52 protein-coding genes and 3 pseudogenes (2 of these 55 cut by a window edge) are annotated in these 57671 nt (G+C 68.7%); 37 read left to right on the top strand and 18 right to left on the bottom strand.

Annotated features, from left to right (window positions below):
- The 3 genes from ACO0M4_RS29695 to ACO0M4_RS29685 form a co-directional block, all read left to right on the top strand.
- On the top strand, window positions 1–548 hold the end of the coding sequence (locus tag ACO0M4_RS29695; protein ID WP_430374166.1) for a class I SAM-dependent methyltransferase. Its footprint begins 697 nt before the window's first position; 548 of the gene's 1245 nt are visible here — the last part of the coding sequence; the start codon falls outside the window, past its left edge; it ends in the stop codon at window positions 546–548.
- A gap of 243 nt (window positions 549–791) precedes the next feature.
- A complete protein-coding gene (locus ACO0M4_RS29690; protein WP_430374165.1) occupies window positions 792–2585 on the top strand; it encodes a carbamoyltransferase family protein in 1794 nt (597 codons plus the stop codon).
- A 294-nt stretch (window positions 2586–2879) separates the two neighbouring features.
- Complete coding sequence (locus tag ACO0M4_RS29685) at window positions 2880–3149, top strand: hypothetical protein (RefSeq protein ID WP_430374164.1); 270 nt, start codon at window positions 2880–2882, stop codon at window positions 3147–3149.
- Between the two features lie 47 nt (window positions 3150–3196).
- On the opposite strand, the gene ACO0M4_RS29680 is transcribed toward ACO0M4_RS29685, so the two are convergent.
- The 3 genes from ACO0M4_RS29680 to haaN all read right to left on the bottom strand — a co-directional run bounded on the left by ACO0M4_RS29680 (window position 3197) and on the right by haaN (window position 5310).
- A complete protein-coding gene (locus ACO0M4_RS29680; protein WP_430374163.1) occupies window positions 3197–3931 on the bottom strand; it encodes a carbonic anhydrase in 735 nt (244 codons plus the stop codon).
- Between the two features lie 153 nt (window positions 3932–4084).
- The gene (locus ACO0M4_RS29675; RefSeq protein WP_390013378.1) at window positions 4085–4723 is read right to left on the bottom strand and encodes a LysE family translocator; all 639 of its coding nucleotides are present in this window, start codon (window positions 4721–4723) and stop codon (window positions 4085–4087) included.
- Window positions 4724–4842: 119 nt separating this feature from the next.
- Window positions 4843–5310: a cyclophane-containing RiPP N-acetyltransferase HaaN gene (gene haaN / locus ACO0M4_RS29670; protein WP_430374162.1), complete on the bottom strand. Its 468-nt coding sequence runs from the start codon at window positions 5308–5310 to the stop codon at window positions 4843–4845.
- Between the two features lie 353 nt (window positions 5311–5663).
- On the opposite strand from haaN, the gene ACO0M4_RS29665 reads away from it, so the two are divergent.
- The 17 genes from ACO0M4_RS29665 (at window position 5664) to ACO0M4_RS29585 (ending at window position 26779) form a co-directional block, all read left to right on the top strand.
- Entirely contained in the window at window positions 5664–6182 is a 519-nt protein-coding gene (locus tag ACO0M4_RS29665; protein WP_430374161.1) for a transposase, read from the top strand.
- A gap of 327 nt (window positions 6183–6509) precedes the next feature.
- Entirely contained in the window at window positions 6510–7079 is a 570-nt protein-coding gene (locus ACO0M4_RS29660) for a GTP cyclohydrolase II (protein ID WP_430375314.1), read from the top strand.
- Between the two features lie 14 nt (window positions 7080–7093).
- Window positions 7094–8791 carry a WD40 repeat domain-containing protein gene (locus ACO0M4_RS29655; protein ID WP_430374160.1) on the top strand — a complete coding sequence of 566 codons (1698 nt, stop codon included), beginning with the start codon at window positions 7094–7096 and terminating at the stop codon, window positions 8789–8791.
- A gap of 65 nt (window positions 8792–8856) precedes the next feature.
- On the top strand, window positions 8857–9792 hold the full coding sequence (locus tag ACO0M4_RS29650) for a formylglycine-generating enzyme family protein (protein WP_430375313.1): 936 nt from the start codon (window positions 8857–8859) through the stop codon (window positions 9790–9792).
- Window positions 9789–10823 (top strand): formylglycine-generating enzyme family protein, encoded by a 1035-nt coding sequence (locus tag ACO0M4_RS29645; protein ID WP_430374159.1) that lies wholly within the window; start codon window positions 9789–9791, stop codon window positions 10821–10823. The genes ACO0M4_RS29650 and ACO0M4_RS29645 overlap by 4 nt, the downstream gene beginning before the upstream one ends.
- A gap of 11 nt (window positions 10824–10834) precedes the next feature.
- A complete protein-coding gene (locus ACO0M4_RS29640; protein ID WP_430374158.1) occupies window positions 10835–12073 on the top strand; it encodes a flavodoxin family protein in 1239 nt (412 codons plus the stop codon).
- 52 nt (window positions 12074–12125) lie between these two features.
- On the top strand, window positions 12126–14066 hold the full coding sequence (locus ACO0M4_RS29635) for a non-ribosomal peptide synthetase (protein WP_430374157.1): 1941 nt from the start codon (window positions 12126–12128) through the stop codon (window positions 14064–14066).
- The gene (locus ACO0M4_RS29630; protein ID WP_430374156.1) at window positions 14063–19651 is read left to right on the top strand and encodes an SDR family NAD(P)-dependent oxidoreductase; all 5589 of its coding nucleotides are present in this window, start codon (window positions 14063–14065) and stop codon (window positions 19649–19651) included. Before ACO0M4_RS29635 ends, ACO0M4_RS29630 begins: the two co-directional genes overlap by 4 nt.
- Before the next feature lie 121 nt (window positions 19652–19772).
- On the top strand, window positions 19773–20639 hold the full coding sequence (locus ACO0M4_RS29625; RefSeq protein ID WP_430374155.1) for a 3-hydroxyacyl-CoA dehydrogenase family protein: 867 nt from the start codon (window positions 19773–19775) through the stop codon (window positions 20637–20639).
- A 3-nt stretch (window positions 20640–20642) separates the two neighbouring features.
- Window positions 20643–20894, top strand: coding sequence for a phosphopantetheine-binding protein (locus tag ACO0M4_RS29620; RefSeq protein WP_430374154.1), 252 nt, complete (start codon window positions 20643–20645; stop codon window positions 20892–20894).
- Window positions 20887–22011 carry an acyl-CoA dehydrogenase family protein gene (locus tag ACO0M4_RS29615; protein WP_430374153.1) on the top strand — a complete coding sequence of 375 codons (1125 nt, stop codon included), beginning with the start codon at window positions 20887–20889 and terminating at the stop codon, window positions 22009–22011. Before ACO0M4_RS29620 ends, ACO0M4_RS29615 begins: the two co-directional genes overlap by 8 nt.
- On the top strand, window positions 21996–23096 hold the full coding sequence (locus ACO0M4_RS29610; RefSeq protein WP_430374152.1) for an HAD-IIIC family phosphatase: 1101 nt from the start codon (window positions 21996–21998) through the stop codon (window positions 23094–23096). Before ACO0M4_RS29615 ends, ACO0M4_RS29610 begins: the two co-directional genes overlap by 16 nt.
- A gap of 86 nt (window positions 23097–23182) precedes the next feature.
- Entirely contained in the window at window positions 23183–23884 is a 702-nt protein-coding gene (locus ACO0M4_RS29605; protein WP_430374151.1) for an alpha/beta fold hydrolase, read from the top strand.
- 61 nt (window positions 23885–23945) lie between these two features.
- Window positions 23946–24791 (top strand): MBL fold metallo-hydrolase, encoded by an 846-nt coding sequence (locus tag ACO0M4_RS29600; protein ID WP_430374150.1) that lies wholly within the window; start codon window positions 23946–23948, stop codon window positions 24789–24791.
- Window positions 24781–25479 (top strand): RibD family protein, encoded by a 699-nt coding sequence (locus ACO0M4_RS29595; protein WP_430374149.1) that lies wholly within the window; start codon window positions 24781–24783, stop codon window positions 25477–25479. Before ACO0M4_RS29600 ends, ACO0M4_RS29595 begins: the two co-directional genes overlap by 11 nt.
- 5 nt (window positions 25480–25484) lie before the next feature.
- Window positions 25485–25964 (top strand): deaminase, encoded by a 480-nt coding sequence (locus ACO0M4_RS29590; RefSeq protein WP_430374148.1) that lies wholly within the window; start codon window positions 25485–25487, stop codon window positions 25962–25964.
- A 98-nt stretch (window positions 25965–26062) separates the two neighbouring features.
- Entirely contained in the window at window positions 26063–26779 is a 717-nt protein-coding gene (locus tag ACO0M4_RS29585; protein WP_430374147.1) for a 4'-phosphopantetheinyl transferase family protein, read from the top strand.
- A gap of 46 nt (window positions 26780–26825) precedes the next feature.
- Here the strand turns inward: ACO0M4_RS29585 and ACO0M4_RS29580 are convergent, their stop codons facing one another.
- Window positions 26826–27878 (bottom strand): alpha/beta hydrolase, encoded by a 1053-nt coding sequence (locus tag ACO0M4_RS29580; RefSeq protein ID WP_430374146.1) that lies wholly within the window; start codon window positions 27876–27878, stop codon window positions 26826–26828.
- 520 nt (window positions 27879–28398) lie between these two features.
- Between ACO0M4_RS29580 and ACO0M4_RS29575 the strand changes: the two genes are divergently transcribed.
- The 7 genes from ACO0M4_RS29575 (at window position 28399) to ACO0M4_RS29545 (ending at window position 36989) form a co-directional block, all read left to right on the top strand.
- Window positions 28399–30333: an ABC transporter ATP-binding protein gene (locus ACO0M4_RS29575; RefSeq protein WP_430374145.1), complete on the top strand. Its 1935-nt coding sequence runs from the start codon at window positions 28399–28401 to the stop codon at window positions 30331–30333.
- Between the two features lie 164 nt (window positions 30334–30497).
- Window positions 30498–31157, top strand: a complete 660-nt coding sequence (locus ACO0M4_RS29570) for an RNA polymerase sigma factor (protein WP_430374144.1) — start codon at window positions 30498–30500, stop codon at window positions 31155–31157.
- The gene (locus tag ACO0M4_RS29565) at window positions 31150–31899 is read left to right on the top strand and encodes a hypothetical protein (protein ID WP_430374143.1); all 750 of its coding nucleotides are present in this window, start codon (window positions 31150–31152) and stop codon (window positions 31897–31899) included. Before ACO0M4_RS29570 ends, ACO0M4_RS29565 begins: the two co-directional genes overlap by 8 nt.
- Before the next feature lie 226 nt (window positions 31900–32125).
- Window positions 32126–32791, top strand: a complete 666-nt coding sequence (locus tag ACO0M4_RS29560; protein ID WP_430374142.1) for a class I SAM-dependent methyltransferase — start codon at window positions 32126–32128, stop codon at window positions 32789–32791.
- A gap of 770 nt (window positions 32792–33561) precedes the next feature.
- Window positions 33562–34119 carry a PadR family transcriptional regulator gene (locus tag ACO0M4_RS29555; RefSeq protein ID WP_430374141.1) on the top strand — a complete coding sequence of 186 codons (558 nt, stop codon included), beginning with the start codon at window positions 33562–33564 and terminating at the stop codon, window positions 34117–34119.
- A gap of 121 nt (window positions 34120–34240) precedes the next feature.
- Complete coding sequence (locus ACO0M4_RS29550) at window positions 34241–35965, top strand: acyl-CoA dehydrogenase family protein (RefSeq protein WP_430374140.1); 1725 nt, start codon at window positions 34241–34243, stop codon at window positions 35963–35965.
- A gap of 322 nt (window positions 35966–36287) precedes the next feature.
- A complete protein-coding gene (locus tag ACO0M4_RS29545; protein WP_430374139.1) occupies window positions 36288–36989 on the top strand; it encodes a metal-dependent hydrolase in 702 nt (233 codons plus the stop codon).
- Window positions 36990–37242: 253 nt separating this feature from the next.
- Here ACO0M4_RS29545 and aac(6') read toward each other — a convergent pair whose 3' ends face one another.
- Both aac(6') and ACO0M4_RS29535 read right to left on the bottom strand, forming a co-directional pair.
- Window positions 37243–37716 (bottom strand): aminoglycoside 6'-N-acetyltransferase, encoded by a 474-nt coding sequence (aac(6'), locus tag ACO0M4_RS29540; protein WP_430374138.1) that lies wholly within the window; start codon window positions 37714–37716, stop codon window positions 37243–37245.
- Between the two features lie 51 nt (window positions 37717–37767).
- Window positions 37768–38814 (bottom strand): chitinase, encoded by a 1047-nt coding sequence (locus tag ACO0M4_RS29535; protein ID WP_430374137.1) that lies wholly within the window; start codon window positions 38812–38814, stop codon window positions 37768–37770.
- 286 nt (window positions 38815–39100) lie between these two features.
- On the opposite strand from ACO0M4_RS29535, the gene ACO0M4_RS29530 reads away from it, so the two are divergent.
- Both ACO0M4_RS29530 and ACO0M4_RS29525 read left to right on the top strand, forming a co-directional pair.
- Complete coding sequence (locus ACO0M4_RS29530; RefSeq protein ID WP_430374136.1) at window positions 39101–39313, top strand: hypothetical protein; 213 nt, start codon at window positions 39101–39103, stop codon at window positions 39311–39313.
- A 6-nt stretch (window positions 39314–39319) separates the two neighbouring features.
- Window positions 39320–39624 (top strand): annotated as a pseudogene (locus tag ACO0M4_RS29525) (DIP1984 family protein); the annotation flags it as partial.
- A gap of 487 nt (window positions 39625–40111) precedes the next feature.
- On the opposite strand, the gene ACO0M4_RS29520 reads toward ACO0M4_RS29525, so the two are convergent.
- Window positions 40112–41533, bottom strand: coding sequence for a carboxylesterase/lipase family protein (locus ACO0M4_RS29520; protein ID WP_430374135.1), 1422 nt, complete (start codon window positions 41531–41533; stop codon window positions 40112–40114).
- A gap of 70 nt (window positions 41534–41603) precedes the next feature.
- A complete protein-coding gene (locus ACO0M4_RS29515) occupies window positions 41604–42506 on the bottom strand; it encodes an MBL fold metallo-hydrolase (RefSeq protein ID WP_430374134.1) in 903 nt (300 codons plus the stop codon).
- A 174-nt stretch (window positions 42507–42680) separates the two neighbouring features.
- On the opposite strand from ACO0M4_RS29515, the gene ACO0M4_RS29510 reads away from it, so the two are divergent.
- On the top strand, window positions 42681–43526 hold the full coding sequence (locus tag ACO0M4_RS29510; protein ID WP_430374133.1) for a helix-turn-helix domain-containing protein: 846 nt from the start codon (window positions 42681–42683) through the stop codon (window positions 43524–43526).
- Between the two features lie 287 nt (window positions 43527–43813).
- On the opposite strand, the gene ACO0M4_RS29505 is transcribed toward ACO0M4_RS29510, so the two are convergent.
- Both ACO0M4_RS29505 and ACO0M4_RS29500 read right to left on the bottom strand, forming a co-directional pair.
- Window positions 43814–44548 (bottom strand): S1 family peptidase, encoded by a 735-nt coding sequence (locus tag ACO0M4_RS29505; protein ID WP_430374132.1) that lies wholly within the window; start codon window positions 44546–44548, stop codon window positions 43814–43816.
- A gap of 776 nt (window positions 44549–45324) precedes the next feature.
- Window positions 45325–46548, bottom strand: coding sequence for an RNA-guided endonuclease InsQ/TnpB family protein (locus ACO0M4_RS29500; RefSeq protein WP_430374131.1), 1224 nt, complete (start codon window positions 46546–46548; stop codon window positions 45325–45327).
- A 24-nt stretch (window positions 46549–46572) separates the two neighbouring features.
- On the opposite strand from ACO0M4_RS29500, the gene tnpA reads away from it, so the two are divergent.
- Window positions 46573–46989, top strand: a complete 417-nt coding sequence (gene tnpA / locus ACO0M4_RS29495) for an IS200/IS605 family transposase (RefSeq protein WP_430374130.1) — start codon at window positions 46573–46575, stop codon at window positions 46987–46989.
- 29 nt (window positions 46990–47018) lie between these two features.
- Here tnpA and ACO0M4_RS29490 read toward each other — a convergent pair whose 3' ends face one another.
- Window positions 47019–47519: a hypothetical protein gene (locus ACO0M4_RS29490; protein ID WP_430374129.1), complete on the bottom strand. Its 501-nt coding sequence runs from the start codon at window positions 47517–47519 to the stop codon at window positions 47019–47021.
- Window positions 47520–47654: 135 nt separating this feature from the next.
- Here ACO0M4_RS29490 and ACO0M4_RS29485 point away from each other — a divergent pair, with 135 nt between their 5' ends.
- Window positions 47655–48269, top strand: a complete 615-nt coding sequence (locus ACO0M4_RS29485; RefSeq protein ID WP_430374128.1) for a DUF6624 domain-containing protein — start codon at window positions 47655–47657, stop codon at window positions 48267–48269.
- A 373-nt stretch (window positions 48270–48642) separates the two neighbouring features.
- Here the strand turns inward: ACO0M4_RS29485 and ACO0M4_RS29480 are convergent, their stop codons facing one another.
- Window positions 48643–49425, bottom strand: coding sequence for a DUF899 domain-containing protein (locus tag ACO0M4_RS29480; protein WP_430374127.1), 783 nt, complete (start codon window positions 49423–49425; stop codon window positions 48643–48645).
- 394 nt (window positions 49426–49819) lie between these two features.
- On the opposite strand from ACO0M4_RS29480, the gene ACO0M4_RS29475 reads away from it, so the two are divergent.
- Window positions 49820–50335: a 2,4'-dihydroxyacetophenone dioxygenase family protein gene (locus ACO0M4_RS29475; protein WP_430374126.1), complete on the top strand. Its 516-nt coding sequence runs from the start codon at window positions 49820–49822 to the stop codon at window positions 50333–50335.
- 264 nt (window positions 50336–50599) lie between these two features.
- Window positions 50600–51265: a DinB family protein gene (locus ACO0M4_RS29470; protein WP_430374125.1), complete on the top strand. Its 666-nt coding sequence runs from the start codon at window positions 50600–50602 to the stop codon at window positions 51263–51265.
- Between the two features lie 255 nt (window positions 51266–51520).
- Here ACO0M4_RS29470 and ACO0M4_RS29465 read toward each other — a convergent pair whose 3' ends face one another.
- Window positions 51521–51895, bottom strand: coding sequence for a VOC family protein (locus ACO0M4_RS29465; protein ID WP_430374124.1), 375 nt, complete (start codon window positions 51893–51895; stop codon window positions 51521–51523).
- Window positions 51892–52041 (bottom strand): hypothetical protein, encoded by a 150-nt coding sequence (locus ACO0M4_RS29460; protein WP_430374123.1) that lies wholly within the window; start codon window positions 52039–52041, stop codon window positions 51892–51894. Before ACO0M4_RS29460 ends, ACO0M4_RS29465 begins: the two co-directional genes overlap by 4 nt.
- A 150-nt stretch (window positions 52042–52191) precedes the next feature.
- On the opposite strand from ACO0M4_RS29460, the pseudogene ACO0M4_RS29455 reads away from it, so the two are divergent.
- A pseudogene (locus tag ACO0M4_RS29455) lies at window positions 52192–52394 on the top strand (winged helix-turn-helix transcriptional regulator).
- Between the two features lie 211 nt (window positions 52395–52605).
- Here ACO0M4_RS29455 and ACO0M4_RS29450 read toward each other — a convergent pair.
- Both ACO0M4_RS29450 and ACO0M4_RS29445 read right to left on the bottom strand, forming a co-directional pair.
- A complete protein-coding gene (locus ACO0M4_RS29450; RefSeq protein WP_430374122.1) occupies window positions 52606–52962 on the bottom strand; it encodes a hypothetical protein in 357 nt (118 codons plus the stop codon).
- A gap of 148 nt (window positions 52963–53110) precedes the next feature.
- Window positions 53111–54175 (bottom strand): aldo/keto reductase, encoded by a 1065-nt coding sequence (locus ACO0M4_RS29445; RefSeq protein ID WP_430374121.1) that lies wholly within the window; start codon window positions 54173–54175, stop codon window positions 53111–53113.
- 117 nt (window positions 54176–54292) lie between these two features.
- Between ACO0M4_RS29445 and ACO0M4_RS29440 the strand changes: the two genes are divergently transcribed.
- Window positions 54293–55126: a helix-turn-helix transcriptional regulator gene (locus ACO0M4_RS29440; RefSeq protein ID WP_430374120.1), complete on the top strand. Its 834-nt coding sequence runs from the start codon at window positions 54293–54295 to the stop codon at window positions 55124–55126.
- Here ACO0M4_RS29440 and ACO0M4_RS29435 read toward each other — a convergent pair.
- Window positions 55032–55535 (bottom strand): annotated as a pseudogene (locus tag ACO0M4_RS29435) (maleylpyruvate isomerase N-terminal domain-containing protein); the annotation flags it as partial. The gene ACO0M4_RS29440 and the pseudogene ACO0M4_RS29435 overlap by 95 nt on opposite strands.
- A gap of 41 nt (window positions 55536–55576) precedes the next feature.
- Window positions 55577–56851: an FAD-dependent monooxygenase gene (locus tag ACO0M4_RS29430; protein WP_430374119.1), complete on the bottom strand. Its 1275-nt coding sequence runs from the start codon at window positions 56849–56851 to the stop codon at window positions 55577–55579.
- A 179-nt stretch (window positions 56852–57030) separates the two neighbouring features.
- On the opposite strand from ACO0M4_RS29430, the gene ACO0M4_RS29425 reads away from it, so the two are divergent.
- Window positions 57031–57671: the 5' portion of a TetR/AcrR family transcriptional regulator C-terminal domain-containing protein gene (locus ACO0M4_RS29425; protein WP_430374118.1), read on the top strand. Its footprint extends 313 nt past the window's final position; the window shows 641 of its 954 coding nt (coding positions 1–641); its start codon is at window positions 57031–57033; its stop codon lies beyond the right edge, outside the window.

Here is a 57671-nt window from a genome sequence, read left to right as displayed (position 1 = left end):
GCGTCGGCCTGAAGGTCATCCGCGCCGAACTCACCGCCGTCTACGGCGGCAGCATCAGCATCACCCTCGCCCGCCGCGACAGCCGACACCGCGTGCAGGAGACGGCCCTGGCCCGCATCCGCGCCCACGAAGCGGAACTGGGACTGGCCACCATGGCCCCGTTCGAGGCATTCGCCAAGCGCTCCCACGCCGCCCGCGACCAGCTGCGGGACTTCCTCGCCCAGTCCCGCAAGGACGGCAAGCTCACCCTGGGCTACGGCGCCTCCACCAAGGGCAACGTCATCCTCCAGTTCTGCGGCCTCACCGAGGAAGACCTGCCCTGCATCGGCGAGGTCAGCCCCGAGAAGGCCGGCGCCTTCACCCCCGGCACCACCATCCCCATCGTCTCCGAAGAACAGGCCAAGTCCCACCGCCCCGACCAACTCCTGGTCCTGCCCTGGATCTACCGCGAGGGATTCCTGGAGCGCGAAGCCGACTTCATGACCGCCGGCGGCCAACTCATCTTCCCCCTCCCGGAGTTGACCGCACTGCCCCGCCGCGGAAAGTAACCCACCACCCAGGTCGGGCCGGCCGGCCGACACCTCAGCCCAAGGCCAGGGTCCTTCGCGACACACCGTCCCGGTCACCGTGGCACCGGAAAAACCCGGCACCACCCCACCCACTCGCCACTGCCCCACAGTCAAGGTCGACGTCGTTCCGCACCGCACGGAACGACGTCGCCTCGCCTGCCCGCAGGAGTTCGAACTGCCCCTCCCGGCAACAGCACCGGGGGCATCCACGGAGGAATCCCGATGATCATCCTGGGCTACAACGGCTTCTCACAGGTCGCCGACCTCTTCGCCCGGCTCTACGGCCACGCCCCCGACGGCGTCGACCGACACAACCTCATCGGCCACGACGCCGCCGCCGCCCTGATCATCGACGGCGAACTGGTCGCCGCCGTCGAGGAAGAACGCCTCAACCGCAACAAGAAAACCAGCGCCTTCCCCCTCAACGCCATCCGCTGGTGCCTGGAACAGGCCGGCCTGACCTACGACGACGTCGACCAGTTCGCCTTCGGCTGGAACCACGACAACACCTACGCCGACACCACCGTCACCGCCGTCGCAGGCGCCCCACTGACCGCCGAAGAAAAACTCACCGTCCTGACCACCTTCGGCGAGCTCTACCTCGGAGCACTGGGCCGCACCGCACTCATCGAAGACTTCACCCGCCACACCGGCTACGCCCTGCCCGACCACAAGCTGGTCACCGTCCCCCACCACCGCGCCCACCTGGCCTGCGGCCGCACCTTCTCCGGCCTGAGCGACGCCGCCTTCCTCATCAACGACGGCCAGGCCGAACGCGACAGCGCCATCATGGGCGAGATCCGCAACGGCCAGGTCGAAGTCTTCGACCGCTTCACCATCGACTTCGGCAACTCCATCGCCCAACTCTTCGGCGAAATCACCCGCTACCTCGGCTTCGTCCCCAACAACGACGAATACAAGGTCATGGGCCTGGCCGGCTTCGGCACACCCCCCGCACCCGAAGACAACCCCCTCCTGGGCAACGTCGTCACCCTCGAAGAAGACGGCCGCTACTCCCTGGCCCTGGCCCACGACCGACGCGGCCCCCGCGCCTACGCCGAACTACTCGACAAGCTCTTCGACGGCCACGACGACAACCGCGAAACCTTCGACTTCCGCGTCCGCCTGGCCACCGCCGCCCAACAGATGATCGAAGTCGTCACCGCCCACCAACTGCGCGCCCTGGCCGCCGCCACCGACCTGCGCGACCTGATCTTCGAAGGCGGCCTGGCCCTCAACTGCGTCAACAACACCAAACTCCTGCAAGACCTGCCCTTCGAACGCCTCGAAGTCAGCTTCGGCGCCAGCGACCCCGGCGTCTCCATCGGCGCCGCCGCCCACGTCGCCCACACCCACGCCGAGCCCCTGACCCCCACAAAATCCCCCTACCTCGGCCCGGAATACGACACCGAACAGATCCGCACCGCGCTTGACGCCTACACCTCCACCCTCACCTGGGAAGAACTCCCCACCGACCAGATCGTGGAGAAGACCGCCGAACTACTGTCCGGCAAGACCGTCATCGGCTGGTTCCAAGGCCGCACCGAATACGGCCCACGGGCCCTGGGCAACCGCAGCATCCTCGCCAACCCCTCCTACCCGGACATGAAGGACACCATCAACAACCGGGTCAAGCACCGCGAACCCTTCCGCCCCTTCGCCCCCCTGGTCCTCGAAGAAGACGCCCCCACCGTCTTCGACATGGGCAAGAAGCACCGCTCGCCCTACATGACCTTCGTCTTCCCCGTCCGCCCCGCCTACCAGGACAAGATCGCCGCAGCCACCCACGTCGACGCCACCTCACGCATCCAGACCGTCACCGACCACAGCAACCCCCTCCTGGCCCGCCTGCTCCGCGCCTTCACCACCCGCACCGGCGTACCCTGCCTGGTCAACACCTCCTTCAACGTCGCCGGCGAACCCATCGTCTGCGCCCCCAAGGACGCCATCGAGTGCTTCCTGGGCACCGACATCGACCACCTGGTCATCGGCAACTTCCTGGTCACCAAACGCTGACCACCCACCCAACGGCCCGCCACCTTGGCGGGCCGTTTTTTTCATGCCCGCACCACCCACCAGGCCACCCACGCCCCACAACGACGCCACCACCGCGCCGCCACCGCGCCGGACATGCGACCATGACGCATGCTTCTTGTCTTCTTTGGCCTGCCTGCGCTCATTGTGCTGATAGCGACCCTTTGCGGACTGGGCCAGCACGCCAGACACCGACTCCGCGAAGGCGACCGGCCCCGCCTGGCCAGCCCCAAACCCTGGGCGCTCGGTTGCCTGGCAGCTTCCAGCGCCGCCTTCTTGACCTTCGGCTACGCCGACGGGGCGTACTCGCCAGGACTCTTCCCCGACAAGACCTGCCTGGCCCGCATGGGCTCCAGGACCTTCCCCGAGTCCTCCAGCCACTTCCCCTTCAGCACGATCTGCAGCGGCGTGGAAATCGTCCCCGCCTGGATCAACCCGACCCTCATCATCTTGAGCACCGTCGCAGCGGTAGCACTCCTGGCCCTACCCCTCGCCTACGTGATCCGCCGCTTCCCCCTCACCTCACCACGCACCCACGACATCTGACCCACCACCGGCCCCCACCCGCACACGCGAGCAGACGGCAACCCCTTCTACGACGGCGCGCCGTCCAGGACTTCCACCACGCCGGTGTCGAGCGAGTAGTAGGCACCGACCACGGCAAGCGCGCCCCTCCTCACCAAGGGGGCGAGATCCTGGTTGGAACGCAACGCGGTCGCGGTCAACGTGACCTGGGCGCGGGCCATGGTGTCGACCGGGTCGGCACCGCCCTTGCGGACCGCCTGCTCGTACGCCGGCCTCAGGGCCTTGACGATCGCCTGCAGATTGCCCGGCAGCGGCGTGCCACCACGCAGGGACTTGTGGGCCGCCTCGACAGCCCCGCAGCGCTGATGCCCCAGGACCACGATCAGCGGCGTACCACTGGTCATCGGCCCGTACTCCACCGAACCGGTGACCACCGGGCCGACCGCCTCACCACCGGTGCGCATCACATAGAGGTCACCCAGCCCGGTGTCGAAGAGCAACTCGGGCGGCACACGAGAGTCGATGCACGACAGCACCGCCCCGAACGGCTCCTGCTGCTGGGCCACGAGCTGACGCCGGTTCGGATCCCGGTCGGGATGGTGCAGAGCGCCGCTGACCCACCGCTTGTTGCCCTCCACCAGCCTGGCGAACGCCGCAGCCGGCGTGCTCGGCCGCGCCCGCGCCAAGGCCGTGGTCGCCGCCGGCGCGGCGCGCGTCGAGGAGCACCCCGTCAGCGCGACCGTGGCACCGGCCAGCCCGCCGGCCAGCAGAGCCCTACGATCCAGTCGTCCTGCCTCGTCCATCGGCCGTTCCCCTCGCTGACACTCCGTCATATCCGTCTCGTGACGGGGCAATTGTTCAGCGCAGAGCGGGCAAGGTGGCCGTAGGCGCAGGCGGGCGCGGCCTACTTTGCCACCGACGGCCCAACGCAACGGCTCGGGAACGACCCGAAACGCTCAATCACTGTGGCCCGTTGCGGCGACGATGACACCGAGACTGATCATCGACAGGCCGCCCACCCCACCCACCATGGAAAGACGCTTCGGCGAACGGGCAAACCAGGTCCGCGCGGTGGACGCGGCCAGCCCCCACACACTGTCGGAAATCACCGCGATGACGTTGAACACCAAACCCAGCAGCAGCATCTGCATCACGACGTGCCCCTGAGTACGGTCGACGAATTGCGGCAGAACCGCGGCGAAGAACACAATCGTCTTCGGATTGGCGATACCGACCGCGAATCCCTCCCACAACGTCCGCAGACCGCCGTAAGTGGGCCCCTCACCGGCGAACGAAGCCTGCAACGCCCCACGCTGACGCACCGCCTTGATTCCGAGATACACCAGATATCCGGCGCCCAGGAGCTTGAGCGTGGTGAACACGATCGCGGAACGCTCCACGACGGACCCGACCCCGAGCGCGACGGCCACCACCAAAAGGTAGGCCCCCAGCGTATTTCCCGCGACGGTGGTCAGCGCCGCGCGACGCCCCTGCGCCAGGGCCCGCCCGATCACGAATAGCACACTGGGACCGGGGATCACGATCAAGAGAAACGACATGGCCGAGAATGCCAAGAGACGGTCTGTGGACAACATACCGATCATGTAAGCACGCAGGCCGGTTACCCCTCAGGCTTTCTGCACACATGGCTGAAAGGCGACCGGAAGAGCGCAAGCGGACCGCGATCCGACACCCACGAGCGCACCGCTGGACGTCAGGGAACCTCGATCCGATAAACGATCTTCTCGTCGAACTCGGCGAACCCCAGCGACCGGTAGAAGGCGCGCGCACCGGGATTGTCGCGGCCGGTCATCCACTCGATGCGCGTGCACCCAGGACGTGCGGCGGCCAACACACGCAGTTCGCTCATGAGCCGGGCCCCGATGCCCTGGTGACGAAAAGTGTCGCGGACGTACAACTCCTTGAGGAACAAGGAGTGCGTGGAGCCCGCCGCGGGCCACAAGAACGCATAGGCGGCCAGCCCGACGAGGTCACCGTCCTCGTCCTCGACCAGGAGGGCACAGGCCAACGGCGGGGAGCCGAAGAGGGCTTGGGTCACCTGCGACAGTCGCTCCTGGAGCGGCTGCACCTCGGCCTCCCCGTAAAACCGGTCCATCTCCTCGACCAGTTCGGCCACCGCCCTGACGTCCCCCGTGCCGGCCGGGCGGATCGTCACGCTCATCAACATCTCCCGTCGTTGTTCTCCCTGGGACTCATCCCCTCCAACGCGCGATCACAATGAGGCGACACGGCACCACACGAGCCGCCCAGGCTTTCCCGGCCAAATACCGCACTTTCCCGGCCAACTGCCCCGATCTTCCCCGCCAATGGATTCCGGCCGTCGGACAGATGCGCACTGCGGGCCGCACGGATACGGACGCCGGAGTAGGCAGCGGGCCCGCTCGCCGATCACCCCCATGACCACGGCCGAGAATCACCGGACAACACCGTGAACCGCCCCATGATCGGTAATTGCGGTAATGCGCCGCCGCCTCGACAAGATCGTGTCCGTCAACGCCAGAAGGCCGATGGGCGATGAGGTGTCTCATGTGGCGACGTCGGCTTGCGGCACCATCCCCTCTCATGGATAGCGACCTGTCCCGGAGACTTGTTCCCGACGGGCTATGGGAAATAGTCGCCCCGCTATTACCGCCGTTCACCCACCGTCCGCAAGGCGGCGGAACAGCCCCGCGTGACGAACGGGTTGTCTTCACCGCGGTGGTGTACGTATTAACCAGCGGATGCGCCTGGCGGCAGCTGCCGAAGACGTTCGACGTCTCACCCGCGACCGCCCACCGCCGCTTCTGTTTGTGGACCGAAGTGGATCTGTGGCACCGACTTCATCACGCCGCCTCGGAACAATGCGCCACCCGCGGCGAAGCGGAGTGGGCGACCATGATCGTGCACGCCGCAGCGACCCGCGCCCACCGAAAACCGCCCGAACCACACCGGCCACCCCAAGACGCTCCCCAACGCCCCAGATCCGAAAGCCACCACACCCGACACCGAACGAACCGGGACACCGGCCCACCACCTGCACCCCTCCCCAGGTAACGACATCCCACCCACCCCCTATACCGCCGCCCACCACCAGCCAAAAAGCAACGCCCCGGCAATAAAACCACCACCACATGAGACGCGCAGAATGGCTTGACGGCTCGATGTGGCGTGCGGAAGTGTGGCGCCCGGATCAAGGACCTGCGGCATGTGCAGTAGGTAGCGGAAAAAGCGGTTCCGGTAAGACGCGTAAGCCAACTTCGGATGGCGGGGATGTCATTGGAAAACCGTTCTTCCTACCCCTTCAGAAAAAATCAGGTACTCGATCAATCAGTCGGAAAAAAACCGGAACCTCCCCGTGTCCGCACGCGGGTGCGCATTCCGCTGAAAATAGCCGACGGCAAGCTCGCACTCAGCGAAGTCATCACCTTCGACGGACTCGACGACGGACGCGAACACCTCATGGTCGTGTTCGGCGACGCCCTGTCCCAACCCGTACCGATCGTCAGGCTCCACTCGGAATGCCTGACCGGCGACGTACTGGGCTCCACCCGCTGCGACTGCGGACCACAACTACGCGAGGCCATGACCCTGATGCACGAAAAAGGCGGCCTCCTGCTCTACCTCCGCCAGGAGGGCCGGGACATCGGACTGTACAACAAGATCGATGCCTACGCGCTCCAGGACACCGGCATGGACACCTTCGAAGCCAACCGCGCACTGAACTTCCTCGACGACCAACGCACCTACTCCTCAGCCGCACAGATGCTCATCGCCATCGGCCTCAAAGAGATCGAAATCCTCTCCAACAACCCAGAAAAAACCAGACAGTTGCAGGCCAGCGGCATCACCGTCCACAGCCAGCGACGCACCGCCGTCCACGTCACCGACGCGAACCGCAAGTACCTCCAAGCAAAAGTCATGCACGCCGGTCATTCCATCGACATCGACTGACGAGGAGCCTGAGCGTGATCGCGCACAAGAGCCCCATCAGCGGTATTGCGGCCTACCAAGACAAATACATCGCCAGCGCCGGCTACGACAACCAGGTCATCCTGTGGGACCAGGCCACCCAACGCCCGATCAACCGCGTCCTCCACGACCACCTGGCCAACCAATGCGCCTTCAACCCCGACGGCACCCTCCTGGTCACCTCCTCAAGCGACTACACCGCACGCCTGTGGTCCGTCCCGGACCTCAAACTGCGCGCCGTGTTCACCGCACACTCCGACGACGTCGAGATGTCGGCCTTCCACCCCACCCGCGAACAGATCGCCACCGCCTCCCGCGACCACAACCTGCGCGTCTACGACTTCGCCGGCAACCTCGTGCACTGCTGCGTCGGCCACACCGCCGACGTCATCTCGGTGGACTGGTCCGCAGACGGCGAACAACTCGTCACCTCCAGCGACGACGGCACCGTCAAACGCTGGTCCGCCGCCACCGGAGCCCTCCTAGAAGACATCGACCTCGGCGGCGTCGAAACCGACACCATCGTCACCGCCCCCAACGGCACCCTCTACGCCGGCAACGACAGCGGCCAGATCATCGTGATCCACGGCAAAGACCGCACCACCGTCCAAGGACACGACGCCGGCATCAAACGCCTGGTCCTCGGCGCCGACCGCAACCTCATGGTCAGCCTCAGCTACGACCGCAAACTCCTGCTGTGGGACACCAGCAACCAGGCACTGCGCCAGATCGGCCAGTCCGACATCCCCGACGACGTCTGGCCCCGCTCCTGCGCCTTCGCAGCCAAAGACACCCTGGTCTTCGGCACCTTCGGCGCCTCCTACCGCTCCTACGACTACCTCAGCGGCCAATGGAGCACCACCGAAATCGCCACCACCCCCGGAATCAACGCGGTCAGCGCCGACCGCGGCAGCATCTACACCGTAGGAGACGCCGGCACCGTCCTGCGCGACCAAGCCGTCCACGCACACACCGGCAGCCTGTGCAACTTCCTGACACCGCTGAGCCCGACGGTCATGGTCACCGGCGGCCAACTCGGCAAACTCATGGACGCCACCACCGGACGACTCCTGCACCAACACCGCTCCCCACTCAACTGCGGCGTCCGCTACGACATCGACAACACCCCCCACCTACTGGTGGGCGCCTACACCGGCGAAGGACTCCTCTTCCGCCTCGAACCGGACGGCCAACTGCACCACCTCGCCGACATCCCCCTCCACGACAACGCCGTCAAGGGCGTCGCCGTCTCCGGCGACCTGCTGTTCTCCGTATGCGCCGACACCGGCGTCGCCTGGCACCACGCCCGGACCCGCGAAGAAATCCACCGCATCGACACCGCCCACGACCGGATCGCCAACGGCTGCGTGGGCCTGGCCGACGGCCACTTCGCCAGCGTCGGACGCGACCTCAAACTCCGCCTGTGGGCACCGGACTTCACCGCACGCATCATCCCCACCACCCACCCGAACTCCATCAAATGCGTCGCCGCCGACACCACCGGACGACTGATCGCGACCGGCTCCTACCACGGCCACATCAAGATCTACGACCGCGAGCGCGACCAATGGACCACCGAGGAACGCCCCACCACCGCCGGCATCTCCTGCCTGGCCTACGACCCCGCCCGAGGACTGTTCCTGGCCGGCTCCTACGACAGCCACGTCTACGAAATCGCCGGGAAGACCGCGTGAACGCCCCCGCCAGGCAGCCCCGACCGACCATCACCAACCCCAACCAACTCGACGACCGCTCCGCCATGGGACTCCCCGCAACCCTGGTCGAACGCCTGCCGCACGACGTCTTCACCCACCACAGCGACCTGCTCACCCGCGCACCCGCCGAACTCGTCGACCTGTGCGGCAACGCCACCGAGGACTTCGCCCGCCGCTACGCCGCCGGCTCCCTCCTGGCACTGCGCGGCGACCCCCGCATCCGGCCCGACGACCCCGACATGGTGCCCCTGCCCGCCGCACACTGCGCCATCGGCCTACCCGAAGAACACGTCCAACACGTCGTCCAGGAATGGGCCGACGTCGGCGTACAGGAATCCTGGATCAAAAAGGAATGCCCCCGCCACCAGGTCCACCTCGCCGCCTTCCGCCTCATGCGCTACCCGGTCACCAACCTCGAATACCGCGCCTTCCTCGAAGACACCGGCACCGACGCCCTCCCCACCTCCTGGGAATTCGGCGGCTACCCCCTCCACCGCGCCAACCACCCCGTCTGGACAGTGCGACCACAAGACGCCGACGCCTACGCCACCTGGCTGGCCACCCGCACCGCCCGCCCCTTCCGCCTGCCGACCGAAGCGGAATGGGAATACGCCGCCAGCGGCGGCGACCCCCAACGCACCTTCCCCTGGGGCCCCGACTTCCGCCCCGACCACGCCAACACCGTCGAACACGGCCCCCTCACCACCACCCCCGTCGGCATCTACCCGGCCGGCCGCACCCCGTTCGGCGTCGACGACCTGGCCGGCAACGTCGAGGAATACGTCGCCGACGACTACCACCCCTACCCCGGCGGCGCCCAAGTGGCCGACGACCTGACCACAACCGGCTCCTACCGCATCGCCCGAGGCGGCAGCTTCACCCGCTTCGGCGACCTCGCCCGCTGCACCCGACGCCACGGCTGGTTCGACCGCAAGATCTACGCCATCGGCTTCCGCCTGGTCGAGGAGGTCACCCCATGACGGTCGCCAGCGGACACCCCACACCCCTCAACACAGACATGATCGGCGACCGCCACGCCATGCGGCTCCCACCATGGTTCGAAGGACGCTCCTGCCCCACAACCCTGCACCACCACGCAGCCGACCTCCTCAAGGAAACCCCCCAGAGCCTGGCCCACCTCGCCGAAGACCCCCACACCCCCTTCGAACGCCGCTACATGGCCGGCACCCTGTGCGGCCTGGTCGGCGACCCCCGCATCCGCCCCGACGACCCACCCATGGTGGACATCCCCGGCGCCCGGGTCCGCATCGGCCTCGAACCCCACCGCCTGGCCGCCGTCCTGGACCAGTGGCAGCACACCGGACTCCAAGAGGAGTACCTGCGCAAGGAATGCCCGGCCCACGACGTGGAAATCACCGCCTTCCGCCTCATGCGCTACCCGGTCACCAACCTCGAATACCGCGCCTTCCTCGAAGACACCAAAGCCCGCTGGCTCCCCACCTCCTGGCAATTCGGCTGCTACCCCGACCACCTCGGCAACCACCCGGTATGGACCCTCCCGGCCCAAGCAGCCGACGCCTACGCCGAATGGCTCGCCCACCGCACCGGCCGCCCCTTCCGCCTTCCCACCGAAGCCGAATGGGAATACGCCGCAACCGGCGGCGACACCCGCGAATACCCCTGGGGCGACGACTTCCACCAAGACGCCGCCAACACCTCCGAAGCCGGACCCCTGTCCGCAACCCCCATCGGCATCTACCCCGCAGGACGCTCCCCGTTCGGCGTCGACGACCTGGCCGGCAACGTCGAGGAATACGTCGCCGACGACTACCACCCCTACCCCGGCGGCGAACTCATCACCGACGACCTCCTGCCCTACGCAGGCGGCCTGAACTCCACCAACCACGTCCTGCGCGCCCACAGCACCTACCGGATCGTGCGAGGCGGCAGCTTCACCCGCAAAGGAGACCTGGCCCGCTGCCGCCGCCGACACGGACTCTACGACCGCGCCTTCTACGCCGTCGGGTTCCGCCTGGCCGAGTCCTCATAAGACAGGGAATCATGCAGCGCGCTCCTCATGTCGCGGTCATCTACCACAGCAGGAACGGAACCCTCCACGCACTCGCCCAGGCCGCCGCAAACGGCGCAGCCGCAGGCGGCGCCACCGTACGCCTGCGCCGCATCCACGACCCGGCACCACACGAGGAACCCCCCGAAACACTGCACAAGACACCACTGGCCACCCACGACGACGTGCTGTGGGCCGACGGCATCGTGCTGGGCACGCCCACCTACTTCGGCAACATCTCCTGCGCACTGAAGCAGTTCATCGAATCGACCTCCGCCCTGTGGCGCAACGGCGCACTCGCCGACCGCGTGGTCACCGGCATGACCAGCTCCAACAGCCCCCACGGCGGCCGCGAAACAACCCTGCTCGCCCTGTACCACAGCATGTACCACTGGGGCGCGCTGATCATGTCAGCCGACCCCACCGACCCCTCCCTGACCGCCGCCGGCGCCAACCCCTACGGAGTCTCCGCCCCCGCAGCCACCGACGGCAACCTCCACCACACCTACCTGGAGGCCGCGCAGACCCTCGGCCACCAACTCGGCCACTACGCCGGACACCTGGCCACCACCGCCCACGACGACACACCGCCCACCCCCCGACCCAGCAGGATCGCCGTCCTCTACCACCCCTCCTGCGACAGCACCCGCACCCTGGCCCACGCACTCGCACACGGAGCCCGCTCCCACCACGCCGAGGTCAGACTCCGCACCCTGGCTCCCCCCGGCCACGACCCGGCCGCCCCCCTCCCCACACCACCAGGCATCGCAACCGCCACCCCCGCCGACGTCGCCTGGGCAGACGCCCTCGCCTTCGGAGCACCCGCCCGCACCGGCACCGTCGCCCCGCTCCTCCTGCACTTCCTCGAAACCTGCGAACCCCTACGCACCGCCGGAAAACTGACCGGGAAGACCGTCACCGGATTCGTCACCACCCCGCACCCGCACAGCGGCAGCGAAACCGCCCTCCTCGCCCTCTACAACGTCCTGCACCACTGGGGAGCGGTCATCGTGCCACCCGGCTACACCGACCCCGCCCTCACCACCGCCGGCGGAAACCCCTACGGCATCTCGCACACCACCGAGCACCAACCACACCCCCCGGACCACACCCTCAAAGCAGCCGCCTACCAAGGCAAACGACTGGCACACCTGACCACCAGGCTCCGCGGCCGATGCCCCACCAGCCCCCAGACACCGCCCGAACCCTCCTGCGCACGAGCCCCCACATAACGACCTGCCACCTGATCTCGCCGGTGCTCCGCCCGTACGAGAGGAACCAGAAGTGACCCTTGCGCGTGACACCGACCCCGCCCAGGACCCGAGCACCGCGCACATCCGGCACCTGCACCAACTGCTGCACCACCACGCCCAGCACCGGCCCAACGCCCCGGCCATCCTCGCGCCCCACCAGCCCACCCTGACGTATCGAGACCTGCGCCGGCAGGCCGACCGCACCGCACGCGCACTGGCCGCGGCCGGCATCGGCCGCGGCGACCGGGTCGCCGTCGCACTGCCCCACGGACCCCAGGCCGCCACCGCGCTCGTGACCGTGGCCTGCACCGCCGTGGTCGCCCCCCTCGACCCCACCGGCAAAGCCCGCGAATTCGACACCTTCTTCACCGACATGGACGCCCGCGCAGTCATCGTCCAGCACGGCGCCGACACCATGGCGGCCGCAGTCGCCCGAGCACAAGGCCGCACCCTCCTCCACCTCCTCCCCACCCCGCACGGCGCAGCCGGCGCATTCGACCTCACCCCCGACCCCGACCCCGGCCCTGACACCCCCACCACCCCCACGGCCCCCCGCAACGACACCCGCCCCCACCACGACCCCGCAACCGACATCGCCTTCTTGATGCACACCTCAGGCACCACCGGCCGACCCAAACTCGTCCCCCAAACCCACACCGTCGTCTGCACCTCCGCCCGCAACATCGCCACCAGCCTGCGCCTGGAAGACACCGACCGCTGCCTGAACGTCCTGCCGCTCTTCCACGGACACGGCCTGATGAGCCCCCTGATGGCGACCCTGTGGGCCGGCGCCAGCGTCGTATGCCCCCAAGGCTTCGACGCCACCGCCTTCCCCGACTGGCTGACCTCCTTCACCCCCACCTGGTACACCGCCGTCCCCGCCATCCACCAGGCAATCGTCGGCGCCCTGAGCGCCCACCCCGACGCCCTACAACGCCCCCTGCGCTTCGTCCGCTCCGCCTCGGCCCCCCTACCATCCCCACTGCGCCAGGCACTCGAACGCGCCGTCCAGGCACCGGTCATCGACTCCTACGGCATGACCGAAGCGTGCTCCATCGTCACCAGCAACCCGCTGCCCCCCGCCGCACGAAAACCCCACTCGGTCGGAGTGTCCATCGGCAACGAGATCGCCATACGCGGCGAGAACGGCGACCTCCTGCCCCCGGGCGAAAACGGCGAAATCATGCTCCGCGGCGCCACCGTCATCGACGGCTACGACCACAACCCCACCGCCGACGCGGCCGCCTTCACCGACGGCTGGCTCCGCACGGGGGACCGGGGCCACCTCGACGAGGACGGCTTCCTCTTCCTCACCGGCCGCATCAAGGAGATCATCAACCGCGGCGGCACGAAGATCTCCCCCATAGAGGTGGAAGAGGCCCTCCTGGCCCACCCCGCAATCGCCGAAGCCGCCGCCTTCCCCCTCCCACACGCCACCCTCGGCGAAGAAGTGGCAGCCGCCATCGTCCTCACCACCCCCACACACGACGACGCACTCAAGGAATTCCTCACCACCCGCCTCACCGAGACGAAAATCCCCCGACACCTCTTCCGCCTCCCGGCCCTACCCCGCACCACCACAGGCAAGATCCAACGCACCGAGCTGGCCACCCACCTCGCACCACCACCAAAGACCCACCCCAGCGCCCCCACCACGACACTGCAGACCCGCATCGCCACCATCTGGTGCGAACTCCTCGGCCTCGAACAGGTCGGCATCCACGAGCACTTCTTCGACCTGGGAGGCAACTCCTTGCTCATCCGACAGGTCCAAGTCCGCCTCCACGACACCCTGGGCACCGACGTGCCCGTCGTGGAACTCTTCGCCCACCCCACCATCGACGCCCTCAGCCACCACCTGGCCCACACCCACCACCGCACCGAACCGGACCAAGCCCGCAACCTGGCCGAAGGAAACCAACGCCTAGCGCAACAACTCCACCAGCGCCGCCGGCAGGACACCGACATATGAACACCGGACTGGAAATCGCCATCGTCGGCATGGCCTGCCGCTACCCCGGCGCCGAGAACGTCGACCAATTCTGGAAAAACCTACGCGACGGCGTCGAATCCCTCACCCACTTCGACACCCACACCCTGACCCAAGCCGGAGTACCCCCAGCCCTCCTCAACGCCCCCGACTACGTCAAAACCCGAGGAATCCTGCACGACCCAGCCCTGTTCGACGCGGAGTTCTTCCAGATCACCCCCCGCGAAGCCGAACTCATCGACCCCCAACACCGCATCTTCCTGGAATGCGCCTGGGAAGCCCTGGAAGACAGCGGATACGCCTCCCACCACCGCCCCGACGCCACCGGCATCTTCGCCGGCGCCTACGAGAACACCTACCTCCGCCACCTCCAAGCCCACCCCCACCTGACCGAGACGGCCGGCTGGCTACTGACCCACCTCAGCAACGAGCCCGACTACCTGGCCACCCGCACCTCCTACAAACTGGACCTACGCGGCCCCTCCGTGAGCGTCCACACCGCCTGCTCCACCTCCCTGGTCGCCGTCCACCTCGCCGGACAAGCACTGCTCAGCGGCAACTGCGACCTCGCCCTGGCCGGCGGCAGCACCGTACGAGCCAACCAACGCGAGGGCTACCGCTACGAACCCGAAGGCATCCTGTCTCCCGACGGACACTGCCGCTCCTTCGACGCCCAAGCCCAAGGCACCGTCAGCTCCAGCGGCGTCGGCATCGTCGTCCTCAAACGCCTCCAAGACGCCCTCGCCGACCGGGACACCATCCACGCAGTCATCAAAGGCTCCGCCATCAACAACGACGGCGCAGCCAAAGTCGGCTTCAGCGCCCCCAGCGTGACCGGCCAAGCCCGCGCCATCCGCGCCGCCCACCTCATGGCCGACATCGACCCCGCAACCATCACCTACGTCGAAGCCCACGGCAGCGCCACCGCACTGGGCGACCCCATCGAAGTCGAAGGACTCACCCGCGCCTTCCGCGCCGGCACCGACCGAACAGGCCACTGCGCCCTGGGCTCCGTCAAATCCAACATCGGCCACACCCACGCCGCCGCCGGAGTCGCCGGCCTGATCAAAACCACCCTGGCCCTACGCCACCAGCACATCCCACCCAGCCTCCACTACCACCAACCCAACCCCGACATCGACTTCACCCACTCGCCCTTCCACGTCACCACCGAACTCACCAGCTGGAAGACCGACGGCACCCCCCGCCGGGCCGGCGTCAGCTCCTTTGGGACCGGCGGCACCAACGCCCACGCCGTACTGGAAGAAGCCCCCACCCAACCCCCCACCCCCTCCGACCGACCCTGGCACCTCCTACTGCTCTCCGGCCGAACCGAAGCCGCCCTGGAAACCGCCACCGACCGCCTGGCAACCCACCTGAACCAACACCCCCACCAACAACCCGCGGACATCGCCTACACCCTCCAAGCCGGCCGCAAGCACTTCACCCACCGCCAGGCACTGGTCTACCGCGACGCCGCCGACGCCGCCGACGCACTCACCACCCGCGACCCCCGCAGACTGCTGCGACAACACACCGACCAAAACCACACCCGACCCGTGGCCTTCATGTTCTCCGGCCTGGGCGACCAATACCCACACCTGGCACACGACCTCTACCAGTGCGAACCGGTCTTCCGCCGAGAAATCGACCGCTGCGCCACCCTGTTCCAACCCCACCTCGACATCGACCTGCGCACCCTGCTCTACCCCGACGAACAACCCCCCCACCCCACCACCCCGGACGGCGCCGGGATCGACCTGCGAAGGATGCTCGGCCGCACCACCCCACAACCCCCCCAGGCCGAACGACTCCACCACACCCGCTACGCCCAACCCGTCACGTTCATGGTCGAGTGGGCCCTGGCACACCTATGGATGGACTGGGGAATCCGCCCCCAGGCCCTGATCGGCTACAGCATCGGCGAATGGGTGGCCGCCTGCCTCGCTGAGGTCCTCTCCCTCGAAGACGCCACCTTCCTCGTCGCCCACCGCGCAACCCTCATCGACCGCCTCGACGGCGGAGCGATGCTGGCCGTCTCCCTGCCCGAAGCCGACGCCCGCACCCTCGACGACCGCCTCAGCATCGCCGCCCTCAACGGCCCCGCCCTGACCGTCCTGGCCGGCCCCACCGACGCCGTCGCCGAGACCGAAGAACGCCTCACCCGCGACCAGGTGGCCTGCCGCCGCCTCAAGACCACCCACGCCTTCCACTCCCACATGATGGAACCGGCCCGGGACCACTTCGTAGAACTCACCCGCACCATCACCCTGCACCCGCCCCGCCTGCCCTACCTCTCCAACGTCACCGGAACCTGGATCACCGACGCCCAGGCCACCGACCCGACCTACTGGGCCCGCCACATGTGCCAGACCGTCCGCTTCGCCAGCGGAATCCAGGAACTGTGGCAAGCCACCGACCGCATCCTGCTGGAAATCGGCCCCGGACAGGCATACAGCAGCCTCGCCCTGCAACTGCTACCCGACGACGCCCACACCAGCCGCATATCCCTCTCCTCGCTGCCCGCCGCCCACGACAACCAAAGCGCCGCCCACTTCCTCCTGGGCACCCTCGGCCGCCTGTGGCTGGCCGGCCTCGAACCCCACTGGGACCGCGTCCACGCCGGCCAGACCCCCGGGCGGGTCCCCCTGCCCACCTACCCCTTCCAACGCCAGCGCTACTGGATCGAACCGACCCCCACCCTCCAACCCCAACCCCAGGCACAGCAACCGGCGCCCACCGGGCCGCTGAGCAAACGCCCCGACATCGCCGACTGGTTCTCCCTCCCCGCCTGGACCTCCACCGCGCCACCCGCCCCCGTCAACGACGAGGAACTCGCCCACAACCCGCAGCGCTGGCTCCTGTTCCTCGACGACCTCGGCGTCGGCGAACGCCTCGCCCACAGACTGCGCCGCACCGGCCACCACGTGACCACCGTCGCCCCAGCAGACCGCTTCGCCCACCACACCGACGGGCACTTCACCCTCACCCCCGACCGACGCGAGGACTACCACGCCCTCCTGACGGCACTGGGCCAACACGACCGCCTACCCCACACCGTCGCCCACCTGTGGACCGTCACGGCCGACACCCCCCAACAACTGACCCGGGACCGGTTCGACGCCCTCCAACGCCGCGGCTTCCACAGCCTGCTCGCCCTCACCCAAGCCTGGGGCGCCCTCGGCACCGACGACCCCCTCCACCTGGCCGTGGTCTCCAACGGACTACGACACATCACCGACGACGAGCCCCTCAACCCCGAGAAGGCCACCCTCGCCGGCCCCTGCCTCGTCGCACCCCAGGAACACCCCCACCTCACCACCCAGAGCATCGACATCGGCCCCGCCACCCCCCACCTCCACCTCCCCGACCCCGCCCTGGACCGCCTCCTGACCGAACTCGTCCGCCGCCCCACCACCGACCCGATCGTCGCCCACCGCGGACGCACCCGCTTCACCCCCCACTGGAAACCCCTGCGCATCGACCACCCCGAACACCGCCCACCACGCCTGCGCGACCACGGCGTCTACCTGATCACCGGCGGCCTCGGCGGCATCGGACTGACCCTGGCCGCACACCTGGCCCGCACCGCACACGCCCGCCTCGTCCTGGTCTCACGCTCCGCACTCCCCGCCGAAAACCACTGGGACCACTGGCTCACCACCCACGACGCACACGACACCACCGCCACCAAAATCCGCAAAATCACCGCCCTGAAGGAACTCGGCGCCCAAGTCCTGGTGCTCCGCGCCGACGTAGCCGACGAAACCCAGATGCGCACCGCCCTGACCACCGCCCAGGACCACTTCGGCCCACTGAACGGCGTCATCCACGCCGCAGGCGTACCCGGCGCCGGCCTCATACAACTCAAAAAACCCCACGCCGCAGACACCGTCCTGGCACCCAAAACCCACGGCACACTGGTCCTGGACACCCTCCTGCACCACGCACCACTGGACTTCCTCCTGCTGTGCTCCTCCACCATCGCCTTCAGCGGCGGACTGGGCCAGGTGGACTACTGCAGCGCCAACGCCTTCCTCGACGCCTACGCCCAGTACCGGTCCGCAGCCGACGGGCCCTACACACTGGCAGTCAACTGGGACGCCTGGCAGGAAGTCGGCATGGCCGTCAACACCGTCGGCCCCACCCCCCGACCCCGCACCCTGGACCACCCCCTGCTCCACACCTGCCTGGCCGACACCCCCACCCACGCCGTGTACGCCACGCAATTGACCAGCCCCCAGGACTGGCTCGTCGACGAACACCGCATGCTCGGCCACCCCGTCATCCCCGGCACCGCCTACCTGGAAATGGCGCGCGCCGCCGTAGCCGACCAAGGCCACGGCCAACTGGTCAGATTCGAGGACGTCCTCTTCCTCGCCCCCGTCGTCCTGGACCAGGACGGGACCTGCGAAGTCCACCTCATCCTGGAGAAACACCACGACGCCTACCAGTTCTCCGTCGCCAGCTCCACACACCGCCCAGGCACCCACGACACCCACTGGACCGAACACGTCACCGGACGCGTCCGCCCCACACCCCAACCGGACGACGACGCACCCCGCCCCACCACCGAACTGATCGACCACCACGCCCTGCACGACGCCGGCGACCTCACCCACAACGGACCGATGACCTTCGGACCCCGCTCGCCAAGCATCGAGCGCGCCTGGGTGGGGGAGGGACACGCCGTGGCCCAACTCGCCGTACCCGAGCCCTACACCGACGAGGTCACCGCACTGGGCCTGCACCCCTTCCTCCTCGACATCGCCACCGGATTCGCCAGCCTCTACCTCGAACGCGACTACCTCATGCCCCTGCGCTACCGCGCAATCGACCTGTACGCCCCCCTCCCACCACGGATCTTCAGCTCCCTGACCTACCGCGCCCACCAGGAAGGAACCCCACGCGAGACCCTCTCCTTCGACGTGACCCTCTTCGACGAAGCCGGCCACGTCCTGCTGACGGCCGAGGACTTCGTCATGAAGAAGGCCCGCGCCCTGAACACGAAACTGATCGCCCTGCGCGACGGCACCTCCGAGGAAGTCAACGCCTTCACCTACCCCCAACTACCAGGCACCGGCCGCCAGGAGAACGCCTTCCTCACCCACCTGGAAACCGGCATCCTCCCCGCAGAAGGCGTTGACGCCCTCGAACGCGCCCTGGCCCGCGACCTGTCACCACAAGTAGCCATCGCCACCAAAGACCTCACCGCCCTCATGCACAACGTCGGCGCACTCCCACCCCCCTCCGCCGACCCCACCCCCCACACACCGGCCCGCACTCACGCCCGACCCCCCCTGCCCACCCCCTACGTCGCCCCCACCACCCCGACACAAACGCAACTCGCCGACCTGTGGCGCGACCACATCGGCGTCGAACCCGTCGGCATCCACGACAACTTCTACGACCTGGGCGGCCACTCACTGCTCGGCATCAAACTGGTCAACCGCCTGCGCGAGACCTTCCACGTCCAGATCACCCTCCACACCCTCTTCGACAACCTCACCGTCGCCGCACTCGCCGACGCCATCACCGCCCAACTACCCAAGCCCGAGCACACATGACGCCCACCCCACCACCGCACGCACACACCCACCGCCGGACACCGGCGCACCGCACACCACCGCACACACACCGGGCCGACACCCTCCTCGTCGACCCCTTCGAACACCACAGGAGGCAAACATGAGCCGGGTCGGGGTGATCGGCGCGGGTGTCATGGGCGGGGGAGTGGCCCAGAACCTGACGACCGCCGGACACGAAGTGGTACTGATCGACGTCAGCAAAGACGTCCTGGACGCCGCCGCCACCCGCATACGCACCGAACTCCGCGCAAGCCGCCTGGTCGGAGCCGGCAAAGACACCATCGACGCCGACCAGGCACTGCGCGCGATCACCTTCACCACCGACTACGCCGACCTCGGCGACGTCAGCTTCGTGATCGAGAACGTCACCGAGAGCTGGGACATCAAACAACAGGTGTACCCGGTCCTGGACACCGTCTGCCCCGCACCCTGCATCTTCGCGGCCAACACCTCCGCCATCCCCATCACCCGCCTCGCCGCACTGACCAACCGAGCCCCCCAGGTACTGGGCATCCACTTCATGAACCCGGTCCCAAGAAAACCCGTCGTCGAACTGATCCCCGGCCACCACACCTCACCACAGGCGGTACACACCGCACAGGAACTGCTGGCCACCATGGGCAAGAGAGCGATCGTCGTCAACGACTCGCCCGGCTTCGTCTCCAACCGCGTCCTGATGCTCACCATCAACGAAGCCGCGTTCCTCGTCCACGAGAACGTCGCCACCGCCGAACAGGTCGACGACGTCTTCACCTCCTGCTTCGGCCACACCATGGGCCCGCTCGCCACCGCGGACCTGATCGGCCTCGACACCATCTTGCGCAGCATCGAAGTCCTCCACGACAGCTTCAACGACAGCAAGTACCGCCCCTGCCCCCTGCTCAAGAAAATGGTCGACGCCGGACTGCACGGCCGCAAAACCCAGCAGGGGTTCTTCCCCTACGGACCCCACGGATGGGAGGACTGACAGATGATCGAGATCCGCTCCGACCTCGCGAAGTTCCTGGCCGGCAACTTCCCGAACCTGAAGATCTCCGACGACGAGGACCTCTTCGCCGGCGGCATCGCCAACTCCCTGTTCACCATCCAGCTGATCATGTTCATCGAAAAACGGTTCAGCGTGCAGATCCCCAACGACGACCTCGAACTCGACAACTTCCGCTCCATCGCCACCATGACCAAACTGGTCGAGCGACTGACCGGAACACCGTCGGATGACTGAACTGCCACCCGACACCAAGACCTTCCGCGCCCTCATCGACGCCGAGATCGCCCCGCACGCCGACCGCTTCGACCGCCAAGAACACCTCCCTCCCCACGTCCTGGCCCGCCTGGGGGAGTGGGGCTGGTGGGGAGCGATCCTCCCCACCGACGTCGGCGGCACCGGCATGAACATGGTGACCCTCGGCGCCCTGCACGAAGAAGTCGGCCGCGGCTGCTCCTCGGTACGCAGCCTGCTCACCGTGCACTCCATGGTGGCCTACGCCCTCACCCACTGGGGCAACACACACCAACAACAACGCTGGCTACCGCAGTTGGCAACCGGCCAAGCCATCGGCGCGTTCTGCCTGACCGAACCAGAAGGCGGCAGCGACGCCGCCCACCTCACCACCACCGCCACCCGCCGCACCGGCGGCTACACACTCCACGGACGCAAGCGATGGATCACCGGCGGCCGCCTCGCCACCCTCTTCCTGGTCTTCGCCCGCACCGAACGCGGCGTGACCGCCTTCCTCGTCGAACGCGACACCCCCGGCGTCACCACCCGCCCCGTCACCGGCATGCTGGGCACCAGAGCCAGCATGCTCGCCGAAGTCGACTTCCACGACTGCCACCTTGACGCCGACGCCCTCCTGGGCCCCGAAGGCTTCGCCCTGCCCACCGTCCTCACCGGCGTCCTCGACATCGGCAGATACAGCGTCGCCTGCGGCTGCGTCGGCATCCTCCAAGCCTGCACGGAGGCCAGCGCCACCTACGCCACCAGACAAGGCAACCGCCCCCACCCCCTGGCCGACCACCAACTCGTCCGCCAGATGCTCACCCAGATGGTCACCGACACCAAAGCCGCCCGCCTGCTGTGCCAAGAAGCCGGACACCTCAAAGACCGCAACGACCCCGACACCATCATGGCCACCTGGATCGCCAAGTACTTCGCCTCCACCGCCGCCACCCGAGCCGCCACCGACGCCGTCCAGCTCCACGGCGCCGCCGGCTGCTCCGCCGACCACCCCGTACAGCGCTACTACCGCGACGCCAAAGTCATGGAAATCATCGAGGGCAGCACCCAGATCCAACAGATCCACATCGCCGAGGAGGCGTGGAAATGGACAGCCCGATGACGGGCCCCGCAACGCCCGGCGGCCGACGCGACACCCCTCGCGACACCCCCCGCCGCGGCCGCGTCAAATGCGTGGTCTGGGACCTGGACGAAACCCTGTGGGACGGCGTCCTCCTCGAAGACCCCCACGTCACCCCCCGACCCCACCTCATCGAACTCCTCGACACCCTCGACGCACGAGGCATCCTGCAATCGGTCGCCAGCAAAAACGACCACGCCACCACCATGGCCAAACTCACCCAGCTCGGACTGGCCGCATACTTCCTCCACCCCCAGATCAACTGGAACCCCAAGTCCACCTCGATCGAAGAAATCGCCGGCGCGCTCAACATCGGCGTGGACTCCCTCGCCTTCGTCGACGACCAGCCCTTCGAACGAGAAGAAGTAGCCTTCCACCACCCACAAGTCCTGTGCGTGGACGCCAAAGAGATCGCCACCGCCGCAGCCGAATGGGAAGAATTCCAGCCAAGGTTCATCACCGACGAGTCACGCAACCGGCGCTCGATGTACCAAAGCGGCATCACCCGCGACCAGGCCGAGAAAGAAGCAACGGCCACCGGCGAGGACTTCCTGGCAACCCTCGGCATGGTCTTCACCATCACCCCGGCCGCACCAGAGGACCTCCAACGCGCCGAAGAACTGACGGTCCGCACCCATCAGCTCAATTCCACCGGGAAGACCTACTCCTACGAGGAACTCAAGGTACTGTGCGAGTCGCCTGATCACCTGTTGCTCGTCGCCGAACTCCAAGACCGCTTCGGCTCGTACGGGAAGATCGGCCTGGCGTTGATCGAGACCGGCACAACGGTCTGGAGGCTGCGGTTGCTGTTGATGTCCTGCCGCGTCATGTCACGCGGCGTCGGCGCGGTGCTCCTGCACCACATCATGACCCTGGCCCGGGACAACGGGGCACAACTCCAGGCGGAATTCGTCGAGACCGGCCGCAACCGCGTGATGTTCGTGACGTACCGCTTCGCAGGCTTCCGCGAAATCGACCACCACGCGGACACCACACTCCTGCAAGCCGACCTGACCCGCATCCAACCCCCACCCACCCACCTCACCGTGATAACAACACAACCCTGAACCACCGGCCGGCCCCACCACGCCCAGGCACCACCACAACACCCCCTTCCCACCAACACTCCTCAACCCAGGTGGAGCACACCGACATGGCAACCTTCGTCCTCGTGCACGGTGCCTGGAGCGGCGCACACGACTTCCGCCGCGTCCGCCGCCCCCTACAAGACGCCGGCCACGAGGTCTTCACACCCAGCCTCACCGGCGTCGGCGAACGCGTACACCTGGCAAGCCCCCAGGTCGGCCTGACCACCCACATCGCCGACGTCGTCAACTGCATCCGCTACGAAGACCTCCACGACATCGTGCTGCTCGGCTTCTCCTACGGCGGCTGCGTGATCACCGGCGCACTGCAGTACATCGCCGACCGCGTCCAACACCTCGTCTACCTCGACGCCTTCGTCCCCGCCGACGGCGAAGCGGCCGGCATCCCCGGCGGCCTCAGCAGCCCCCGCATCACCGACCTGGGCGAGAGCTGGCTCCTGCCCCCGCCCCTGCGCACATTCGAGGACCCCGAAGTCGGGGCCTGGGCCACCGCACGACGCACCCCCCAACCCCTGGGCACCTTCACCGAACCCGTGCACCTGCCCCGCCCACTGGAGGACTACCCCTTCACCCGCACCTACATCAAAGCCACCGGAGAACCCCGCCCCGAGCCCGCCGGCCCCTTTTGGACCGCCGCCGACCGCGTCGCTACATCCCCCGACTGGCGCTACCGGGAAATCCCCACCAACCACATGATCCCCAGCAACCGCCCCGACGAACTCGCCGCACTCCTCCTGGAACTGACCTGACACCACACGCTGCCTGACACCACACGGCCCTGCGCCCCGCCCCACAGGAGAGGACCCCAACATGCCTTGGATCTGCCTGACCTGCGGAAACCACGACTACCACGAAGGCGACCAACCCCCGGCCGTCTGCGCCATCTGCGCCGACGACCGCCAGTGGGTCCCCGCAGGCGGACAGCGCTGGTCCACCCTCGACCGCCTCAAGACCGACGGCTACCACAGCCACGTACGCGAAGTGGAACCCGGCCTCATCGGCGTGGGCGCCGAGCCCGTGATCGGCATCGGCCAACGCGGACTACTCCTGCACACCAACGAAGGCAACATCCTGTGGGACCCGTCCCCCTACCTCGACGACGCCGCCATCCAAGCCGTACAGCGCGCCGGCGGCCTGCGCGCCATCAGCGCCAGCCACCCCCACTTCTACGGCGCGATCGTGGCCTGGAGCCAAGCCTTCGACGCACAGATCCTGCTCCCCCAAGCAGACATCCACTGGCTTTCCCACCCCACCTCCACCGAACCCCAGGTCACCACCTGGGAGGGCACCCTCCCGCTGTCCGACGGCGTCACCCTCGTCCAGTGCGGCGGCCACTTCCCCGGCAGCTCCGTCCTGCACTGGGCCGCCGGAGCCGAAGGCCGGGGCGTCCTGCTCACCGGCGACACCATCAACATCTCCCCGGGCGAAGACCGCGTGGCCTTCCTCTACAGCGCCCCCAACCGCCTGCCCCTGCCCGAACAAGGCGTCCACCGCGTCGTCGAAGCCGTCCGGCCCTACCCCTTCGACCGGCTCTACGGCCACTGGTGGGAACCGGCCATCCGCCACGACGCCCAAAAAGTCCTCCAGGACTCCACCGACCACTACCTCACCTTCATGCGCGGCACCGCACCCTCCTGGATCGCCGATGCCAACTGACCACCCCCAGGCAAGAACACGCCCCTACGTGCTGATCAGCGCCGCGATGTCCCTCGACGGATACCTGGACGACACCAGCAACCAGCGCCTACGCCTGTCCAACCCCGACGACTTCGACCGCGTCGATGCCGTCCGCGCCGACTGCGACGCCATCCTCGTCGGCGCCACCACCGTCCGCCGCGACAACCCCCGCCTCCTGATCGGCTCACCCACCCGAAGAGCCCACCGCCTGGCCCAAGGACGCCCCGCACACCCAACGAAGATCACCCTCACCACCAAGGGCCTCGACCCCTCCCTGGCCTTCTTCACCACCGCAGGAGACAAAATCGTCTACTGCCCCCAACCAGCCCTGCCCACCCTGGAGAAGGAACTCGCCGACGTCGCGGACGTCACCGCAGCCGGCGACCCCCTGGACCTCGGCCTGATCCTCGACGACCTCGCAGGCCGCGGCATCCGCACCCTCATGGTCGAAGGCGGCGGAACGCTCCTCACCCAGTTCCTCACCCAAGACCTCGTCGACGAAATCCACCTCGCCATCGCCCCGTTCTTCGTCGGCGAAGCCGCCGCCCCACGCTTCGTAGGCCGCGGCACCTTCCCCCAGAACGCCACCCACCGCATGCACGTCGCCGAAGTCAGACAAATAGGAGACGTCGCGCTCGTGCGCTACCTCGCCGGGCGCAGAGGATGACCCCCATGACTAGCCCGCCCACCCGGCCGACACCGCAGGACCGGCACTGGCTCACCGAGGCGATCGCACTGTCCCGACTCTGCCCACCCTCACCCACCGCCTTCTGCGTCGGCGCCGTCATCGTCGACCACCACGGCAAGGAAATGGCACGCGGCTACTCCCGCGAAGCCGACGCCCACGTACACGCCGAAGAAGCCGCACTGGCCAAACTCGCCCCCCACGCCCCCCAACTGGCCAACGCCACCCTCTACACCTCCCTGGAACCCTGCGGCCTGCGCAAGTCACGCCCCGCAACCTGCGCCGGCCTGATCGTCGCCGCCGGCATCACCCGCGTCGTCTTCGCCTGGCGCGAGCCGCCCCTGTTCGTCACCGCCCGCCAAGGCGCCCACCTCCTGACCGCCGCAGGCGTCACCGTCATCGAAATCCCCGACCTGGCCCCCGCAGCCCGAGCAGCCAACACCTACCTCCCCGGCATCGACCCCTGACCACCCACACCCAACCGGAACGGGCACAAGCCACACCACCGGCGACGCCCCCCGCCCACCAACGCCGGCCGCCACCCCACCACCCAGAAGCGCACCCCATGCTCACCACCACAGCACTGACCCCCGGAACCTGGCCACGACAACTGCCCCTACCCACCACCAAAGACCAGCCCCACCTCTGGCACCTCACCACCCCTCACCCCACCGCGCTCACCACCACCCACCACCAGATCCTCGACCCCACCGAACGACACCAAGCAACCTCACTACGCAGGCCCGAAGACCGCACCACCTACCTCACCGCCCACGTGAGCCTGCGCATGCTCCTGGCCGCCTACCTAGGCGCCGACCCCGCCCACCTCCCGCTCTACCGGATGCCCTGCACCTCCTGCAAAGGCCCCCACGGACGCCCCGCCCTTATCGGGCACCCCCTGCACTTCTCCCTCTCCCACACCACCGGACTCTGCGTCCTGGCCTTCGCCGCAACCACCGTCGGCATCGACGTGGAACCCCTGGCCACCCCCGCCGTGGCCGACGAGGTCGCAGCCGCCCTGCACCCCCGAGAAACCGCCGAACTGCGCGCCCTGACCCCACCCCACCGCGCCACGGCCTTCACCCACACCTGGACCCGCAAAGAAGCCCTCCTCAAAGCCCTGGGCACCGGACTCAACCGCAGACCCTCCCAGGACTACGTGGGCACCGGCGAGCAGCCCCTGGCGCCCCCGGGCTGGACCATCAGCGACGTCACCGTGCCGGACACCACCTACGCAGCGGCCGTGGCCCTGCGCACCCCAACCAGCCCGCCCCCACCGTGACCTGCCGATCCCCGACACGCTCCCACCCGGCATCGCCCAGGCCCGCTCAACCAGCAGCCCGGTTCCCCGTGCCGGACTGCGCCAGGAGCCGCCGGAGCCAGCGGGTACGGGCATCGCGTGCGTCCTGGCTGAGGGCCGCCCGCGGCGCCAAACCGTCGAAGCCGTGGTAGGCACCGGGCCATACATGCAGTTCAGCCTGCCCGCCGGCCTGCCAGATCGCGTTCGCATAAGCCACGGCCTCGTCCCGGAACATCTCGGCCGACCCGACCTCGACATAGGCCGGAGGAAGACCGGAAAGGTCCGTGGCACGGGAAGGGGCCGCGTAGGGAGGCAGGTCCGCGGCACCGTAGCGGTCACCCAACAACGCCTTCCACGCGGTCGCGTTGGAGGTGAGGTCCCACACGCCCAGGCCCGTCATCTGATGACTGGAGAAGGTGCTGCCGCGGTCGTCGAGCATCGGGCACAGCAGCAGCTGCCCCAGCGCCCCGGGACCGCCGCGGTCACGGGCCAGCAGAGCCAGGGCCGCGGCGAGCCCGGCGCCCGCACTCTTGCCTCCGACGATGATGCGGTCCACATCGATGCCCAGTTCGGCCGCGTGCCCGGCCGCCCAGACCAGCCCGGCGTAGCAGTCCTCCAGCGGTCCCGGGTACTGCGCCCGCGGCGCCAACCGGTACTCGACCGAGACGACAGCCAGCTCCAGCGGGAGGGCCCACTCGCGAAGGATCCGCGGAAGCACGGACCACGCGTTGCCCATGACCATGGCGCCTCCGTGCAGGTAATACAGCAGCGGCAGCGGCCCGACGAGCCCGGCCGGCCGCGCGCTCACCAGCGTGACGTCCGGAGCGCCCACCGGCCCCGGCACACACCACTGCGTCACCTCGAAGCGGCCGTCAGCGCGAAGGTCCTCGGCCGTCGGCCTGGGCCGGGTCGCGGCATCCCGCTCCTGCCGGGCCTGAAGATTCTCCGGGGTGACCGGCTCCCTCGACTCCCTACTCAACGCCGCCAGTACAACGCCCAGTTCGGGGTCGAAGGGGGGCGCGGGCACTGCCTTCGGTATCGGGACACGGCCGGACTCCGACGGCACGCGGCGGACACTCATGACCCACCCCCCGGTCCGACAGCGGGAAACCACCCGGCATCCCCGCTGGAACGGCTCGGCTGCACACACATCCACCCGGGGAACACTCGCCTGGGACCCATACGGCGTAGCCAACCACACCCGGCAGCGGCACCGCTGCCCCACCACAGACAAGACCACGGCCAACACCCCCACCAGCACCTGACCATCGGATCCAACCACCGGGGTCAATCCCTTTCGCGCTTCATTCCGTATAGGTGAGTGAGGGATGGACGGGGGACAGCAGGAAGGGGCGAGCATGGGAATCTTCGCGAACCTCACACCCGCGCTGGGCCGTAGCGGTCGTGACCGCTCGGGCAGGCACGGGGACGGACGTGACCACGACGGCCGTGGGCGCGAGGGACGGGACCACGACCGGGACCGCGACCGGGACCGGGACCGGGACCGTGACCGTGACCGGGACCGTGGAGGGAGGTACTGACACGCCTCGGATGTGTCAGCGGCCGGGCTTCGGCCCGGCCGCACCAGTTGGTGAGGCGACATGAGCAGCGCGCGGCCGAACGCTCCCTCCCACGGCGAGACCCCAGGCAACGGCGCGGGCAAGCAGGGCACGCGCCCTTCCGCGACGAGTCGCCTCGCCAGGACGGCGCGGTGGTTGCTGCCCGTCACCGACGACCCCACCGACGCGGACGCCCTCGTCCGGGCCGCCCCACCGGTGGCCCTGCGCGACGTCTTCCGGCGCTTTTGGCCGTACACCCGCGGCGGCCGGCGCTGGCTGGTGGTGATCTTGGCCTTCGTCGTGCTGGGCCCCGTCGTCGACGCAGCCGAGATCCTGCTTTTCAAGATCGTCATAGACGCCATGCTCGTCCCGCGCGACCTGCACCTCTTCCTACCGATCGCCCTCGCCTACCTGGGGTTCACACTCTTCGCCGGAGCTCTCGCCTTCGCCGACGACGTGACCTCCACATGGGTCAGCGAACGGTTCCTCCTGACCCTGCGGTCCGATCTGTTTCGCCACGTCGAAGGGCTGTCACTCGGGTTCTTCGAACGGCGGCGGCTCGGCGACGTGCTCTCTCGGGTAACCGGTGACGTCGACGCGGTCGAGACGTTCCTGCTCTCCGGCATCGTGAACGCGATCGCGCAGGTCATGAGAGTGGGCATCTTCCTCGGCGTGCTGTTCTTCCTGCGGTGGGACCTGACGGTCCTCGCCCTCGTCATCGCCCCGCTGTTCTGGTTCACCGCCCGGCGCTTTTCCCGACGGGTGAAGGCCGCATCACGGGAGCGACGGCGCCGCAGCGGCTCGATCAGCGCGATCACCGAAGAGACCCTGGGCAACATCGCCCTCGTCCAGGCGTACAACCGACAGCGCTGGGAGCACGGCAGGTTCGAACGGGAGAGCGTTGGCAGGTTCCGGGCCGTCATGGCATCCGCCCGCCTCGGCGCCGTCTACACCACGATCGTCGACCTCATCGAACTGGCCGGCGCACTGCTCGTGATGGGCCTGGGCACCTGGGAACTGACACGCGGCCACCTCACCCTGGGCGGCCTGATGGTCTTCCTCACCCTGCTGAGCAGGCTCTACGGCCCCCTCCGCGGCATCGCCGGCCTCAGCAACACCTTCTACTCGGCCTCCGCCGCCGCAGAGCGGATCATCGAACTGCTCGACCAACGGCCCCAAGTCATCCAGACCCCAGCCCCCCGCAAGCTCGGCCGTGCCCACGGCGAGATCGAGTTCGACCACGTCTCCTTCCACTACCCAGGAACCACCCAACCAGCCCTCGCAGACGTCTCGTTCACCGTGGCACCCGGCCAGACACTGGCCCTGGTGGGCGCCAGCGGCGCCGGCAAGTCGACCGCCGCCAAGCTCCTGCTGCGCTTCTACGACCCCGACCACGGAACCATCCGCCTCGACGGAAACGACCTACGCGACCTGCGACTGGAAGACCTACGCGACAACGTCGCCCTGCTGCTCCAAGAGACCCTCGTCCTCCACGGCACCGTGCGCGACAACATCGCCTACGGCCGCCCGGACGCCAGCGACCAAGCCATCGTCGCAGCCGCCCACGCCGCAGACGCACACACCTTCATCAGCCAACTCCCCGAAGGCTACGACACCGTAGTGGGCCAACGCGGCCGACTGCTCTCCGGCGGACAACGCCAGCGTCTGGCCATCGCCCGCGCCGTGATCCGCAACGCGCCCCTGCTCATCCTCGACGAACCAACCACCGGCCTCGACGCCGCATCAGGCCGCCGCATCCTGCAACCACTACGCCTCCTGATGAGCGGGCGCACGACGATCCTCATCTCCCACAACCTGCTCACCGTCCGCGACGCCACCCAGATCCTGCTCCTCGACCACGGCCGCACCGCCGACCGCGGCACCCACCACCAGTTGCTCACCCACAGCGCAGCGTATGCAGGGCTCTACCACCCGCACCGGCCCGCCGACACCTCACCGCCCGGGGCTCCGCCATGAGCCGCACACCAGCCGTCCAGGCCCGGGCTGGTTCGACCGTTCCGTCACGCTCGGTGCACGGGCGACCGCAGCCATGGCAGGCGGTGGCGCCGAGGGAGAATGGGGGAGTGGTCTTCCGTAACCGCCAGGCAATCCCTTGGCCGGGGCGGACCGTATACAAGGGCGTGCAGAGATTGCAGCTCCCGGTCGGACGCATCCCCGACGAGGCGCTGCTGGCCGGCCTCGCCGCGGGTGACCCGGAACTCGCTGTCACTTTCGTACGCCGATTCCAACACACGGTCTTCGGCGTGGCCCTCGCGGTCACCCGTGACCCACAGCTCGCCGAGGACATCGCCCAGCAGACGTTCGAGCGCGCCTGGCGGCACGCGCAGATCTACGACTCCCGCCGCGGATCGGTGACGGCCTGGCTGACGACCATCGCGCACAACCTCGCCATCGACGCCGTCCGCTCGCGTCGACCCGAGCCGGTGGCCCCCCAGGACCTCGACGCACTCCTGGACGCGGTGACCGACACCCCCGAGCGGCAGGCGCTCGCCGACGAGGCGTCCGCCACCCTGCGGGCCGCGGTGGCCCAGCTGCCCGGCGAACAGGGGCGCGCCCTGGTGATGGCGGGCATCTACGGGATGACCGCTCAGCAGGTCGCCGACTGGGAGCACATCCCGGTGGGCACCGCCAAGACGCGGATCCGCACCGCAATGGAAAAACTACGGACCACTTTGACCTCGCCCCGCCCCACCAACTCCCCTCCCACGCCTTTGCGCCCCCCGTCCGCGAACCCCCGGCATCCCCAGCCCACGTCCCCAAAGCGAGGAGGTCATGAATAAGGACCTGACCTGCGAACGGCTGCGCGAGACCGGCGCCGAACTGGCACTGGGCGTCCTCTCGGGCCGGGAGCGGGCTGAGGCGGCCGCCCATCTGGACCGCTGCGCGGACTGCCGGGAATACATCGAACAGCTCGCCCTCGTCGGCGACGGGCTGCTCGGCCTCCTGCCCGGCAGCGAGCCGCCGGCCGGTTTCGAGGCCCGGGTGGCGCGGCGGCTGGCCCAGGCCCAGGCCGCACGCGACGGACGCGAGAGCGCGCGCGGCTTCGGGGTCCGGCACGCCGGGTTCCGCAGAGGTATACGGCTGCGGGTTGCCTCCGCCGTGGCCGTGCTCGCACTCGGCTTCGGCTTCGGCGGCTGGGCCCTGGGCACGGCCATCGAAAGCGTGGAGGCCGGCCCCGCACAAACCGCCCAGGGCGAGGCGAGAGTGCTCTACGCCCACCTGACCGGAGCCGGTACGGGACAGCGGCAATCGGCTGGCGACATCTACGCCCACCCCGGGTCACCAGGCTGGGTATTCATGTCCGTCGACCTCGCCGACGCCGGAAACCCGTACACCGGAACGGTCACCTGCCTACTGGAACGCAGCGACGGCAGCACCGTCCGACTCGGCACCTTCGACCTGCACAACGGAGACGGCTACTGGGGCGCCCCCGCCCCCGTACACCCCGCCACGCTCTCCGGTATCCGCCTGACCTCGGCCGACGGCCACGTACTGGCCACCGCACACTTCACCGCGCGGTGAACACCGCACACCCACCACGGAAGCCGGATCCACCGTCGACAGTCAGTTCGCACCACCCGGTCAGCGAAGAGTGCCGACACGCTTCCTTCACCACATCTCCCCGATCATGCGTCGGTTGTCCTGCCAGGCCAGGGGCACACTGATCCGCATGCCGTTGCCGAGCTGGGCCACCCCCGAGCAAGGCCATGTGCACTACCGAAACGTTCGCGATCGCAGTGGGTGAGTTGTGGCTGAAGTGACGCTGTTCCTCCGGGAGTACGCCAGGGCCCGTCGGGACGTGGGGGCGATCACCCCCAGCAGCGCCCAGCTCAGCAGAGCCCTCACCCGATATCTGGTCCCCAGCCCAGGCCACTCCCGCGCGGTACTTGAGGTAGGGCCAGGCACCGGAGCGGTGACCCGGCACATCGCCGGCTCACTCACCCCGCTCGACACCCTGGATCTGATCGAGGCGAACCCGCGCTTCGCCGCCCTGCTGCGACAGACCTACGCCGGCGACCCCAGGCTCCGGATCCGCACCGGCCTGGTACAGGAACACGACCTCGGCTCCTACGACACGATCGTGTGCGGCCTGCCGTTCGCCAACTTCGACGCCCGGACCACAGAAGAGATCTTCGACCGGCTGCTCGGCGCCCTGCGACCCGGCGGCACCCTGTCCTTCTTCGGCTACGTGGGCGGCGAGACGATACGCCAGACATTCGCCGACGGAGCGGACCGCAAGCGCACCCTCGCCGGCCTGGGCGTACTGCGCCGCATCCTGCGCCGACACACCTTCCGCACCGAGACGGTGCTGGGAAACCTGCCACCGGCCCGGGTCCACCATCTGGTGCCGGTCACCCCACCAGCTCACTCCGAACGACCACAGCCCTGCGACTGCCGCGAGACGTCCTCCTAAAGCCACCCGGCGGGGCGCGCCCTGCGCCCCGCCACTGCGGCGTCGCCCACGCTCAGGGCCGGGCTCAGGTTCAGGGCCAGGCTCAGGCTCTGTCCCGTGTCTGTTTCGGGCCGGTGACTTCACCGTAGCGGTCCGGCCGGCGGCTCGGTTCACGGCTGTGCGCCAGCCGCTCCGCATGGGGCGAGGGGGGCGGCTGGGGGAGCGGCGCCCTTTTAGCGGCGGATGTATCGCCGGCTCGGGAATGCGACGGTCAGGAAACACAGGGCGCCGATCGCCAGGCCGAGGCGGAGGCCCCCGACCTGGTCGCCGCCCGCCAGGACCACTCCGAGGACGGCGACGCCGACGGCAAGTCCCCTCGTCGAGTACCCCCACTGCGCCGCGATGAAGATCGCGATGATGAACTGCGGCCCGAAGGCGCCGAATTGGTAGGCGAAGCCGGCGGCGATCGCCGCGGAGAAGGCACGGTGGCCCCCGGGCGCCGCCCTCGATCAGGGCTGCCACGATCAGGCCCAGGCTGGCGACCGCGGTGAGCTGCCCGAGCAGATCGTAGGAACGCTCCGTGCGGCGTTCGGTCGCCCGGAGCGCCGAGGCCGTCATCCCGGCGGCAGCGCTGCCCGTGGCCGGCACCCCACTGACTCAGTCGAATGCGCAAATCGGTGACGAACCAACGCAAGACCGGCGCAAGAGTCAAGCGAACGAAGCCAGTGAGCCGCGTCTCACCCGGCCGACCCCGCTTGTCTATGCAACGAGTTGCATAGCAGGATCGGGGCATGGCGCTCGAACACGCGATCCTCGTCTCCCTGCTGGAGAAACCGGGCTCCGGCTATGAGCTGTCCCGGCGCTTCGAGCGGTCCATCGGCTACTTCTGGACCGCCACCCACCAGCAGATCTACCGCGTTTTGAAGCGGATGGAGCACGACGGCTGGATCGACGTCCGCGACGTGCCGCAGCAGGGCCGGCCGGACAAGAAGGAGTACTCCGTCGCCGCCCCCGGCCGCGCCGCCCTCTCCCGCTGGCTCCACGAACCGGTCGAACCCGAGAGCGTCCGGCACGACCTCGCCGTCAAGATCCGCGGCGCGGCCTTCGACGACCCGACCGCCCTGATCCGCGAGGTCGAGCGGCACCGCCGGACCCACGCCGACCGGCTCGCCCACTACCTCGCAGGGCAGCGGCGCGACTTCACCGACCCCGAGGCCGACGCCCCGCTCGACGCCGGACAGGAACTCCAGCACGTCGTGCTGCGCGGCGGCATCGCCTACGAGCGGATGACCATCGCCTGGCTCGACGACGTCCTCGCCACCCTGCACCGTCTGCGCCCCCCGCCCTGACCTCCGCCCCGCCCTTTGCTCTGCCCCCGCTCTGACCCGTCCTGACCCCTGCTCCGACCCCCGTGCGGGCGCCACAACCCCCGCACCCCACCCCACATCCCGAGCCCGGAAAGGCACCCCCATGGCGGATTCCCTGCTGTTCAACCCCCGCACCTACGACCCGACGCACTTCGACGCCGAGACCCGCCGACTGCTGCGCGCCACCGTCGACTGGTTCGAGGCACGCGGCAAGCGCAAGCTCATCGAGGACTACCGCTCCCGTACCTGGCTGGCGGAGTTCCTGGAGTTCTCCACGAAGGAAAAGCTGTTCGCGACGTTCCTCACCCCCGCCTCCGCCGCAGACGGGCAGCAGCCGGACAAGCGCTGGGACACCGCCCGGATCGCCGCCCTCAACGAAATCTTCGGCTTCTACGGGCTCGACTACTGGTACGCCTGGCAGGTCACCATCCTCGGCCTCGGCCCGGTCTGGCAGAGCGAGAACGCCACCGCCCGCGCCCGCGCCGCCGAACTCCTCGACCAGGGCGAGGTGTTCGCCTTCGGCCTCTCCGAGAAGGCCCACGGCGCCGACATCTACTCCACCGACATGCTGCTGGAGCCCGACGGCGAGGGCGGCTTCCGGGCCAGCGGCGCCAAGTACTACATCGGCAACGGCAACGCCGCCGGCCTGGTCTCGGTCTTCGGCCGCCGCACCGACATCGAGGGCCCGGACGGCTATGTCTTCTTCGCCGCCGACAGCCGCCACCCGGCCTACCACCTGGTGAAGAACGTCGTCGACTCCTCCAAGTACGTCAGCGAGTTCCGCCTCCAGGACTACCCGGTCGGCCCCGACGACGTCCTGCACACCGGCCGCGCCGCCTTCGACGCCGCCCTCAACACCGTCAACGTCGGCAAGTTCAACCTCTGCACCGCCTCCATCGGCATCTGCGAACACGCCATGTACGAGGCGGTCACCCACGCACAGAACCGCATCCTCTACGGTCGCCCAGTCACCGCCTTCCCGCACGTGCGCCGCGAGCTGACCGACGCCTACGTCCGCCTCGTCGGGATGAAGATGTTCAGCGACCGCGCGGTCGACTACTTCCGCTCCGCCGGCCCCGAGGACCGCCGCTACCTCCTCTTCAACCCCATGACGAAGATGAAGGTGACCACCGAGGGCGAGAAGGTCATCGACCTGATGTGGGACGTGATCGCCGCCAAGGGCTTCGAGAAGGACACCTACTTCGCCCAGGCGGCCACCGAGATCCGGGGCCTGCCGAAGCTGGAGGGCACGGTCCACGTCAACCTCGCCCTGATCCTGAAGTTCATGGGCAACCACCTGCTGAACCCGGCCGAGTACGCACCCGTGCCCACCCGCCTCGACGCAGCCGACGACGCCTTCCTCTTCCAGCAGGGACCCGCCCGCGGCCTGGGCGCCATCCGCTTCCACGACTGGCGCACCGCCTACGACCGCTACGCCGAGCTGCCCAACGTCGCACGCCTGCGTGAACAGGCCGACGCGCTCTGCGAGTTCATCACCACCGCCGCCCCCGACGAGGAGCAGAGCCGCGACCTTGACCTCCTCCTCGCCGTCGGCCAGCTCTTCGCGCTGGTCGTGCACGGCCAGCTGATCCTGGAGCAGGCGCACCTGACCGGCCTGGAATCCGACGTCCTGGACGAGCTGTTCGCCGTCCTCGTCCGCGACTTCTCCGCGCACGCCGTCGAACTGCACGGCAAGGACTCCGCCACCGAGGTCCAGCAGCGCTGGGCGCTGGGCGCGGTCCGCCGTCCGGTCACCGACGAGGCCCGCTCCGCCCGTGTCTGGCAGCGCGTCGAGGCGCTGGCCGGGGCCTACGAGATGGCGCCGTAAAACCCCCGCCCGAGGCACTCACCACCGCCAAGGGACACGGCCTCAGGCACTGCTGCCTGAGGCCGTTTCGGGTTTTGTCGTGCGGTTTCGGCGAGGTGGGCGGTGGGGCCGCCGTTGGTGGTTCGCGATGCCTCCGCTAGAGCGTTCACTCTCGGCCCATTGCCAACGGCATCGTCTTCCCCTTCGTCTTCCCCTTCGAGCGGGACGTTCCGTTGCGCCGGGCGCCGTCCGCAGCCCACCCGGGGCGATCACGCTGATAGCGTCTCCGCCGTTGTTGAGTGCGCGTCACATACACGCACCGAACGGGGAGGACGAACGCACCATGATGGGCCATTCACACGCGATGAGCGGTGCCCTGCTCTTTGCAGGCACCACACCTTTTCTGCCTCCGCTGGTGATGCACACTCACCTCGCACCGCAGGAAATCCTGATGGGCACGGTGCTGTGCGCCGGCGCCGCACTGCTGCCGGACCTGGACCACCACGACGGCACCATCGCCAACTTCCTCGGCCCGGTCTCCAAGGTCCTGTGCCGCTTCGTGGCCTGGATCTCGGGCGGCCACCGCCACGCCACCCACTCGCTGTTCTTCGTGGCCCTGATGACCGCGGGCACCTGGGCCGGTGTGACGTACCTGGGCCGGCCCTTCACCCTCGGTCTGACCTTCTTCCTCCTGGCCCTCGCGGTTCGCGCGCTCAACCTCTGCCCGCCCGGCCACGGATTCTCCGCCTGGAGCACGATCGTCGCCATGGCCGGGATCGGCACCGCAGTGATCGCCAAGTTCATCCCCTCGGCCCCCGTCTGGCTGCCGTACGCCGTCGGCCTGGGCTGCCTGGCCCATCTGCTGGGCGACTCCATCACCAAACAGGGCGCCCCGTGGCTCTGGCCCCTGAAGAACCGCTACGAGATCGTCATCATCAAGCACAGCGGCAACAAGCTGGAGACGGAGATACTCACCCCGATCATGGGCGTCGCCACCGTCGTCCTGCTGTGGTTCACGGCGCTGTCGCCGCACCCCGTCAGCTGAAGCCGTTCGCGTAACCGGACGGCCCGAACTGCCCCGGCACCATCGCGGTCCGGGCACCCGCGCGACCCGGGCGGTCAGGCCCAGCCCGAACCGGGCCAGCTCCTCGACCACAACCGCCGCGACATACGCGGGAGATGCCGGTGAAGGCAGGATGGCAAAGGGCCGCACGGGCCCACTTCGTCGTCACACCCGAAGAACCCGTGCGGCCCGCAACACGCCAGGCCCGAGGCGTTGGCGTTGGCCAGCCGCCCGATCACGTCAGCTCCTCGGCGAGCAAGTCCATCAGCAGTGCGTCCTGCCAGCGTCCCGTCTGGTGGTCGCGCCCGTACGCTCGCATGATCCCCACGGGCTTGAACCCGACCTTGCGGTAACTGCGAATCGCTGCGGTGTTGGCTGCGGCGGGATCGATCGTCAGCCGGTGATGACCGCGTTCCCGCACCAGCCACCTGGCCAACGTGCGCACCGCGTCGGCACCCAGCCCTTTCCCGTGATGCCGTGCCGTCAGGAAGATGTCGATGCCGGCACGGCGGAACTCGGGGTCGGTCTCTTCCTCGAACTGGACCGCTCCGATGACCTCACCCTCGAAGACAACGGCGAGCATGCCCTCATAGTCTTCTGGAGGCGACCACCACGCCGCGACTTCCGGCTCTCTGACGATCCTGCCGAGAACCTCACCCTCGCCGCCTCCCACTGGCCGCAGTACGACATCTTCCCCGCGCAGTTCCATGCCCCCATTAGACCCGCCGACCACAACGGGCGTCGTCCGTTGAGCAGTGCGTCAGCCGTTGAGCAGTGCGTCGGTGAAGGCGAACGGCGACTGGGAGACGCCGCTGCACACCGGCGAGGCCGCCGCCGGCTTCATGGTCTGCGCGGCGTCCGGGCCGCTCTTGGCCGACGCCTTCGCAGCCGAGGTACATGCCTGGTCACGGCTGACGGACCAGAAGGACATCCGCCCCACCCCGTTGCTCGCCGCCCAGCTCGCCACCGAGGCGGCGTCGGCCAGGCTGAAGGTGGAACCGTCGTCGTTCACACCGATCATCGGGGTGATGCCGAGGTTGGCGTAGGTGTAGCCGGAGTCCACGGACTGCATCTGCGCCAGGGTGGCCTTGCCTGCGCTGATCGCGGCCGCGCCCATGTCGGTGCCGGTGCCCTGCCCGTAGTCCATCGTCATGACGTTGACGTTGTCCAGCCTCACGCCGGCCGCCTTGGCGGCCTTCAGCACGTTGATGCCGTCGGCGGTCAGGCCGGTGGGCAACACCGGCAGCGTCACCGAGGTGGTCAGCCTGGAGTTGTTCGCCTTCAGGTCCTTGATCGCGGTCATCTGCCGGGCCACGCCCGCGGTGTCCGCGACGGCCGCGCCTTCGATGTCGAAGTCCAGGGAGTTGGCGCCGTAGGCGGTGATCTCCTTCTGGTAGCCAGCGTCGATCTGGCCCTGGTCGGTGCAGGTGAAGGCCAGCGGCTCACCGCTTGCTCCGCCGGAGGAGACGATCACGCTGGCGCCTTCGGCCTTGGCCTTGGCGATCTCCGGATCGGTGTACGGGTCGTTGCCGACCGGGAGCGTGTCGCCCCAGATGTTGTTGCAACCGGCGCCGATGGTGAAAGCGGCGGTGTAGGTCTTCACGCCATGACCGGTGATGGCTGTGTCGAGCCGACCTTCGGCGGAGTTGCTCATGTCCACGTACGGGGCGAACTGCGCCGCGTCCAAGGGGGCGGCCGGGGGGATCGCCTGCGGGTGCGTGGTGCCCGCGCTGGCGGCGGTGATTCCGAGGGCGGACAAGGCTCCGGCGGCTGCCGCGGCCAGAGCTGTACGGGTCGACATCCTCATCGGGCGTCCGGTCCTTCCGTGGGGGAGGAAGAAAGAAAAGTGTGACCGTTCACCGACACAAGCTGGACTAGACCAAGGCTGCCGTCAAGAGTCCCGCAGACCGCAACTACCCCACCTTTGCCACTACTTGGGACGGTCCTGGAGCCCGGGTTGCCGTCCCCTGCCTCGCCGTTCCCCGCCTCGCTGTTCGCCGCCCCGTCGTTCGTTCGGCGCCGATTCGCCCGGCCCGTCGATCTCCTGGCCCGTACGACACGACGTGCCCGCGCTCGGCGTCACCTTTCTTCAGGTGCCAAATCAACGCCTATTGGTTGCCGAGGAACGCACTCCCAGCAAGCGTTCCCTCAACGTCCGCGGCCTGATCTGGGATCGAGCCGTCGACGCCTGGATCGCGCACGACGCCCGCGAACTCGAAGCGATCTGGGACGAGACCATCCAAGGCGGCCTGGGCGCCGACTGGGACGCCTACACCTACGTCTCCTCCGTCGGCTGGGCCGCCTGACCCGTCGTGTGGGATCTCATTGCGGAAGCGACGCGTCGTGTGGAGCAGCTGCGAGCACGCGCCGTCAGCAGCGCGCGGTACCAGGAGGGCGAGACACCCGCCGAGGACGCAGCCCAGCTGTTGGCCGAGCCGGTGAGGTGCTGGACACCCTCGAAGCGCTGATCCGGCGGATCAACCGGACCAACGCCACGGTGGAGATGGGCCCGGACGGCACGCTCACCGACGCACTCGCGCGCAGGGATGTCCTGCGGTTGCCTCACTCGGTGGTCACCGCGGCGGCAGACGCTGCGGCCGGTACCGGCGATCGCGGATGTGCACACACCGAGGGCCGGCGGTCTTCCGGCCCACTCCTGGCGCGTGAAGAGCAACGCGGGGGTTCGACTCCCCATCAACAGCGCAGCTCAGCACCGCGTACAGGTAAAGGTGCACATCGCACAGCACATCACCACGTGCAGATCCGAGGCGGCGAGGGCGGGTTCGGGGTTTTTCACGTCGCAGCACCATGGGGACTGCTGGCGTTGTCCGGCGGACACGGTTGGCGATTTCGACGGCAGCGCTTCCGGCTCCACCGCGAACGAGACTTTTCGTGAAAGCCGGGTCGTTTGCGAATCCTGGCCACCGACGTTCTTCGACGATCTGGCACCCGTGGTGGCGCGGACGGGCCGAGCAGGCCGCGGGGACCGTGCAGACGACGTGAGACAGCGGACGGACTTGCAGGTCACGCGACCGACGTCCGACACGAGCCGCGACCACGGCTCTCCCGATCTCGCGGACGCAGGGAAACGACTCCTTCACCGGTCACTCGTCCCCGGTGAAGCGGTGGGTTTCGGACGGGGGCCAGCCGGGGTCGCCGGTGTGGGCGAAGGAGACCCAGGCGCCGTGCATGCGGGCGGCGAGGCGGGCCGATGGCGCGCACGGGCCGAGCAGGCCGCGGGGACCGTGCAAGGCCGGCAGGCCCAACTGGTCGAAGACAAAGGGGAGTTCCGTAGTGTGGGCCGCGCCGAGCCGGCCGTCCAGGGCGGGCGAGCGCCAGTCGAACACGTAGGTGTGGGTGGGGGCGGCGCGGTGGGCCGCGTGGGCCTGGGCAAGGCAGCGGCTGCCGGTGCCGAACAGCGCGTCGCCCAGGAGGGCCGAGCGGAGGCGGCCCGCGCCCGCCCGCGGGTGCCTGGCGCGGTACGCCGCCACGAGCGCGGCCGGGTCGGGGTGGATCCGGGCGGCGAGGGCGTGCGCGTCCTGGGCCGTCGAGGTGGTCAGTTCGCCCTGCGGCGCGAGGTAGAGGTTGCCCTCCTCGGTGGTGGTGCCGATGAGGAGGGCCACGCGGGCGCCGGCGCCCGCGGCCACCGCCTGGGCCGGCTGGCGGTCCAACACCAGGCTGTACGGGCTGAGTCCGAGCAGCGGATCGGACCGGGTGGCGGTCCGCAGATCCATACCGGTGAGGCCGGGCAAGAGAGCGAGGAGCCGTTCATCGGGGACCGCGGCGAACTCCGCGACGGTCGGTGCGATGCCGAGGGCGGCGGCCGCCGCGTGGGTCACGCGCGCCGCCTGCTCGCGGGAGAACGCGCCCAGGCCGCTGCCGCTCTGGACGATCGCGCGGCGGAAGAGGCCCGCCGTGTCCGGTGCGGCCAGGACGCCGCCAGTGAGCGTCGCGCCCGCCGACTGACCGAACAGGGTGACGTTGCCGGGGTCGCCACCGAACGCCTCGATGTTGCGCCGGACCCAGCGCAGGGCGGCCACCACGTCGAGCAGTCCGCGGTTGGGCGGGGCGCCGGGCAGGTCAAGGAAACCGGCGGCGCCCAGGCGGTAGTTGACCGTCACCAACACCACGCCGTCGCGGGCGAAGGCGGTGCCGTCGTAGAGCGCGGCGCGGGTGGAGCCGGCCAGGAACCCGCCGCCGTGCACGAAGACCATCACCGGGTTGCGGCGGGCACGGGGCGGAGCCCAGACGTTGAGCGTCAGGTAGTCGGCGCCGGGGATCCAACCGGGACCGAAGTACGGTGCCATGTCCAGGGCGCCGAAGCCGTCCCTGCGGGGCTGGGGCGCGGTCGGTCCGGGCTGGGTCGCGTCCCGGACGTCGCGCCAGGGCGGATGGGGCGCGGGCGCGGCGAAGCGGGCGGCGCCGGCCGGGGGCGCGGCGTAGGGGATGCAGAAGAAGACGTGGGCGGAGGCACCGGCGAGGCCGCGGACGGGGCCTTCGGCGGTGGGGACGAGCGGGTGGGGCATCAGTTCTCCTCATCGTGCGCCGCCGCGGGTGCGTGTTCGGGCGCCCGCGGCGGCGGGTGGGGGCCGTAGCTCAGACGCGGGGGAACGGGGCCCAGTTCTTCAGGGCGAAGCGGTCGCCCTCGCGAACGACCTCGGCGCCGCCGTGGCCGCCGAAGTGCGCGGGCAGCACCAGCGCGTTGGTGTCGACGGCCCGGCCGAGCAGGCGCCGCCGGGTGGCCCTGGCCTGGTCCGGGTCCTCGCAGAAGCAGCTGTTGGTATCGGGCTCGACGAGCTGTAGGGGAGTGTGCAGCAGGTCGCCCACGAACAGGGCCCGGTCGGTGCCGGATTCCACGGCGAGGACCGCGGAGCCCGGGGTGTGACCGGGCGCCGGCTCCAGCCTCAGGTGGGCGTCGATGCGGTAACCGTCCTCCCACAACACCGCACGACCGGCCCGGTGCACAGGGGCGACGCTGTCCTCGAAGACGTTCTGGTTGCCGCGGCCCAGTCTGGGGCGGTGGCCACCTGCGGGGTTCCAGAAGTCGAAGTCGGGCCGGGGCATGAGGTAGGTGGCGTTGGGGAACGTCGGGACCCACTCGCGCCCGTCGAGGCGGGTGTTCCAGCCGACGTGGTCCACATGCAGATGGGTGTTGATCACCACGTCGACATCTTCCGGCCGGACCCCGGCCCGGGCGAGGTTGGCCAGGAAGTCGGTGTTCAGGTGGCTCCACACCGGGGAGTAGGGCCGCTCCTTGTGGTTGCCGACGCCGGTGTCGACGAGGATCGTACGGCCCTGGCTGCGCAGCACCCAGGTCTGCACGGCCGAGCGGCAGATGTTGGTCTGCGGATCGAGGAAGTCGGGCGCCAGCCAAGGGGCATGGCGCTGCCAGGCCCCTTCGGGGCTTTCGGGGAAGAAGGTCTGCGGTGCCATTCCGACCGGACCGACGTACTCCATAACGCGGGTGACGGTGACATCACCCAGGACGAGGTCGTGCATCTGCGCTCCAGGTGCTCGCTGGTGGTGCGGTCAGCGTGCAGTTCCCGGCCGGGGGGAGCCAGCCCCGGCGGTGCCTATCCCGGCGGTGCCTGTCCCCGCCTGTGCCTATCCCTGCCCGTGCCTATCCCGGGCAGGGACAGGCAGACCGGCCGACGGTGGGCGGATACTGGCCGCATGGGTGTCACCGGCCAACTGGGGGAGTTCCTGCGGGCGCGGCGTTCGCGTCTGCGTCCCGAGGATGTCGGCCTGCCCGCGTTTCCCGAACGCCGGCGGGTGAGCGGACTACGGCGGGAGGAGCTCGCGCACCTGGCCGGGGTGAGCCCGTCGTACTACACGCGCCTGGAACAGGGGCACGCGGTCAACGCCTCGGAGGCAGTGCTCAACGCCCTCGCAGGGGCGCTGCATCTCGATCCGCATGAGCGGGCCCATCTACGGGAGCTGGCCGGCCGCCGCCCCCGGACGTCGTGCCGGCCAGCGCCGGAACGGCTCCACTCGATGACCCGGGAGCTGATCGGCTCCCTGCCGGACGTACCGGCGCTGGTCCTCGGCCGGCGGGCCGACGTTCTGGCGTGGAACGGGCCGGCGCACGCGCTGCTGGCCGGGCACACCGACCGCACCGCGCCGGAACGGGCCGCGGACCGGCCGAATCTGACCCGGATGCTCTTTCTCGACCCCCACACCCGCGACCTGTACGCCGACTGGCCGCGCAAGGCACGCGCCGTGGTGGGCAATCTGCGACTGGTCGCCGGACGGCACCCCGAGGACGCGCTACTGGCCGCGTTGATCGGCGAACTGTCCATGAACAGCCCCGAGTTCGCGACGCTGTGGGGCGACCACCGGGTGCGGCCGTGCGAGGGCGAGGAGTACGAGCTACGCCATCCCCTGGTGGGCCCGGTCGCCGTCACCCAGCACTCGCTGGTACCGCCCCACTCGCCGCAGCAGTCCGTGGTCCTCATCACCGCCGCGGCGGGGGACGACGGTTCGCGGCACGCACTGGAACGGCTCACCCGGTCCGGCTGAACGTCCGACGCAGGCAGCCACGGCCCGGGTGCGCTGCGCGGTGCGGCGGACGGAGTCGACCGGCCCGCGGTGCGCAGCGCGTGCCTGCATGCGTCCTGCGTGCGCGCCGCCGCTCGCCTCGCCGCTTACCCATCTCGTCGAGACCGCGGCGTTCTACGCATGGCTCGCTCATCCCGATCAACAAGGTAGGGACGCCTGAGGGGGAGGGCGTTGAGCGTGGATGCCCTACGCGGGCGTCGGCGGCGTATGCTCCCGCCCGCGCTCTACGTTCCCGCCCGCGCTCTGTGCTACCGCCGGGTTACTGAGTGGATCCAGGCGAGTTGCTGGGAGATCTCACCGGCCTCGGCGATCTCCTGCCGGTCGGAGCCGTCAAAGACGCCAAGGAGCGTTTCGGTGCCGCGTGGGGCGATGCTCATCACCGGACCTCCGGAGTCACCGCCGGCGGGAATCCCGGACACCTTTTCCATACAGAAGTCCGAGCTGCCCGGCGCGGTGTAGCCGTCACAACGGGGATCATCCGGACGTACGATCCGCAGGTCCGACTGCTTGAGCACGGAGGACTGGCAGGTGTTTTCGTCCCCGGTGCAGGTGGCGCCCCACCCGTACTGGCGCACGACCTGGCCGGGGTGGACACCGGCCGTGGCCAAGCGTGCCGTGCGGACTTTCATCGGCGGGACCTTGATGAGCATCATGTCGGCGTGCGCGCTTCCCACGCGTCCGCCGGGCACCGGGCGGACCGTGGTGCCCTTGCGCATGTCGAGGCTGCCGACCCGGAACGAGATCCGCTTGTCGGCTACCGGCTGCCCCTGCTCGAAGAAGCAGTGCGAGGCGCTGATGATCCACTGAGGTGTGACCGCCGTCCCGGTGCAGGCTGGTTTGCCGTCGACGAGCATGCGCACCGCCCACGGCCCGTAGGTACTCTTCGACCCGCCGATGACGGCGGAGGCCGGCGCGGACGACATCACCGAGCCCGTCACCAACAGCAAGGCGCTCAGCAGCAGCACACGAACTCGACGCACCATCCGAAACAGCTCCTCACTCGTCGGGGCACGTACTGGTGGAGATGCCCCGCTGGGCCGAAAAGTTCCGAATAATCTGAATGAAACGTCCCAGCGGGCAAGAACGGCGCGACGGGGCCCTCGCCAACCAACTCATTCACCACAGGTCAGCGCACAACAGACGACCAACTTCCCTGTCCTCGGCTTGGCTTGGCTTGGCTTGGTTTGGCTTGGCGAAGCGCATCGCGGTGCGGTGCGGGTGTTGGTGGGGTGTCAGCAAAGTCGACGGAGACCAAGTGCCGCTGGACTTCGGCGCCTACGGCATCCCGCAGACGGCTCCGGCTGATAGTGGTGCCGGGGAGGCCCCGGTAGTTGGCGCCCCAGCCGAAGTGCTCCTGCGGACACCCCGATACACCTCTCGCGGGACCATGTCGCGCCCGCCCTCGGTGAACGGGTAGAAGGTCTCGCGGCTCCCGTTGTGCACGTAGAACCCCAGCAGATAGCTGTCGGACCGGCGGGAGACCCCTCTGACCATGCCGCCCAGGAAGAACTCGCGCGCGGCGAACCGCCCGAGGTTGATCGACTGGAAGGCGGCGGCACCGAATCCACCACCGCCGCACTGGCCAAACGCCGCCGCACCGGGCCGCGTTCAGACCGTTCGGCCCGTTCGGCTCCTCGCGTCATCTCTTCTGGGCCTCCCGCGTCAGGCCCAGAAGTCGAACTCGGCCCTTGGTGCCCCGGCCCCCGTCGCTCCAGTAGAGGGCCCTGTATTCCGTACCCTTCTTGAAGCCCTCCACGCCCTAAAGGACGTGGATTCCAGCCTGGGTCGTCTGACCCTTCTGGGGGGTTCCTGCTTCACCGCGCTGTGCGGGCACGGATGCCCGTCTTACCGGCGCTCCACAGGCGTTTAGTCTGTCGGCCCTTCCGGCCGCCAGGATGTTGCGAGCTGCGTTGACGTCGCGGTCGTGGACGGTCCCGCACTCCTGGCACGTCCATTCGCGGACGTGGAGGGGCTTGGGGCCGTCCTTGATGCCGCAGGCAGAGCAGACCTGAGAGGTCGGCTCGAAGCGCCCGATCTTGCCGAAGTACCGGCCGTGCTTGGCGGCCTTGTATTCCAGCATCGCGACGAACGTGGACCATCCGGCGTCGTGCACGCTCTTGGCGAGGCGGGTGCGTCCGAGGCCGGACACCGTAAGGTCTTCCACGTACACCGCTTGGTTGTCGCGAATGATCTTCGTGGATTCCTTGTGGTGCCAGTCTCGGCGCCGGTCCGCCACTTTGGCGTGCTGCCGGGCGACGAGCTTGCGAGCCTTCGCCCGGTTGTTGCTGCCCTTGGCCTTGAGGCTCAAGTCCTTCTGCAACCGCTTGAGCTTGCGTTCGGCACGTCGTAGGAACTTCGGGGCGTCGATCTTCTTTCCGTCGGCCAGGACCGCGAAGTGCGACAGGCCCAGGTCGATACCAGTTTCGGTCTCCAGCTCGGGGAGGAACTCGGGGTCGGTGTCGATGACGAACGACGCCCAGTACCGGTCGGCGGCGTCCTTGGTGACGGTGACCGAGGTCGAGACGGCGGGAAGTGGTCGGGACCAGCGGACCTCAAGGTCTCCGACTTTCGCCACGTACAGCGTGCCGTTGTCGCGAAGGGTGAAGCCGTTCGCGGTGAGCCGGATCGACTGCCGGTTGTCCTTGCGGGACTGAAAACGCGGGGGCGCGACCTTCGGCCCCTTGCGCTTGCCGGTGACGGAGGAGAAGAAGTTCCGGTACGCGGTGTGCAGGTCCCGCAGGGACTGCACGAGCACGACGGAGGACACCTCACCCAACCAAGCGCGTTCCTCGGTGCGCTTGGCGGCGGTGATGACCTGCTTTTGCAGGTCAGTGTCCTTGAGGTACGGCTCCCCGGCCGCGTGGGCTTCCTGACGCGCCCGAAGGCCGTCGTTGAAGACCACGCGGGCGCACCCGAATGCCTGGGCCAGCGCACGGCGCTGCGGGGCATCCGGATAGACCCGGTAGTTGTATCGGAGCCGCACGATCGCGATCGTATCATTTGGTCTATGAGTACAGACACTGAGTACAGGCGCGGCAGACATGTGGTTTCCGCGATGCACGTGCATTTGGTCTTTGTGACGAAGTACCGGCACGGGGCCCTGGACGACGAGATGCTGACGCGCTGCGAGGAGACCATGCGGAAGGTGTGCGAGGACTTCGAGGCGGAGCTGAAGGAGTTCAACGGCGAGCACGATCACGTACACCTGCTCGTGCACTACCCGCCGAAGGTGGCCGTGTCCTCCCTGGTGAACAGCCTCAAAGGCGTCTCCTCCCGCTACCTGCGAAAGGAGTTCACCGACCGCGTGAACCGGGCCATCATGCACGGGCACTTCTGGTCGCCGTCCTACTTCGCGGCCTCGTGCGGCGGGGCACCGTTGGCGATCATCCGGCAGTACATCGAGCAGCAAAAACGTCCGCTCTAACCTACGGCTTAGAGCAGTCCTGAGATGCGCTAACCCCGCCCTGAAGGACGGGGCTTGCACGCAAGACCACTGGTCAGGTTCGCGCCGATCAGGGTCGAGCCGAACGCGCCGCAGTGGGCGTTGCCACAGGTCCAGTCCCATGTGACGCGCTTGCCTTTGCCGTCCACGATCTCGATCCAGTCCCAGCCGTCGTACGGATCCCGCCCCGAGGGCGCCACCCACGTGACGTTGACCCCCTTGACGTGGGACTGGGACCACCAGCCCCTGAACTGCCCCGGCGACACCTCACTGATCATGTAGTCGGTGTTGAGCTTCCCCGGCTCCGTCCCGGGATTCCCGGGACCGTCGTTCTGGTGCGTCGGCGGCTGCCAGTGCTCACGCGCCGAGTCGGTCGCCGGAGCCGCCTGCACAGCAGCCTTCGTCGACTCCTCGGGGCCCTGCGACGCCGCGGAAGCCGTCCCCAGCGTCACTACGGACACACTCGCCAGCACCCCGGCCATGACCGCGGCCCGCCACCGGGGCGTGTTCACCGGGCGCATAAGGAAGAAAACTTGCCCTTGCCTCGCGTGCGGAACAACATGCGCACTCCACTCAGCCGTTGATCGGTGATTGATGCGCCGGAAAGGCTAGGGAGCATCGGTCAACGTTCCTTTAACGGTCGCTCAATGCGAGCATCCACGCATGCGATGCATGAGGCCGAGGAGCCTTTGGCAGAGGGCTTCGACGCGATCGGTGTCGTCGCAGTCCGCCACTTCCTGAAGGAATCGGAGACCCACACCATGTTCCGTGCCGACCTGGCCAACGAACTCCACCGTCGCGCCGATACCGACCAACGGGCCCGCCACCGGTGCATCCAGACCGGGGAGCATGAAAACCTCGCACGAATCGACGCCGAGAACACCGCCTGGATCAAAACCGTCCTTGCCGAGCACGGCTGGCCCGGCACCACCCTGGTGGGCGAACAGGGCGCCGACGAGGCATGGCTCCTCGTCCAACACGCCGATCACGACCCCGACTTCCAGCACCAGGCCCTGCAACAGCTCAAAGCCGCAGTCGAAGCTGGCGACGCCCACCCCCGGCACCTGGCCTATCTCACCGACCGCGTCCTGGCCAGCGCCGGGAAGCCTCAGCTCTACGGCACGCAGTACACCGAAGAGGACAACCGCCTGCGGCCCCAGCCCGTCCACGACCCCGAGCACCTGGACGAAAGCCGCGCCGCAATGGGCTTGGAAACCGCCGCCGCGTACGACCACCGTATGCAAAAGCGGTACGGAAGCTAAATGCCGGCGGCTGGCTTCCCCAAGCGGGCGGGACGGTGCAGCCGTGTCGACTGCGGGCGTTTCTCGACCATCCACTGCTGGTGAGTAGAGACGACTTTCTGGCTGGATTGTGCCGTGTCGAATGACGGCCAGGAGCTGTCTGCCATTCCTGCGCCACCGATAGGTCTCCCTTTCGGCCTCCCTTTAGGTCTTCCTTTAGGCATTCCTTCTGGGCCTCTGGCTTGCTGAAACTCTCGTGGAGGTAGTGGCAGGCAGTGAGATTGAGGCGTGGCCGGGAAGTGACATCGTGCAGGACTGACCCGTGACCCTGCCTATAGGGCCTATGGCCTATAGGCGTGCCCAAGAGCCGCCCAACCGGCCCACGCAAGGCGCGTCAGCAGTGTTGGCCGTGCCGGCCGAGGGTCTCCACGGGGATCGCGCCGGGGCGGGTCCACTGCGGCACGGGGCGGCTGGTCGGGCCCCAGGTGGCGTTCCCGTCCGCGTCCGAGCGCCAGTACCAGCACGGGCTGCGCCCCTCGGGCCAGCCCTCGGGGTTGTCCTCCCACGCCTCGCCGCGGCCGTAGGGCGTCATGTCGAGCAGGCCGAAGGACCCGTTGACCGGCTCGTTGCCACGGCCCGTCGTGGAGTAGGTGAGGAACACGCGGTCGCCGTCACGTAGGAAGCAGGTGAGGTACCCCATGGGGCCGCCGACCGGGGCGTCCACGTCGCGCACCGAGTACCAGGGCTGGGTGTAGCCCATGAACTCGACGTAGGCGGCCACTTCGTCCCAACGGCCCGTGGTCAGGATGGCGAACGAGACGCCGCGGGCGTTGAGGTAGACCGCGTCCTTCAGGTGCCAGGCCGTGGTGGTGCAGCCCTCGCACTGCCCCTGGTGCGGCGCGCCGTCGTGCCACATGTGTTTGTAGACCACGAGCTCATCGCGGCCCCGGAACAGGTCCAGGAACGGGACCGGGCCGTCGTCCCCGACGACCTCGACGGTCCCGTCGAGCTCCACCATCGGCAGCCGGCGGCGGGCCGCGGCGAGGGCGTCGCCCTGACGGGTGTGGGCCTTCTCGCGGACCAGAAGCTCGTCACGGGCGGTCTGCCAGGTGGCCAGGTCGACCACGGGCGGGCGGCCGGGCAGCGCGGTGGTCGGGTCGTTTGGTGGGGTCGTCATGGTGTCCTCCGCGGTGTCTCGTGCCGGGCAGCGTCGTACGGCGTCTTGCGACGGTCACGACGGTCACCACTAGAGACTCGCGACCCGGCCGGAACTCATCGCAAACCCCCTCCTGACACGGGCCGACGTGAGCGCGTAAGGCGCGTGCGGTCACTCGTTTTGAGGGCGGTCGGGTGCGTCACCGGGGCATCAAGGCGATCGTGGCCCAGGCAAGGGGGCCTCGCCGTGCGCGGCGCGCCGGTTCGGATCAAAGCCAGGCTGCGGACCAGCCAACGGAAGAACAGTCATCGGCTGCGCCCAACCGTCTTGGAAGTCACTGTTGCGCCGGGTCGGGGGAGTCGAACATGGGTACGTGTGCGAGTCCGCCCCAGCATCGGCAGGAAGGACATCAGCCATGACGATCAGCCCGGACCCGGGTGCGGACAGCCTGGCCGCGATCGAGGCGAGGATCGACCAGCGCCGGGACCAGTACGCGCTGCCCGAAGGCCATATCGCAGCGGCGGCCTCACCATGGCTCCCCTTCGCCCCACAGGTGATGATCAAGCATCTGACGTTCGACGTCCGCAGCAGCTCCGCCGCGAACGTCCTGCGGGTGCAGGCCGGCGGATCGCTGGGCCGCCACCGCCACCGCGGCCCGGTCTCGGGCTATGTGCTCGACGGCAGCTGGCGCTACCTGGAGTACGACTGGGTCGGCCGGCCGGGTGACTTCATCCGGGAAAGCCCGGGCCGCACCCACACCCTGGTCTCCGACGAGGGCATGAAGACCGTCTTCTGGCTGAACGGGCCGGTGGAGTTCCTCGACGAGCAGGACAGGGTGACCGAGGTGATTGACGTCTTCTGGTTCATCGACCACTACGAACGCGGCTGCCAGGAACAGGGCATCCCGATCAACCGGGCGCTCTACCTTTGATCTTGGCCAGTGCTCCGGCGTCGACGCCGGGGGTGCAGGCCGCATCAGAACTGCTCTGACCCGCACGTGAGCACAGGTCGGCACGTTCACCTCAGCCCCTGGGACGCTGCTGATTCTGTACGGGTTCCGCCAGTACCCGAACGTCCTCAGCGCGCCGCGCCGGCAAGGGCGTTCGGGTGCGCCCGGGAGGTCTTCAACGACGTGCTTCGCGCTCGTGTGCGCTTGGCCAACTGGGCCTGGGATGGCCACCAGTAGCCTGCGTGGATGACACATTCCGCACACACGCACACGCACACGCAGACCTTGGTGAGCGGCGAGCATGTCCGCACGGCCGTCGCGCACTGCGTCGCCACCCTTTCCGATGCCCCCTCCGCCCAATGGCACGCAGCCGCCGGCCCACTGGAGTGGACATGCTGGGAGACCCTGGAACATCTCGCGGACGACCTGCTCACCTACGCGCTGCGCTTCGGGCTCGCGCACCCGAGCGGCGTCCCACGCGTACCTCTGCGCACCTCCACCGATCGCCCCCAGGGGCCGGCCAACGTCATCTTCGGCGACGAGACGGCGGGTCCGCAGGGCCTGCTGACCGTCGTGGAGGCGTGCGGCGGACTGCTCGCGACCGTCGTGGACAGCACCGCTTCCACCGTGCTCGCCCCGCACGTCTTCGGTGCCTCCGACCCGGAAGGGTTCGCGGCCATGGGCGTCGTCGAAACCCTCGTTCACACCCACGACATCGCTCAAGGACTCCAGCGCGACGGGTCCCCACCAGAGGACTTGAGCAACCGCGCCCTCACCCGGCTCTTTCCCGACGTAACCCTCACCGACAGCGCCTCGTCCACGCTCCTGTGGGCTACCGGACGCCTCGAAACACCCGCTCGCCCTCGCCGGAAGGACTGGCGCTGGTACGGAGCGCCGCGCGGACAACACTGACCCGCCCCTCAGCGGGGAACTCCCGCCCGCACCCGCTGCACGGTGGCGGCTGACAGTCGAAGCGCAGTCGATGGGCAGTCGACGTCCGGTTGCCGGGCGCCGCGTGGTTGCCGGCGGGCCCATCGGACTGCGCCCGACTGATCGAATGCGGGTCGAAGTCCCGCTCGGTGGCAGGTCCTGACGTCGCCACAGTGGCTGCGGCGTACCTGGCGGACGTTGGCGTACTTGGCGTACTTGGTGGGCCTGGTGGACTTTTTAGTGGAGACAGAGGCAGAACGGATGGCCGGCCGGGTCCGCGTAGACCCGCCAGTTGGCCCCCGGGCGGAGCTGGTCCGTCCGCTCCAACACGGCCGCTCCGAGGGCGAGCGCCCGCTTCTCCTCCCCGTCGAGGTCGTCCACGTCGAAGTCCAGGTGGAGCTGCTGCGGGCGCTGCCGTCCGGGCCATTCGGGCGGTCGGTAGCCTTCCACCCGCTGGCAGGCCAGCGGCGTCCCCTCGAACCCGTGCACCTCGACCCAGTCGGGATCCTCCGGGTCCGCGACCACCCGACCGCCGAGCAGATCCGCGTAGAACTCCGCGAGCCGTACCGGATCGGCGCAGTCCAGCGCGACCGCCTGTAGCTTCCGAATCACTCCCGACACCCCTTGCTCTTCAGCCACTTCCACGACACCCCCGTACGGGAGGGACATACCCGCCGCCGCACCCGACATGCGCGGCGGCCCGCCAGGCAGTCGCCCTCGGCCGGCACGTTGTGGTGGAAGACATCGACGGTTGCCACGGTGCTCACCCTCCTGGGGCATGCTCTCTTATGGTTACTCAGGAACCGTAGGAGAGTGCCCGTCGACCTGGAAGAACGCACTTTTCGGCGACTGAGGAACCTGATGGGGACCAAGCAACTGCTCAAGGCCCTGCCCGACGGGCGGACTCGTTGGCGCGGGAGATCTTCTCCGACGTCGCCAACAAGTGGGCACTTCTGATCACCGAAGCCCTCGGTGAACGCACCCTGCGCTTCACCGAGTTGCGCAGCGAGGCCGAGGGCATCAGCCACAAGATGCTCACGACGCCATATGCGACTGGACCCACCAGTACCTCGGTCACATCGAGTACGCGCGCCATCGCTCCGACGCCTGACGCAGGCGCCGGATCTGCCAGGCCGGCCTCTGCTCGCCGGCGGCGCGGGCATCCATTCTGACCCCGCTGATTGCGGGCCGTGGTGAAGGCGGCGGCAGCGTGTAGAGCTCCTCCGTGGCAGCGCCCAGATCTACCAAGCCCTCCTCGGGCCACGTACACCTCACGCCATCTTTCCCCGTTCCTCATCTGTGAGTGGGGACCGGGATCCAGGTCACGGACGCAGCCCTTGTTGGGCCATGGCGAGAGTTACCTCGACGTCGTCGCTCCAGGAGCAGACCTCCAGCCACGACAGGTAGCCGGCTTGGGCGAAGATCAGCACCTCGCCGGGACACTCGCCGGTTTCGGTGTAGAGCGGCGCCTCGGCGACCACCTTCGTACCCGGCCCGGACGGCGCTGGTTGAACCGCAGCGATGTCGAGGGCGAAGTAGGCAGTGCCGCACCCGCAGGTACAGCGCTTGTACACCCGCAGATGAGGCACCTGATCGCGAAGCGCGGCGTGAACCGGGTCGTCGCCACCAAGCAGGGCGCCGAGCACCTCGGCCACGTCGGCGGGAAGGGCATCTGTCACGCCCGCACCGTAACTGGCCTGCGACTTATTTCGGAATCAGTTTTCGACGAGGAGTACCGCCCGGTCGCCCGGTCGGACACCAGCACAGCACAACCGCCCTCCGAGAGCTGGCGGTTGCGCTGCGCTGCCCGCGCCGCTCGATCGGGTATCAGCGGCGGGTTTCGACCTTCAGGTCGCCACGGGTCAACGCGCGGCTGGTGTCGCGGGCGAGCATGTCGTGCGGGAAGCCGAGTCCGATCGCGCTGGCCTGGTCGAGGCGGGCCAGTTGGGCGGCGGTGAAGTCCACCTCCAGGGCGCCCAGATTGCCCTCCAGCTGCGCGAGCGTGCGCGCGCCGATGATCGGGGCCGTCACGCCCGGGTTCTGCAGGGTCCAGGCCAGCCCGACCTGGGCGGGCGTACGGCCCAGCTCCGTGGCGATTTCCTTCACGACGTCCACGATGGCGAGGTTGCGTTCGGTGAGCGTGCCGTTGGCGAGGGTGACGCTCTTGCGGGTGCCGTCGTCGAATGCGGCGTTCGGCGCGGTCAGGTCGTCGCGGCTGTACTTGCCGGTGAGCACCCCGCCGGCCAGCGGCGACCACGGGATCACCCCCAACCCCATCTCGCGTGCCATGGGGATCAGATCACGTTCCCCGGTACGCTCGATCAGGTTGTATTCGATCTGCAGCGCGACCAGCGGCGACCAGCCGCGAAGGTCGGCGATCGCCTGCATGCGCGACACCTGCCAGGCCGGGGCGTTGGACATCGCCACGTACAAGACCTTGCCCTGCCGGACCAGATCGTCCATGCCGCGCAGGATCTCCTCGACCGGCGTCGTGAAATCCCACATGTGCAGGTAGAGCAGATCGATGTAGTCCGTCTTCAGCTGTCGCAGACTGGCTTCCACCGACGCGAACAGGGTCTTGCGGTGATTGCCCCCGGAATTGGGATCGCCGGGCCGGCGCAGCGTCGAGTACTTCGTTGCCAGCACCAGGCTGTCGCGGCTGTCGCGGGTGAATTCGCCCAGCAGACGCTCGGAGCTGCCATTGGTGTAGGTACTGGCGGTGTCGATGAAGTTGCCGCCGCGCTCGACGTAGAGGTCGAACAGCTTGCGCGCCTCGTCCTGCTCGGCGCCCCAGCCCCAATCGGTGCCGAAGGTCGCCGCGCCCAGCGCCAGCGGTGAGACCCGCAGCCCGGAGCGGCCCAGCAGCCGGTAGGTGTCGAGGGTGAGCGACATCGTGTCCTCCTGTGCTTGTGATCCGTTGCCGAGAACAACTCTGTGACCGCCGCGAGCCGGGGATAAGGGAAAGAGGTTCCTGGGAACAGCAGTCCTACCCTGGCTGTTGGATCGAACATGACGACCCGCACCGTGGATGCGACACAGGAGCTGGCCGCGTTCCTGCGGACCCGACGCGAACGCCTGGACCCGCACGACTTCGCCCTGCCGGCACGTCAGCAGGCCCGACGGACCCCGGGATTGCGCCGCGAAGAGGTCGCCGAACTGGCCGGGGTCAGCATCGACTACATCGTGCGGCTGGAACAGGGCCGCGGGCTGCGACCCTCGGCGAACGTGGTGGAGGCGCTGTCCCGGGCGCTGCGCCTGGCCCCGGACGAACGCGCCTACCTCTTCAACCTGGCCCAACAGCGCCCCCGCAACGCCGACAAGCCCGCCACCACGGCAGCGCCGCCGCTGGCCCGGCTGGTCGCCGACCTGTCGCCACTGCCGGCCATGCTGATGAACCACCGCTACGACATCCTGGCCTGGAACGCCGAAATGACCAGACTGCTAATGGATTTCGACACCCTGCCCCCGTCGCAGCGCAACGCGATGTGGCTGTGCCTGATGCATCCGCAGATACGAGAGTTCTACGTCGACCGCGAACGCGTCGTGCGGGAGGGGATCGCCCACCTGCGCGCTGCCTGGGCCGCGCATCCGGAGGATCAGACGCTGACCGACCTCATCGCCGAATTCACCACGCGGGACGAGGAGTTCGCGCGACTGTGGGCCGAACGAGACATCAAGGTCAACGGCCGCGGGCGCAAGGTGATGCGACATCCTGAGATCGGTGTGATCGCAGTGCACTTCGAAGTGCTTATGCCACTTCAAGATCCGGACCAGCGGTTGGTGATCTACCGCGCCGCGGACGAGGAGAGCCAGTCGGCATGGGACCGGTTGTGCGCACGGTGATGCCGAACCGCCCATGAGGGCACTGAGTCGAACCGCCCATGCGGCCACTGACGGCGTTCCGACGTTGCGGCGGTCCGGCGTTCCGGCGTGTTTTCAGAATCCATGCGCAGCAAGTGGACAAGAACTCCTCGACACCGTCGAGTGCCGCCTCCTCCGACAGCGGCTGCGGGGCACCCAGGGCGATCTGGGCGTCGTAGGTGTGCACCGCGACCTCCTGGAGCTGGTGCCGGGCGACGGCACCGGAGGTCTGCGGCGACTCCGACGCACCCCACCACGTCCAGCAAGGGCGATCCGGGCCAGCCTCGCGCAGTGCGCTCAGCAACTGCTGCGTCGACTCGACCGACCAGGCCAGCAGGGCCTCGCGCTCCCGGAGCGCGGCCGGGGCGCCCTCCGACGCGGTCTGGGCCGGGGGAGTGTCGGGGCCGTTCGATCAGTCCGCTACCCCGACGCTCATCCGATGGGCCGCATCGAGGTCGCTGGCATGCGCTCGCCCCTGGGCCGTGACTGGGGCCGATCCCGTATGTCCGCGGCGAGACCGTACTCCGGCAGGGCGATGTCCCCGGCCTTGGCGAACTGCGCGGCGAGCAGGTTCCGCATCGGCCAGCGGGTCATCGACCGCATCGAAAGGTCGCGCAGCCGGATGCCGAGCCGACCCGATGGTGCGTACCCGGAGGCTCCGCCGGGCGGCAGTTGCTGTGCCTGGTTCACGTACGGGCGCATCACCGTGTCGTAGCGGCGGAAGGCGACACCGTGATCGCCCTTGGCAGCGGCGAGTTCACCGGCCAGGACGTAGGCGCCGACCAGGGCAAGGCTGGTCCCGAGGCCGGTCAGCGGGGTCGCGCAGTATCCGGCGTCGCCGAGCAGCGCCACGCGGCCGCGCGACCAACTGTCGAGGCGGACCTGCCCCATGGAGTCGAAGAAGAAGTCCGAGGCGGTGTGCATCGCCCGCAGCAGGCGTGGGGTCTGCCAGCCGACGTCGGCGAAGCGCCGGGCTATGAACTCCTGTTGGGCGGCGACGTCGCGGCGGTCGTAGGCGAGCGGTGGCGAGCGGAAGCTGAAGCCGGCCTTGATCTCGCGGGGGAGGCGGCCGGGCCGGGCGGAGACGACCAGGCCGCCGGGCGCGTTGTGCATCAGGTACCAGCCGTCGAGGTCCAGGTCGTCGAAGGCGGTGAACCAGGCCGTGTAGAGGTCGATCGGGTGGACGAAGTCCCGCTCCGGGCCGAAGGCCAGCGCGCGCACCACGGAGTGCGGCCCGTCCGCACCGACGACGAGCGCGAACCGGCGCGGCGCGGCTTTCTCGAAGGTGACGGTGACCGCGTCCGCGTCCTGAACGATCTCGGTGATGGTGTCGTCGAAGAGGTACTCCGTGTCCGGCGAAGTAGCCTCGTACAGCAGAGCGGCGAGGTCCCCGCGGAGGATCTCGATCTCGGAGACGATCCCCTCGCCGCCGAAGCTGTCGGCGGGCAGTCGGGCGGTGGTCCGGCCGGTGGTGTCGACCAGGGCGAGGCCACGCTGGTCCACGCTCTCCGCCCTGGCCCGGCCCATCAGGCCCATCCGTTCGATCACGGTGCGGCCGGCACCACGCAGATCCACGGTCTGTCCGCCCGGCCGGGGTGCCGGCGCGCGCTCCACGATCGTGACCGCGAAGCCTCCCTTGCGTAGCCAGTACGCCAGCGCGGGCCCCGCGATACCAGCGCCGCAGATGAGTATCTCGTTGTTCGTCATGCCGAGAACGTACGACGTACGCAAGGTAGTGCGCAAGCGTGAAATCGCCTTTCAGAACGTGATGTTAAGAAGCAATGCACTAGTGCGGAGAGGTGGGGGAGGTGCTCGTACGCGAGGATCGCCCGGCGTCGGCGGTTAGGATGACGCCCATCCAGGTGCACTAGCGCGGAGGAGTATCAGTGGGCGGACAGGCGGTACCGCGCTACAGCCAGATCGTCGCCGAATTGCGGCAGCGGATCGAGACGGGCGAACTGGCGCCGGGTGATCGTGTGCCCTCAACCCGCGAGATCACCCGGCAGTGGGGCGTCGCCATGGCGACCGCGACCAAGGTGCTCACCGAACTGCGCCGCGAGGGCATGGTCCGCGCCGTCCCAGGCGTCGGGACGGTCGTGGCGGCACCGAACCGCCCGGTGCGGCCCGCCCGACCAACTGCTGCCGCCGCACGCCCGAGCGGGCCCGCCGATGCGTCCTCGGTCCAGGCGGCGCTCACGCTCGCACGGATCGTCGGTGCCGCCGTCGCGGTCGCCGACGCAGAAGGGCTGGCCGCGGTCTCGATGCGCCGGGTGGCCGCCGAGCTCGGGGTGGCGACCATGTCGCTGTACCGGCATGTGGCCGACAAGGACGACCTGCTGACGCGGATGATGGATACGGTCATGGGGGAGCACCCGCTGCCCGCCGACCCGCCCACGGGCTGGCGCGAGGCGGTCGAGCTGGCGGCCCGGCAGCTCTGGGACCTGTTCCGCAGTCACCCGTGGCTCGCACCGGCCCTGTCGATGACCCGCCCACAGATGATCACCTCGGCACTTCCGTACAGCGAATG

Source organism: Streptomyces sp. RGM 3693 (genome assembly GCF_050471125.1).
GTDB lineage: Bacteria > Actinomycetota > Actinomycetes > Streptomycetales > Streptomycetaceae > Streptomyces.
This window is presented reverse-complemented; position numbering and strand designations above follow the sequence as displayed.

Excerpts from the sequence above, each read along its gene's own strand:
- ACO0M4_RS29690 (WP_430374165.1), top strand. The coding sequence starts at position 792 with ATGATCATCCTGGGCTACAACGGCTTCTCACAGGTCGCCGACCTCTTC.
- ACO0M4_RS29680 (WP_430374163.1), bottom strand. The coding sequence starts at position 3,931 with ATGGACGAGGCAGGACGACTGGATCGTAGGGCTCTGCTGGCCGGCGGG.
- ACO0M4_RS29675 (WP_390013378.1), bottom strand. The coding sequence starts at position 4,723 with ATGTTGTCCACAGACCGTCTCTTGGCATTCTCGGCCATGTCGTTTCTC.
- haaN (WP_430374162.1), bottom strand. The coding sequence starts at position 5,310 with ATGAGCGTGACGATCCGCCCGGCCGGCACGGGGGACGTCAGGGCGGTG.
- ACO0M4_RS29665 (WP_430374161.1), top strand. The coding sequence starts at position 5,664 with ATGAGGTGTCTCATGTGGCGACGTCGGCTTGCGGCACCATCCCCTCTC.
- ACO0M4_RS29650 (WP_430375313.1), top strand. The coding sequence starts at position 8,857 with ATGGGACTCCCCGCAACCCTGGTCGAACGCCTGCCGCACGACGTCTTC.
- ACO0M4_RS29645 (WP_430374159.1), top strand. The coding sequence starts at position 9,789 with ATGACGGTCGCCAGCGGACACCCCACACCCCTCAACACAGACATGATC.
- ACO0M4_RS29640 (WP_430374158.1), top strand. The coding sequence starts at position 10,835 with ATGCAGCGCGCTCCTCATGTCGCGGTCATCTACCACAGCAGGAACGGA.
- ACO0M4_RS29630 (WP_430374156.1), top strand. The coding sequence starts at position 14,063 with ATGAACACCGGACTGGAAATCGCCATCGTCGGCATGGCCTGCCGCTAC.
- ACO0M4_RS29625 (WP_430374155.1), top strand. The coding sequence starts at position 19,773 with ATGAGCCGGGTCGGGGTGATCGGCGCGGGTGTCATGGGCGGGGGAGTG.
- ACO0M4_RS29620 (WP_430374154.1), top strand. The coding sequence starts at position 20,643 with ATGATCGAGATCCGCTCCGACCTCGCGAAGTTCCTGGCCGGCAACTTC.
- ACO0M4_RS29615 (WP_430374153.1), top strand. The coding sequence starts at position 20,887 with ATGACTGAACTGCCACCCGACACCAAGACCTTCCGCGCCCTCATCGAC.
- ACO0M4_RS29610 (WP_430374152.1), top strand. The coding sequence starts at position 21,996 with ATGGACAGCCCGATGACGGGCCCCGCAACGCCCGGCGGCCGACGCGAC.
- ACO0M4_RS29605 (WP_430374151.1), top strand. The coding sequence starts at position 23,183 with ATGGCAACCTTCGTCCTCGTGCACGGTGCCTGGAGCGGCGCACACGAC.
- ACO0M4_RS29600 (WP_430374150.1), top strand. The coding sequence starts at position 23,946 with ATGCCTTGGATCTGCCTGACCTGCGGAAACCACGACTACCACGAAGGC.
- ACO0M4_RS29595 (WP_430374149.1), top strand. The coding sequence starts at position 24,781 with ATGCCAACTGACCACCCCCAGGCAAGAACACGCCCCTACGTGCTGATC.
- ACO0M4_RS29590 (WP_430374148.1), top strand. The coding sequence starts at position 25,485 with ATGACTAGCCCGCCCACCCGGCCGACACCGCAGGACCGGCACTGGCTC.
- ACO0M4_RS29585 (WP_430374147.1), top strand. The coding sequence starts at position 26,063 with ATGCTCACCACCACAGCACTGACCCCCGGAACCTGGCCACGACAACTG.
- ACO0M4_RS29580 (WP_430374146.1), bottom strand. The coding sequence starts at position 27,878 with ATGAGTGTCCGCCGCGTGCCGTCGGAGTCCGGCCGTGTCCCGATACCG.
- ACO0M4_RS29575 (WP_430374145.1), top strand. The coding sequence starts at position 28,399 with ATGAGCAGCGCGCGGCCGAACGCTCCCTCCCACGGCGAGACCCCAGGC.
- ACO0M4_RS29565 (WP_430374143.1), top strand. The coding sequence starts at position 31,150 with ATGAATAAGGACCTGACCTGCGAACGGCTGCGCGAGACCGGCGCCGAA.
- ACO0M4_RS29555 (WP_430374141.1), top strand. The coding sequence starts at position 33,562 with ATGGCGCTCGAACACGCGATCCTCGTCTCCCTGCTGGAGAAACCGGGC.
- ACO0M4_RS29550 (WP_430374140.1), top strand. The coding sequence starts at position 34,241 with ATGGCGGATTCCCTGCTGTTCAACCCCCGCACCTACGACCCGACGCAC.
- ACO0M4_RS29545 (WP_430374139.1), top strand. The coding sequence starts at position 36,288 with ATGATGGGCCATTCACACGCGATGAGCGGTGCCCTGCTCTTTGCAGGC.
- ACO0M4_RS29535 (WP_430374137.1), bottom strand. The coding sequence starts at position 38,814 with ATGAGGATGTCGACCCGTACAGCTCTGGCCGCGGCAGCCGCCGGAGCC.
- ACO0M4_RS29520 (WP_430374135.1), bottom strand. The coding sequence starts at position 41,533 with ATGCCCCACCCGCTCGTCCCCACCGCCGAAGGCCCCGTCCGCGGCCTC.
- ACO0M4_RS29515 (WP_430374134.1), bottom strand. The coding sequence starts at position 42,506 with ATGCACGACCTCGTCCTGGGTGATGTCACCGTCACCCGCGTTATGGAG.
- ACO0M4_RS29510 (WP_430374133.1), top strand. The coding sequence starts at position 42,681 with ATGGGTGTCACCGGCCAACTGGGGGAGTTCCTGCGGGCGCGGCGTTCG.
- ACO0M4_RS29505 (WP_430374132.1), bottom strand. The coding sequence starts at position 44,548 with ATGGTGCGTCGAGTTCGTGTGCTGCTGCTGAGCGCCTTGCTGTTGGTG.
- tnpA (WP_430374130.1), top strand. The coding sequence starts at position 46,573 with ATGAGTACAGACACTGAGTACAGGCGCGGCAGACATGTGGTTTCCGCG.
- ACO0M4_RS29485 (WP_430374128.1), top strand. The coding sequence starts at position 47,655 with ATGCGAGCATCCACGCATGCGATGCATGAGGCCGAGGAGCCTTTGGCA.
- ACO0M4_RS29480 (WP_430374127.1), bottom strand. The coding sequence starts at position 49,425 with ATGACGACCCCACCAAACGACCCGACCACCGCGCTGCCCGGCCGCCCG.
- ACO0M4_RS29475 (WP_430374126.1), top strand. The coding sequence starts at position 49,820 with ATGACGATCAGCCCGGACCCGGGTGCGGACAGCCTGGCCGCGATCGAG.
- ACO0M4_RS29470 (WP_430374125.1), top strand. The coding sequence starts at position 50,600 with ATGACACATTCCGCACACACGCACACGCACACGCAGACCTTGGTGAGC.
- ACO0M4_RS29445 (WP_430374121.1), bottom strand. The coding sequence starts at position 54,175 with ATGTCGCTCACCCTCGACACCTACCGGCTGCTGGGCCGCTCCGGGCTG.
- ACO0M4_RS29440 (WP_430374120.1), top strand. The coding sequence starts at position 54,293 with ATGACGACCCGCACCGTGGATGCGACACAGGAGCTGGCCGCGTTCCTG.
- ACO0M4_RS29430 (WP_430374119.1), bottom strand. The coding sequence starts at position 56,851 with ATGACGAACAACGAGATACTCATCTGCGGCGCTGGTATCGCGGGGCCC.